Raw genomic sequence first — 54,357 nt, 5'->3', positions numbered from 1 at the left:
TTGAAATGTCAGTAGAACTCATTCACCCAATCGCAATGGACCCAGGTCTACGTTTTGCGATCCGTGAAGGTGGTCGTACAGTTGGTGCTGGTGTAGTTGCTAAAGTAACTCTATAATATAAAAAGTTGAAATTACAGGTCGGGGCTAGAGTCCCCGATTTGTATGCTAGGTCAGTAGTTCAATTGGTAGAGCGTCGGTCTCCAAAACCGAATGTTGGGGGTTCGAGTCCCTCCTGGCCTGCCATTTTTTTAAAAAAAAACTTGATGCTGGTTAAATTGTCATATAATAAGTCGCGAAGCCTACGACGAGTACAAAAATGTCGAATGATAAATCGCGTGACGCATTAAGCGAAGCGCCAATTCCACAAAGAAATAATCCTGCTGAAGTTGTTAATTCTGGGTCTCCTTTAGATATAGTTCTATGGGTTGTCGCATTGATTTTATTGGTCGGTGCGGCCATGGTAGGTCAGTATTTGCCGGCGTATTGGGCACCTGCGAATAATGTCGGTGTGCGCGTTGGTGTGATTTTGGCTTGTGTCGTAGTGGCTTTAGGTTTATTATACGCCACCCATCAAGGCAAAGGCTTCGTTCGTTTATTGAAAGATGCACGAATAGAGTTACGTCGCGTGACTTGGCCGAGCAAGCAAGAAACAGTGACCACATCTTGGCATGTTCTTGCTGTTGTTGTAATCGCTTCCATTGTTTTATGGTGTTTTGATTACATTTTAGGCTGGTTAATGAAGTTTATTATCGGGTAAGAGAGCTATGAAACGTTGGTACATTATTCATGCCTATTCAGGCTATGAAAAACAGGTGTTACGCTCGCTTAACGATCGAATCCAGCGTAGCGCTGTAGCCGATAGCTTTGGTGAAGTCCTCGTTCCGACTGAAGAAGTCGTAGAAATGAAGGATGGTAAGAAGCGTAAATCAGAGCGTAAATTCTTTCCTGGCTATGTATTAGTTGAAATGGAAATGAACGATGATACCTGGCACATTGTTAAAGAATGTCCAAAAGTACTCGGTTTCATCGGTGGTACTGCAGAAAAACCTGCACCCATTACGCAAAAAGAAGCTGATGCGATTCTTGCACGTGTACGCAATACTGGTGAAGCACCTCGTCCTAAGACGATGTTTGAACCAGGCGAAGAATTACTTGTGACTGACGGTCCATTCACCGACTTTAAAGGCGTGGTGGAAGAAGTTCAGTACGAGAAGTCACGTTTAACGTTGACGATTAATGTATTTAATCGACCAACTCAAGTTGAGCTCGAATTTCGCCAAGTCGAAAAAGCGAACTAATTTAAGTTGGTTGGAAAACGCCCGGTTTGTTATGGATCGGGCATTGTTATTGTAACGGTTATCGTTACTTAGAATCATTGGGGAGCCTTCATCGGCGTTTGTACCCAGAGGTAATTTGAAATGGCTAAGAAGATTGACGGCTATATCAAGCTGCAAGTTCCAGCTGGTAAAGCGAATCCATCTCCACCGATTGGTCCTGCACTAGGTCAACGTGGTGTTAACATCATGGCATTCTGTAAAGAATTCAATGCTGCTACACAAAAACTTGAAGCTGGTCTGCCAATTCCTGTAGTGATTACTGTGTACAACGACAAGTCGTTCACATTCATTATGAAAACTCCGCCTGCTGCGATTCTTCTTAAGAAAGCTGCTGGTATTCAAAAGGGTTCAGCTGTACCTAACAAAACTAAAGTTGGTAAGTTGACTCGCGCTCAATTAGAAGAAATTGCGACTACTAAAGAACCAGATTTAACTGGTGCTGATTTAGACGCACGTGTACGTACCATTGCTGGTTCTGCGCGTTCTATGGGCTTGGAAGTGGAGTTATAAGACATGGCTAAATTAACTAAACGTCAAAAAGCCATCGCTACTGCTGTTGAAGCGAACAAAGTTTACACTTTGGAAGAAGCGGTACAAATTCTTAACACTATTCCAGCTGTTAAATTCAAAGAATCTTTGGATGTATCAGTAAATCTTGGTGTTGACCCTCGTAAATCTGATCAAGTTGTTCGTGGCGCGACTACACTTCCTGCAGGTACTGGTAAAACTGTACGTGTTGCTGTGTTTGCTCAAGGCGCTGCTGCTGAAGCTGCTAAAGCTGAAGGCGCGGACATCGTTGGTTTTGAAGACCTTGCTGAAAGCATTCAAGCTGGTAACTTAGACTTCGACGTAGTAATTGCTGCTCCAGATGCAATGCGCGTAGTGGGTAAGTTGGGTACGATCCTTGGTCCACGTGGCTTAATGCCTAACCCTAAAGTGGGTACTGTAACTCCTGACGTAGCTAACGCTGTTAAAAACGCTAAAGCTGGTCAAGCACGTTACCGTGTAGACAAAGGCGGTATTATCCACGCCGCGATTGGTCAAGTTGGCTTTGATGCTGCTGCGATCCGTCAAAACCTTGAAGCTCTTGTAGCTGACCTTAAGAAAGCAAAGCCTGCTACTTCTAAAGGTATCTATATCCAAAAGATCACTTTGAGCTCAACTATGGGTCCTGGTCTTGTTGTTGATGTAGCAAGCGTTTCTAAATAAGTTCCGACTTATTACAGAATTTTAAAGCCCTGAGTAAAATTCAAAGCACTGCTTTGAATTTTACGCAAGATAAACCGGTTTTGGTTCACTTGCGATCTTAGGCAAACTTTGAATTGATAAATATTTGTTTATCAGCGTCAAAGACCTCGGGCGAGGGGATCTCTTCGGAAATCACTTCTTAAAAGTCCAGTCCGAGTAGACGCGGTGGTGTGATTTGTTCATCCTCCGCGTGTAAGTTCAGCAATGAATTTACGAATTGGGAGTGTGCTTCGCGTAAGCACATAAATCACCGTTAGGAGGTTTTACAATGGCTCTTCTTATCGAAGGCAAAAAACAGATCGTAGCTGAAGTAACTGAAATTGCTTCTACTGCATTTGCTGCTGTTGTTGCTGACTACCAAGGTTTAACTGTTGAGCAATTAACTGCTCTACGTGTTGAAGCTCGTAAACTGGGTGTTGCTACACGTGTTGTACGTAATACTTTAGCTAAACGCGCTCTTCAAGATACTGCTTTCAATATCTTGAACGACAACCTTGTTGGCCCAACAATCTTGGCTTTCTCTACTTCTGAAGATGACATGGGCGCTGCTGCTCGTTTGTTCGAAGAATTTGCGAAAACTAACAAAGCATTTGAACTTAAAGCTGCTGCATTTGATGGCAAACTTTATCAAGGCGAAGAAATTAGCGTTATCGCGAATCTTCCGAACCAAGAAAAAGCGCTTACTATGCTTGCCTCTGTTCTTCAGGCTCCTATTTCGAAATTGGGTCGCTTACTTACAGCGCTTCAAGAGAAAAACGAAGCTCCAGAAGCAACAGAAGCTTAAATCTACTCACACACCATTCAATACCCATTTGGAGTTACTCTCATGGCTTTAACAAACGAAGAAATCCTAAACGCAGTTGCTGAAAAAACTGTTCTTGAACTTGTAGAACTTATTTCTGCTTTCGAAGAAAAATTCAACGTATCTGCTGCTGCAGTTGCTGTAGCTGCAGGTCCTGCTGCTGCTGCTGCTGAAGAGCAATCAGAATTCAATGTTGAATTGACTTCTTTCGGCGCGAACAAAGTTGCTGTAATTAAAGCAGTTCGTGAAGTTACTGGTCTTGGCTTGAAAGAAGCTAAAGACATGGTTGAAAGCGCTCCAGCTATTCTTAAAGAAGGCGTTTCTAAAGAAGAAGCTGCTGAACTTAAAACTAAGCTTGAAACTACTGGTGCTACAATTACTGTTAAGTAATGGTACCAGGGGTCAATTTTTAAATTGATCCCGAAATTTGGCTGATGGCTCTTGGGTCATCAGCCTTTTTGCGTTACAATTATCGGCTCGATTTTTGTTTGATTGATGTAAAAACCGTCAATTATTATAATAAATCAATAAAATCAAATGTTTACCAATATTTATCATATTTGAAAATATTGCTAAGCGTTTTAATACCACTAAAAATTGCAGCATTTGTAAAAAGTGGTGGCCATATCGGCCTGTGTAATTCCTTCTAGGCTCGTTCTGCAGGCGGGCTTAGTTTACTTTCCGAGGACTCCAGATGGCATACTCATATACCGAAAAGAAACGGATCCGTAAGAATTTTGGTAAATTGCCTAGCGTCATGGATGCTCCGTACTTGCTTTCGATTCAGGTCGACTCGTACAGAACATTCCTACAAGATGGCAAAACTCCAAAAAACCGCGAAGATATCGGTCTCCAAGCCGCATTTCGTTCAGTTTTTCCTATTGAAAGTTATTCTGGCAATGCTGCTTTAGAATTTGTTGAGTATAGTCTTGGTAAGCCTGAGTTTGATGTGCGTGAATGTATTTTACGTGGTTCGACTTATGCAGCGCCAATGCGTGTAAAAATTCGTTTGATCATTAAAGATCGCGAAACCAAATCAATTAAAGACGTACGTGAACAAGAAGTGTACATGGGCGAAATGCCGCTCATGACCGAAAACGGTACCTTTGTTATCAATGGTACTGAGCGTGTAATTGTGTCTCAATTACATCGTTCACCAGGTGTATTCTTTGACCACGATAAAGGCAAAACTCACTCTAGCGGTAAAGTTCTTTATTCAGCACGTATCATTCCTTACCGTGGTTCATGGTTAGACTTTGAATTCGATGCAAAAGATTTAGTCTTTGTACGTATTGACCGTCGTCGTAAATTACTCGCGACTGTGGTACTTCGTGCATTAGGTTATAGCAACGAACAAGTCCTAGACATGTTCTATGAAAAAGTCCCTGTCTATCTTGACATGGGTAGCTACCAAATTGACCTTGTGCCTGAACGCCTGCGCGGTGAAATGGCTCAATTCGACATTCTTGATGCTGACGGCAAAGCGATTGTTGAACAAGGTAAACGTATTAATGCACGTCATGTACGTCAAATGGAAGCATCTGGTTTAACCAAGCTTTCTGTTCCTGATGAGTACTTGTACGAACGTATTACTGCTGAAGACATCCCATTAAAAGATGGCGATGTGATTGCTGCAAACACAGTATTGAGCCATGAAATTATGGTGAAGATTGCTGAAGGCGGCGTGAAGCAGTTCAATATTCTGTTCACCAATGACATTGACCGTGGTTCTTTCGTTGCGGACTCTTTGCGTGCAGATACGACTTCAGGTCGTGAAGAAGCACTTGTAGAAATCTACAAAGTAATGCGTCCAGGTGAGCCACCAACAAAAGAAGCTGCTGAAAACTTATTCAACAACTTGTTCTTCTCTTCTGAACGTTATGACTTGTCTCCTGTCGGTCGTATGAAGTTCAACCGTCGTTTGGGTCGTCCTTACGAAGTGGGTACTGATCAGAAGTCTCGTGAAGTTGAAGGCATTCTTTCAAATTCAGATATTACCGATGTTCTAAAAACACTGGTTGAAATTCGTAACGGTAAGGGTGAAGTCGACGATATCGATCACTTGGGTAACCGTCGCGTACGTTCAGTCGGTGAAATGACAGAAAACCAATTCCGTGTGGGTCTGGTTCGTGTAGAACGTGCTGTTAAAGAGCGTCTATCTCAGGCTGAAACTGACAACCTGTCTCCGCAAGATTTAATCAATGCGAAACCGGTTGCTGCTGCAATCAAAGAATTCTTTGGTTCAAGCCAGTTGTCTCAGTTTATGGATCAAAATAATCCATTGTCTGAAATTACACACAAACGTCGTGTATCGGCGCTTGGACCCGGCGGTTTGACTCGTGAACGTGCAGGCTTTGAAGTACGTGACGTACATCAAACTCACTACGGTCGTGTGTGTCCAATTGAGACTCCTGAGGGACCAAACATTGGTTTGATCAACTCACTGTCTGTTTATGCAAAATGTAATAACTTCGGTTTCTTGGAAACACCGTATCGTAAAGTGATTGACGGCAGCGTCACTATGGATATCGAGTATTTATCTGCGATTGAAGAAGTGGGTACTGTCATTGCACAGGCCGATGCTAGTTTGGATAAAAACGGTAAATTAACAGAAGAATTTGTATCAGTACGTCATCAAGGTGACTTCGTACGTATGCCGCCTGAAAAAGTGACGCATATGGATGTTTCTGCTCAGCAGATTGTATCGGTTGCGGCATCACTTATTCCATTCCTTGAACACGATGACGCCAACCGTGCGTTGATGGGTTCAAACATGCAACGTCAGGCTGTGCCTACGCTGATTGCTGACAAACCACTTGTCGGTACCGGTATGGAAGCCAACGTAGCGCATGACTCGGGTGTATGTGTTCTTGCAAAACGTGGCGGTCGTATCGAGTTTGTTGATGCGTCGCGTGTGGTTATTCGTGTAAACGAAGAAGAAATGATCGCCGGTGAAGCAGGTGTAGATATCTACAACCTGATCAAATATACCCGTTCGAATCAAAACACTTGTATTAACCAAAAAGTTCTCGTGAACATTGGTGATAAAGTGGGTCGTGACGACGTATTGGCTGATGGTCCATCGACTGACGGTGGTGAATTGGCGCTTGGTCAAAACATGCGCGTAGCATTCATGACCTGGAACGGTTACAACTACGAAGACTCGATTTTGCTATCTGAACGTGTTCTTCAAGAAGACCGTTTAACTTCGATTCATATTCAAGAATTGTCATGTGTTGCGCGTGATACCAAGTTAGGTGCAGAAGAAATTACTGCCGATATTCCTAACGTGGGTGAAGCTGCACTGTCTAAGCTGGATGAATCAGGTATCGTTTATATCGGTGCTGAAGTAACAGCTGGTGATATTCTTGTAGGTAAAGTCACACCAAAAGGCGAAACCCAGTTAACGCCGGAAGAAAAATTGCTACGTGCAATCTTCGGTGAAAAAGCGGCTGACGTTAAAGATTCATCTTTACGTGTGGCTTCAGGCGTTAAAGGGACAGTGATTGACGTTCAAGTGTTTACACGTGACGGTCTTGAAAAAGACGAACGTGCTCAAGCAATTGAAAAAGCGCAATTGGATGCTTACCGTAAAGACTTGAAAGAAGAGTTTAAAATCTTCGAAGAAGCAGCACGTGAACGTATTATTCGTTTGTTGAAAGGTCAAGAATCGAATGGTGGCGGTACAACTAAACGTGGTGACAAACTGACTGAAGATTTGTTATCTGGTTTAGAGCTGGTTGATCTACTTGAAATTCAACCTGTTGATGAAGGCATTGCTGAACGCTTAACTCAAATTCAAGTGTTCTTGAAAGAGAAAGGCATTGAGATTGACGAGAAATTTGCAGAGAAAAAACGCAAACTTTCTACAGGTGATGAACTAACAACTGGCGTCTTGAAAGTTGTTAAAGTTTATTTGGCTGTAAAACGTCGCATCCAACCGGGTGATAAAATGGCGGGTCGTCATGGTAACAAGGGTGTTGTCTCTAACATCTTGCCAGTAGAAGACATGCCGCATGATGCCAACGGTGTACCTGTTGATATCGTGTTGAACCCACTGGGTGTACCTTCACGTATGAACGTGGGTCAGATTCTCGAAACTCACTTGGGTATGGCTGCAAAAGGTCTTGGCGATAAAATCGACAAGATGCTGCAGGAACAGCGTACCGTTGCTGAACTGCGTATCTTCTTAGACAAGATTTATAATAAAGTCGGTGGCGAGCAAGAAGATCTTGATAGCCTGACTGATGATGAAATCCTGGCGCTTTCTAAAAACTTGCGTAAAGGTATTCCTTTAGCAACTCCTGTATTTGATGGTGCTGATGAAGGCCAAATCAAAGAGTTGCTTGAACTTGCAGACATTCCACGTTCTGGTCAAACCGTATTGTTTGACGGACGTACCGGTGAACGTTTTGACCGTCCAGTAACTGTAGGTTACATGTACATGTTGAAACTGAATCACTTGGTTGATGACAAGATGCATGCGCGTTCTACAGGTTCTTACTCACTTGTGACTCAACAACCATTGGGCGGTAAAGCTCAATTCGGTGGTCAGCGTTTCGGTGAGATGGAAGTCTGGGCGCTTGAAGCATATGGTGCAGCTTATACGCTTCAAGAAATGCTTACTGTTAAGTCGGATGACGTTGAAGGCCGTACTCGCATCTACAAGAACATTGTCGATGGTAACCATCATATGGATCCGGGTATGCCTGAATCGTTCAACGTATTGACCAAGGAGATCCGTTCTTTAGGTATCAACATTGAACTGAAAAATGGTGACTAATAATCCCCCTTGCATCCCTCTGTAGTACAGGGGGAGGTTAAGGAATTTTTCAGGTAAAAAACAATATTTGTGACCCAGTCGGGGAGGAGAAAAACTCCTCGACACACGGAGAAAAAAATTGAAAGACTTGCTCGATATCATGCGCAAAAAGACGGATTCAGACGGTCATGCTCCAGTAGAGTTTGATCGCATCCGCATTGGTCTTGCGTCACCAGAAATGATTAAGTCATGGTCTCACGGTGAAGTTAAAAAACCTGAGACAATTAACTATCGTACGTTCAAACCAGAACGTGATGGTTTATTCTGTGCCAAAATTTTTGGTCCAGTCAAAGATTACGAATGCTTGTGTGGTAAATACAAGCGTATGAAATACAAAGGCGTCATTTGTGAAAAATGTGGCGTTGAAGTAACAACTGCGAAAGTACGTCGTGAACGTATGGGTCATATTGACCTTGCGTCACCGGTTGCGCACATCTGGTTCTTGAAATCATTACCATCCCGTATCGGTCTTCTTTTAGACATGACTTTACGTGATATCGAACGTGTATTGTATTTCGAATCATATGTTGTAACAGATCCAGGTATGACTCCAATGGAGAAATACCAACTTCTTAACGATGAAGAATACTTCACAGCGTTAGAAGAACACGGTGATGAATTCAGCGCGAAAATGGGTGCAGAAGCGATTCAGGATTTGTTGAAAGACATCGATCTTGAAGCTGAAATTGCGCGTCTTCGTGAAGAAATTCCACAAACAACTTCAGAAACCAAGCTTAAGAAAGCGTCTAAGCGTTTGAAGTTGATGGAAGCATTCAACGATTCGAACAACAAGCCAGAATGGATGGTGTTGACTGTACTTCCAGTCCTTCCACCAGATCTTCGTCCTTTAGTTCCTCTTGAAGGCGGTCGTTTCGCGACTTCTGACTTGAATGACCTTTACCGTCGTGTGATCAACCGTAACAACCGTTTGAAACGTCTGCTTGACCTTTCAGCGCCAGACATCATCGTACGTAACGAAAAACGTATGTTGCAAGAGTCTGTAGATGCATTGCTTGATAACGGTCGTCGTGGTCGCGCAATCACTGGTTCAAACAAACGTCCGCTTAAATCTTTGGCAGACATGATCAAAGGTAAACAAGGTCGTTTCCGTCAAAACTTATTGGGTAAACGTGTCGACTATTCAGGTCGTTCGGTTATTACCGTAGGTCCGACTTTACGTTTGCACCAATGTGGTCTTCCGAAGAAAATGGCACTTGAATTATTCAAACCATTTATTTTTGCGAAACTACAAGCGTCTGGTCAAGCGACAACCATTAAAGCTGCGAAGAAAATGGTTGAACGCGAAACACCTGAAGTTTGGGACGTTCTTGCTCATGTGATTCGTCAACATCCAGTCATGTTGAACCGTGCGCCAACCCTTCACCGTTTGGGTCTTCAAGCATTTGAACCGACCCTGATTGAAGGTAAAGCAATCCGTCTTCACCCACTCGTATGTGCTGCGTTCAACGCCGACTTCGACGGTGACCAAATGGCGGTACACGTTCCATTAACAATCGAAGCTCAGTTAGAAGCGCGTGCCTTAATGATGTCAACCAACAACATTTTGTCTCCAGCGAACGGTGAACCAATCATCGTACCGTCTCAGGACGTTGTGTTGGGCTTGTATTACATCACGCGTGATGCAATCAATGCCAAGGGTGAAGGCATGGTGTTTGCGGATACTGACGAAGTAAACCGCGCATTGGCTACCGGTCAAGTGAACTTGCACGCTCGCGTAAAAGCACGTGTACACCAGACTGTCATTGATGAAGATGGTAACCGCGAACAGCAAACCATTATTGTTGATACCACTCCTGGCCGTTGCTTACTGTGGGAAGTTGTGCCTGAAGGTATGGATTTCCAGCAAATTAACGTTGAGATGACCAAGAAAAACATCTCGAAGTTAATTAACTCTTGCTACCGTAAATTGGGTCTAAAAGATACAGTAATCTTTGCTGACCAATTGATGTACTTGGGCTTCCGTCAAGCGACGCGTTCAGGTGTATCTGTCGGTATGGAAGACATGCTTATTCCACCGCAAAAACAAGCCATTATTGGTAAAGCGGATGCTGAAGTTCGTGAAATCGAACAACAGTTCGAACAAGGTTTCGTAACTGCCGGCGAACGTTATAACAAAGTGGTCGATATTTGGGCGCGTACTAACGACCAAGTAGCGAAAGCGATGATGGACAACTTGTCTTTCACCACTGTTAAAAACAAACAGGGTGAAGACGAGAAGCAAAAATCATTCAACAGTATCTACATGATGTCTGACTCTGGTGCCCGTGGTTCGGCAGCTCAGATTCGTCAGCTTGCAGGTATGCGTGGTTTGATGGCGAAACCGGATGGTTCGATCATTGAAACCCCGATTAAAGCAAACTTCCGTGAAGGTTTGACAGTACTTCAGTACTTCATTTCAACACACGGTGCGCGTAAAGGTTTGGCCGATACAGCACTTAAAACAGCAAACTCTGGTTACTTGACTCGTCGTCTAGTAGACGTAGCGCAGGATTTGGTGATTACTGAACCTGATTGCGGTACTTTAAGCGGTCTTGTCATGACGCCATTCATTCAAGGTGGCGATGTCATCGAGAACCTTGGTGCTCGAGTATTGGGTCGTGTTGTTGCTGAAGATGTGAAACGTGCTGGTTCTGATGACGTCATTCTTCCGCGTAATACGCTGATTGACGAAAAACTTGCTGCCTTCATTGAAGAAGCTGGTGTCGACGAAGTTAAAGTACGTTCCGTGGTTTCTTGTGAATCTACGTTCGGTGTATGTGCGAAATGTTATGGTCGTGACCTTGCACGTGGTCATCAGGTAAATCCTGGTGAGTCTGTAGGTGTTATGGCTGCACAATCAATTGGTGAACCGGGTACCCAGTTAACCATGCGTACATTCCACGTAGGTGGTGCTGCAAGTCGAACTTCTGCTGCAAATAGTATTCAAGTACGTAATAAAGGTACTGTACGTTTCCACAACGTGAAAACTGTACAACATGCCAAAGGTCACTTGGTATCGACTTCCCGTTCAGGTGAAATCGGTATTGCGGATGACTTGGGTCGTGAACGCGAACGTTACAAAATTCCATACGGTGCTTCGATCATTCTAAAAGATGGCGAAGATGTAGCAGCGGGCGGTATTGTTGCAACTTGGGATCCGCATACGCATCCACTGGTTACCGAAGTTGCAGGTAAAGTACGTTTCAGCCAGATCGCTGATGGCGTAACTGTGACATCGAAAACTGATGATGCAACAGGTATGACCACAATCGAAATCTTGCCAGTGACTTCACGTCCTGCGTCAGGTAAAGATTTACGTCCTGCTGTTGTTCTTGACACCGTAGAGGGTGGCGAACAGTTCTACTTCTTGCCACAAAATACGATTCTTTCTGTCCGTGATGGCGAAACAATCGGTGTGGGTGACGTTATTGGTCGTGTACCACAAGAAACTTCACGTACTCGTGATATTACCGGTGGTCTGCCGCGTGTAGCTGACTTGTTCGAAGCACGTAAACCGAAAGAACATGCAATCCTGGCTGAAATTTCAGGTGTTGTAAGCTTCGGTAAAGAGACCAAAGGTAAAAACCGTTTAGTGATTGCGCCTGATGACGGCTCTGAAATTTATGAAGAGTTGATTCCAAAATGGCGTACCATTAACGTGTACGAAGGCGAACATGTAAACCGTGGTGAAACAGTTTCTGACGGTCCCCAAAACCCGCATGACATTTTACGTCTGAAAGGTGAAGTGGCGTTGACTAACTACATCGTGAACGAAGTTCAGGACGTTTATCGTCTGCAAGGTGTAAAAATCAACGACAAGCACATTGAAGTTATTGTGCGTCAAATGTTGCGTAAAGTTGAAATCACTGATGGTGGTGATACGAGCTTCATTAAAGGCGAACAAGTGGATTACATCCGCATGGTTGCTGAAAACCAAGCTGTACTTGCTCAGAACAAGTTCCCTGCGAAGTATGAACGTCAATTGATGGGTATTACCAAAGCCTCGCTTTCTACTGACTCGTTTATCTCTGCTGCATCGTTCCAGGAAACAACTCGTGTGTTAACTGAAGCTGCTGTAACAGGTAAAGAAGATGATTTACGCGGTCTGAAAGAGAACGTAGTTGTGGGTCGTTTGATTCCTGCAGGTACAGGTCTTGCATACCACTTAGAACGTCGTCGTCAAGAAGCTGAAGCTGCCGAGCATGAGCTTGTAAATGACTTCTCTGATGTTGATCAAGCATTAAGCCAAGCATTTAACCAAGAATTTTAATTCTTAAGTTATATGATTGAAAAAGGCGCCTTCGGGCGTCTTTTTTTATTTTAAATAAGTGAAAATTAAAGCTTTCCCCAAGTCTTATAATTTCCTATATTAAAAAACAGAACAATTGAAAATCTTTATTAATTTATAAACTTAAAACAACTAGGACAAACTTATGAAACCGACACAGCATTTTTTAGCACTTTCACTTATAGCTATTTCTACTGCTGTTATTGCTGCACCTATGCCAAATACTATTATGCTGGAAGATAAAGCCGTTGTTCCAATCTTAAAGACCGAGGTCATTCGTCGAGTTGCAGGACAAGAGCCTAAGCGTAGCGTGGATGCCACAATTTTTGAAGTCGCTAATATGGGGAAAGATATTGTTGCGCGTGAAATCCATTTAGAAGATAACCAAGCACAATTTTCAGAAAAGCAGCTTGCTATTCCTGTGATTCAAAAAGGCGGTGTCATTGTACCGACTTCAAAAATTGAATTGGATACCACAATAAAGCAAGACGGGAAGATACTCTCTCAAACCAAAAAAATTGATGCTGAAGGTGTTGAGTTCAAACAAGGGCAAGAGCCTATTCATCGAACCTTAAAGCTGGATCAGAAAAACAATCTGGGCAGTAACACCAAAACATCACATGCCGTTTTAACTGAAAATGGTACGACCACACGTGATATAGTGCTGTTGAGTGAAGATGAATAAACTTCAGTTAAACATAGTGAAATGTTTCATGATTTTTTACAAAATGCATCATTTCAGTATTAATGCTTTACATTTTTAATTTATTTTTTTCACAAAAGAAGCATAAGCTGAAAAGAATGAAAAAAGGGGAAAAATCCATGAAAAAGTTAATGAGCTTAATGGCAGTAGCCACTCTATCCACTTTTATGTTGGCAGGTTGTGAAAGTATGTCTGCCAATGAGCAGCGAATCGGTGCAGCAGCCCTAGGTGGGGCAGTGGGTGGCGGTGTAGGTAATAAGGTCGGTGGTGGTGTAGGCGCGGCTGTAGGTGGCGGTGCTGGTGCAGCGGTCGGAAGTAAAACCCAAGGTGGTTCAAACCGAAATGCGACTTATAGTGGTGTAGGTGGTGCTATTGGTTCTGCCGTAGGTAAAAGTGTCTTCGGTGGCAATGGTGGTGCAGCAATTGGTGGTGCGATTGGTGGTGGTGCTGGAGCTGCCATCGAACAGAAACGTTAATTCAACGTCTTAATCATTAAAGTAAAAGTGCTTGATCAACAAGCGCTTTTTTTATTATTGAATGGTTGGTTTTGGATTTTTTCCTGCGCCTATAGACAGTTTTTTCAATTTTTGCAATACGACTACCCACACCGCCAAAAATATGGACAGTGTATTTGCGATGTACGGGAGCATAATTATCAGTAAGTTCTTTAATAATGCCTATTTCAGTGCTATCTAAGCGAATATCAGCATAAACGGTGTTATGTCCTGGTCAGAGAAAATGAATTTTCACCGATTTATCCCCGATAATATATCTTGATCCGAGAGGATGCATCAGTAAAAAGCATAAAACGGATTGATCATGGAATACAAGCTTCCGGCAAAATACACTCCCCCACATTTTAATTTTTACGCGTTAAAGGCATTTTCACGCGAATGTAATCATTAGCCAGATCCATTTTTTCAATCGCAATACCTGCACCACGATAAGGTGGGTAACGATTGAGCATGAATTTAGCGATCGCCAGTATTGTCTGTAGTTTGTTTAAAAGGCTCATCTGGGTCAATTGTTTTTATGGTGAGCCAGAGCATACTAAAGCAGAATTAAAATTGGGGCATTGATCAGGTTGCCCAATGATCAAGATAAATAGTGAATAAAAAAATGAGAAAGCATTATGCAAGCAAAGACCCAATGGGTAGCCACCCAAGATCAACAGCGTCTCTATGTAAAAATATGGGGAAGTGATGAAAAGCCGGCTTTAGTATTGGTACATGGTTATCCGGATAATCAAGAAGTATGGGAACCAGTTATTCAGGAGCTTATCCAAGATTTTTATATTGTCACTTATGATGTACGCGGAGCAGGGCAGTCTTCTATTCCAAGGCGTATTCGTGACTATCGCTTGGAACAGTTATCTTTAGATTTAGAAAATGTAGTCAATGCTGTATTAAAAGATCGGCCTTTCCATTTGGCAGCGCATGATTGGGGTTCTATCCAGTCTTGGGAGTCGGTCACCGAAGCCAAATTTACTGCCCGAATTCTATCTTATAGTACGATTTCAGGGCCGTGTTTAGACCATGCTGCATTTTGGATGCGTAATCAGTTTAAACAGCACAAGAGCAAGTTCTTTAAGCAGCTCAGCAAGTCTTGGTATATTGCAGTATTTCAGCTGCCATTGCTGGCACCCACAGTATGGAATTTTTTCAGTCCTGAAAAATGGGGCAAAGTGCTGGAAAAGTTGGAGCAGCAGAAAAACTTGCCTTTAAATTTTCATATTGCATCAGATGGCAAACATGGAATCGGATTATATCGCGCTAATTTTTTGCCACGCTTAACTCGGCCACGTCAGCGTTTTGCCGTTTGTCCCGTCCAGGCGATTGTGCTGAAACGTGACAATTTTGTCAGTCCTGAACTGATTGATGAAATGCCAAAATGGGCTGAAAATTTTCAGCGTGTAGATATGGATGCCAATCACTGGGCAATATTAAGCCAACCTGAATTGGTCGCCGACACGATTCGTAGCTTTGCATTAAACCAGTCTGGAAAATAGTTTTTTATTTAACTATATGAATATAAATGAAAATTTAGATCACGGCTAAAAGCAATCAATTTGCAGATTCAAGGAGTTGGATCTGCTAAAATATCGACTTTTCATCTTCCCCCTCAAGTGATTATGTTCGCAATTATTGCCGCTATCGGAGTCATGTTCGGACTCTCATTAGCTCGTGTGCCTGTGGTCTTTGCATTGGTGATCGGTGCTGTTGCCGGTGGTTTGTTGGCTGGCTTAGGTCTGCAAGGAACTTTAGATGCATTTAATAATGGCCTAGGTGGCGGGGCTAAAATTGCCTTGGCCTATGGTATTTTGGGTGCATTTGCGCTTGCTTTAGCACGCTCGGGTTTGCCTGATTTACTGGCTTACAAACTGATCTCCATCGTAAAAGGAGATGCCAATGTTCAATCGCAAAATAAGGTTAAATTTTTAATTTTCTTTATGATTGTTGCAGCAGCGGTGTCTTCGCAAAACCTGATTCCTGTTCATATTGCTTTTATTCCGGTTTTGATTCCGCCTCTGTTAGGTGTCTTTAACCATTTAAACTTAGACCGCCGCGCTGTGGCCTGTTTATTAACTTTTGGTTTATGTGCCACTTATATGTTGGTGCCGGTCGGATTTGGTGCGATTTTCTTAAATGATATATTAGGCCAAAATATCAATACTTTTGGTAAGCCATACGGTTTTGAAATTAGTTACGATCAAATTCCATATGCAATGGCAATTCCTGTTTTTGGCATGTTTGTGGGGCTATTGGTTGCGCTGTTTTATACTTATCGCAAACCAAGAATTTATAAAGAAATTAAGCTTGAACCAAGTCATCATAGTATTTCCGGTGATGTCGTTACCGATGAGAATGCTAAGCCACAAATAGCAAAATTTACTTTGGTTATGGCCGCTTTTGCCGTCATTGCGACCCTAAGTGTACAGCTTTATTCGGATTCGATGATTCTTGCCGGTCTGGTGGGTGTGGCGATTTTAAGCTGCGCAGGTATTTTCAAGTGGAAAGAAGCAGACGATGTGATTATTACCGGTATGCGAATGATGGCACTGGTCGGTTTTATTATGATTGCCGCACAAGGTTTTGCATCCGTCATTGAGGCCACCAATCAAGTTCCTGCTTTGGTCAATGCATCGGTTGAGTGGATTGGTAACAGTAAAGCGTTGGCTGCATTTTTAATGTTGCTTGTGGGTTTGCTGATTACTTTAGGGATTGGCTCATCGTTCTCTACTGTGCCGATTTTAGCCATTATCTATGTGCCTTTATGTATCCAGTTTGGCTTTAGTCCAGCAGCGACCATTGCCCTGATTGGCACTGCCGCAGCTTTGGGCGATGCGGGTTCTCCAGCTTCTGATTCAACTTTAGGGCCTACCTCCGGTTTAAATATGGATGGACAACATGACCATATGAAAGACAGTGTGGTTCCTACCTTTATCCATTTTAATATTCCTTTAATGATATTTGGGTGGATTGCGGCAATGGTTCTTTAATTCAAACTTATATTTTTTATTTAGTTTGAATCTATTTTATTTTGGTATTAATAGATATATTTAAAATAGACCTTTTAGAATAACTAATATAATAAACCTGATTAACTTGGTTGGTATTTAAAACCAACCAAGTTTGTCTGATTAAAATAAATATTTAATATTATCAAATACTTAAAATTAAATTAAATTATTATTAATTAATCGCTATTGCATATTAATTTGTCTCGTGTTTATTATTAATTAATGTTTTATTTTGTTGTTATTATTCTTCCAAGGGGTATTTAAAATGTTAAAACAAGTTGCTCTTATTGCATTATTGGGAATGTCTGCTTCTGCAATGGCGGGTCAGTGGCAAGTGAAAGTAGGTGCTTCTGCTCTGGCACCACAAAATGATGATAATGGTATTATTGCAGGTGGTAAGGCGACCGTAAGCAATGAACTGGGTTTTACCCCTTCAGTAGAATATTTCTTTGATAACTCACCTATTTCAGTAGAATTGTTATTGGCGACTCCTTTCAAACATGATGTAAGTATTGAAGGTTTAGGTGAGGTAGCAAGCTTTAAACATTTACCACCCACAGTGACCGCTAAATATAACTTTAAAAATTCAACTCGCTTTACTCCTTATGTCGGTGTTGGTGCAACAGTTGTTATTCCTTGGGATGAAGAGACCAAAGGTGCAATTGCAGGTTCAAAACTTGAAGCCGATGTAGCTTATGGTGTTGCTGGGCAAGTTGGTTTTAACTTCCAGCCTGCAGATGCTAAAAACTGGGGTGTTTTTGCAGATGTACGTTATGCTCAGGTTGAAACAGACTTAGAATTAGATGGTACAAATATTGGCGAATTGGAAGTAAACCCTTGGGTTTACACCATTGGTTATAGCTACAAATTCTAAGACTAAAATAAAAATAAGCGCCACAAAACCTCATCTTTATAGATGGGGTTTTTTAATGAAAAACTTACAATCAATCACATAGATTGAGCACTTTGATACTATTTAATCATCCATATTTTGTTTAAGTTGTTTATAGAAAATAAGCTAAAAAGAGAAAAAAATCATGAAATTATTCAATTTATACAGTGTGGTCTTTTGTAGCCTATTCAGTGGATCTGTTTATGCGGCAAGTTTCAATTGTGATCATGCGCGAACACAAACAGAACATGCTATTTGTGACACTCGGGTTGTAAATGATGCCGATGTGAAAATGGCCACTACCTATAATATTATTAAGCGTCTGGTTCCAATGGGTACACGGGGTATGATTCAGGATGAACAGGTGAAGTGGCTACAATTACGTGATCAATGTATTAACTCAAGCCGTTGTTTAACTGAAGTATATAAAATGCGCCAACAAAAACTGGATCTGTATATGGATCGTGTTTATAAACAAGGCCCTTTTTAATAAAAATTTATCATTTCCTATTGAAATTTTCTCAAGTCACTCCATTCATTAAACATTCAATAAAAAGTGTTTTGAATTTAAGGAGTGACTGATGAGCGAACAAAGTACACAAAAACATAGTTTCCAGGCAGAAGTAGCCCAACTTTTACATTTGGTGACGCATTCACTTTATTCAAATCCGGATATTTTCTTACGCGAACTGATTTCGAATGCTTCAGATGCTTGCGATAAGTTGCGTTTTGAAGGAATCAATCATCCTGAATATTATGAAAATGATCCTGAACTGCATGTTCGTGTCAGTCTAGATAAAGACAATCAAACCATCACTATTTCAGACAACGGTATTGGTTTAACCCAACAAGAAGCGATTGATAATTTAGGTACCATTGCTAAATCTGGCACCAAAGACTTTATGTCTAGACTGTCCGGTGACCAGAAAGCCGATGCGCAATTGATCGGACAGTTTGGTGTCGGTTTCTATTCAGGCTTTATTGTTGCCGAAAAAATTACCGTTGAATCTCGTCATGCAGCTGCAGATGCGACGGATGGTGTACGCTGGATCAGTCAAGGGACAGGTGATTTTGAAGTTGAACAAATCACCAAGGCTTCACGTGGAACAGATATTATTTTACATTTACGTGATAATGCACTTGAGTATTTAGAGTTTTATAAAGTTAAGCAAATCATCAATAAATATTCTGACCACATTAGTTTGCCCATTGAAATGCAAAAAGAAGTCTGGCAGCAAGAAGAAGCGGCTGAAGGTGAAGAACCTAAAGCCGGTCAGATGGTTAAAACGGATGAATGGGAAGCGATTAACTCGGCAAGTGCACTTTGGACTCGAAATAAAAACGAGATCACTGATGAGCAATACATTGAGTTTTACAAGAATTTAAGCCATGACTTTGAGGCACCCTTGGCTTGGGCACATAATCGTGTGGAAGGCAGCACCGAATATACTCAATTACTGTATGTGCCAAGCAAAGCGCCGAACAATATTTTCACGCGTGAAGCGAAAGCGGGCATCAAGCTGTATGTAAAACGCGTGTTTATTATGGATGAAGCAGATAACCTGATTCCGAATTATTTGCGTTTTGTGCAAGGTGTAGTCGATAGCGCTGATCTTCCACTCAATGTCAGCCGTGAACTGCTACAAGAAAGCCGTGATGTTAAAACCATTCGTGAAGGCAATACCCGCCGTATTTTAACCATGCTAGATGGTCTGGCGAAGTCGGAAGATGAAAAAGATCAAGAAAAATTCAAACAGTTCTATGCTGAATTTGGTTCAGTGATTAAAGAAGGTTTGGGTGAAGACTTTGGCAATCGTGAACGTATTTTAAAATTATTACGGTTCTCTACCTCGACCAATGATGAAATTTCAACTTCATTGACTGACTATAAAGCACGGATGAAAGACGGGCAAAAAGCCATTTATTACGTGACTGCGGATAGTTTAACTGCTGCGAAAAATTCACCACAACTGGAACTGTTCAAGAAAAAAGGCATCGAAGTGTTATTGATGGCAGATCGTGTGGATGAATGGGCGATGGAGTTCGTCAATGAATTCGATGGTACGCCTATGCAAAACGTGGCGAAAGGTGCAGTGGATTTAGGGGATCTGCAAGATGCTGAAGAGAAGAAAGCACTTGAAGCTGCCGCTGAACAGTTTAAACCAATCGTTGAAAAATTGTCAGATGCACTCAAAGCCAAAACCAAAGAGGTTCGTGTAACCACACGTTTGGTTGATTCTCCTGCATGTTTGGTGACAGGTGAAGGAGAGCTTTCTCCGCAGTTGATTCGTATGTTGAAACAGGCAGGTCAGGCTGTGCCAGAAAGTAAACCGATTCTGGAAATTAACCCAGAACATCCTTTGGTGAAAAAACTGGAAGGCTCGAGTCAGTTTGATGATCTGGCCAATGTGATTTTCGATCAGGCCGTGATTGCAGAAGGTGGATTACCTGATGATCCTGCGGAATATGTAAAACGTATTAACAGTTTGTTGTTGAAATAAGTCTATTTTAGACAATAAAAAAACCTCCTTTGGGAGGTTTTTTTATTGAAAATTATCTGAAGAATAAGTAAATAGTCTTGTTTAATCCTAATTAAAATAATGCTTCTAAACGCACCGATGCACCAATAAAATGGCTACGATCATCCCTATGATTATTAAAGTAATTTAAATTTCCTTGTACATAGAACCATTCTCGCCATAACGGTTGTCGCCAAGAAACGAAGGGCCCCCAGCTGTTTAAACGCAAATCTTTATTGTTTAAAAAACCACCAGTATAAATACCATAACTAAAGGTATTTTCATGAAAAAACTGATGCTGTCTAAACAGGTTATTATCCCAAGTTAGGTCATCATCTTGATCATCGGCATAGGTAAGATTGAGCTGATTAGAAAGAATGGCTTCATTTGGACGCGCATGAGTGAGCTCAAGATTGGTTCTTAAATAATTTTTACTATCAATGCCATAACGATAAATTTCTTCTGCGTAAAAATTGAAATCATTTTCCAGTTTCCAGTTTTTGGAGCCTTTAAAACGCAGATAAATATCATCTCCCGAACGAAGACCTAAATCTACATCAGTTTCAAAAGGCAGGCGTTTGGAAAAATCTGACCAGCGAAATGCAAAAGAACTATTATTCTCACGGGTACGCTGTCGGTCTAAAGTTTTATCATTGCTATTGCCCGGATTTTCATCGGTAATGGCGACATTATTATCCAGTTCATTGTCGAGGGAGTCATCACCAAAGACTAAGCTCAGTTTGCGCTCTAAAGTTGGAAGTTTAATTTTGCCTCGAATACGCGGTTTAATTTCATAACCATCATGTTTATTCCAGTTGTTGTCCACGATCACGCGTAAGGTCGCAGATGCGGGTTTTTCTGGATCGGTTTCGCCAAACCAATTATCAATTTTATGCGAGGTATGATCTGCCCAGTTTCGAACTTTAAGCTGTTTGCGGTCTAACCAAGTTCGATCTGCAGTTTGTATGGTGGGTGGAACAATAGGTTCATTTGACTGCTGAGGCAAAAATGTCGGCAGCGCATCCACCCAACTTGGAATTTGATACAGCAAACTATGATCTTCATCCTGAGTCGAAATTGAACTCGTGGGTGAGTCAGTCTTTTGATCTGAGTGCTCAGATCCATTTGAGGCACTCATGATCCCCGATAACAGTATAAATAAGAGGGGTTTTGATAAACTGATTTTCTTTGAGGGCATATCCTTGCTCTTAAATTCTGGTTATTTGATAGTCTTGTAAAAATTGCGCTAAAAAAGCAAGCTTTAGCTACAAAAAAATAAAACTTAATCTGAAATATGCTTTTGAATTGCCTCATATAATTGATAACAGTCGATGGGCGATTCCAGTCGAGTAATAATATTCTGAATCAATTGCCAGCTTACCCCCTGATCACGTTCTAATAAAAAATAAGGATAAGCCAATTCAGCTCGAGACAGATTTAAACGGTTTTGCCCATGAATCACCCGAATTTTTTGTCGCTCTTTTAGTAACAGCAGCGGGGTCTTAAAGTCAGCAGGACTTTCCTTAAACTGAATAATTTTTTGTGTTTGGAAAAGTTGTGCAGGAATAAAGGCAAGATAGTTTTCATTTTTCCAAATTAAAGCTGCTTTTTCTGTATAGCTATAAAATAGAGTCTCGAAATCGGTAAAATTTTCCGCAAGGTCTTCCCAAGAAATTTGTTTAATTGCAGCGATACGATGTTGGTAGTGTTCAGTAAATCTATGCATTAAATCAACCGCTTGGGTTTGATTTTCAGCGCCGAACAACATTAAATATTTCATAAAACAATTTTGCGAATCGACTTGTTCAGCCAGATAAATTGGATGCTGTTGCCAATTTTTTAAATCTGCAGCATGGATGAGCAAATCAATATACTGAGAAATTTCTGGAAGAGTTGGAATTTCTAAACCATGTAACTCTTGTGCAGCAGCATTCTTCTCATCAACAGGATAAATATGGGCAAGATATGGACCGAGTTGCAGGCTTTGTAAAACTTCCTTTCCGATCTGTTTTTTAGCTGTTATTACTTGTTGCTTGTCTTTTAATATGTGTGGCAGTTGATTAATAAGGTGCTGATTAGACGTGCTTAAATCTGGCACATTGATTTGATTCTGTTCTGGTACAAGCGGTGGAGACAGATTTAAGTGTGTCTCGGTCTGAGTTAAAATAGGGGCAAGGTGTAGTTCTAAAACAACTGCTTTTTGTCTTAATTCATCGTCAGTTTTCAGGCAGCTATAGCGTTGTTTCTGTTCTAACATCCATTGATAAATCTCATCTAGATTCCCCCAGACACTGATCAAGGCACTGCGGTTTGGGGCTGGAATTAACCATATTTTCCATCCTTGTGCAGGGTGATACAAAATGGCCCAACCTGATTCGGTATTTTGGTATAGCGCCTGTTGTAAAGTGCCATCCTGTCGAAAAAGCCCACGATAAGAAAGTTTAAACGGCGTCTGATCTGCAAAATCCGTTGCGGCTTGCTGCGGTTGAGTTTGAGATTTAAATTTCAAAATTTGTTTTTTAAAAATGGGGTCATCACATAAACGAAAAATTTCGATTAAACGTGTTTTTGATTTTGCGATCTCAAAAAAAGATAAAGAGCGATGTTCCAAACCGTCTAGCAGTTGATGTAGTTCTTTAACCAGCAGCGCTTTTTCTAAGGCATTCATGAACGCACCTCTAGAGATGTTGTTGTGCTTTTTCTAGATAGCTTGCCAATACAATATTAATAGCAAGTTCAAGTAATTTATATTCTGCAGACGTGGGTTTTGGGTACTGTTCAGCAAGTACAACGTCAAGCGACACAAGGTTTGTCAATTACGACTCATTGTTTGTCATAGAACGACGCATAAGTTGTCATAGAAAAAGCCCATTCGGTATGAATGGGCTTTTTTTTAAGTATGATCCTATTGCTCTTAAAAGATTTTTATAGACCTTATTATGTTAATTTTAGAAAATATTAAATTAGATTAATCAAAATAATCTTCTAGCTCATTCCAACTTGGTAATTCTAAGTATTCCTGATCTAGTTGTATTACAGGTGACCAATTAATCTTTGAATTAAGACAAAATCCTAATCTTTTCTTAATTACTGGCGTCTGTTCTAACAACCCAAGTGGAATCCATATGAACGAGCTATTTCCAACTTTATTAGGAACTGGAGATCCACAACTTACACAAAAGCAAGAAGTAAAACCTGAGTCTTTTCTAAATGTTCCAATAGAATCTATACTAGAAACCCACTCAAATAATGTTTCATTCACCAAAGTAGCTGAATTTGTTCCAGTACCACTTTGTTTACGACATAAGCTGCAATGACAGTGATACATCGTATGAATATCTTTATTGACCAAAAATTTAACCGTTCCGCACAAGCAACTACCACTATTTTTCATTTATCAACCTTAGATAAGTCATATTTATCATAAGTATTGAATGATGCATTCATACTTATTGAAGCTTATAAATTTAGTTAGGTATGACATAATATAACTGAAATTATTTAAAATAATTAACTATTTAACGTACTGGTTGCTATATAAAATATCTTGTTATAGATCTTAAATTTAAAAAATCATTTCGAAAAATGACAAAGGTTGAGTCGTCTTACACTCATAATGACAAAGGTTGAGTCGCAGCATGATGTCATTATGGTTCGTGAGAAGAATTAAGATGCTGATTTGATTATCATGCTAATGACAAACCTTGTGTCGCATGACGTACAATCAAACGATCAATATTGATTGTTTGCGGAGGAATTTTACCTTGAATCAATGCTTGAAGTTCTTGCATAAGAAAATGGTTTCATTGTATGAAATTATTAATTTAATGCTTTGATTATATGGATTTAAAAAGAAAAAGCATGAAGATATATGGTTATGTTTTGAGTGGTTATAGACATAAAGAACAAAAAATGTAGATTGTGGGTAAAAATATTCAAATTTTTTACTGCTAAAGTTGCAAAATAGATCATGATTTATTGTTTTATTTTTCATTAAATTGAAAAGAATGAGTATTCAGGATTTTGTATCCAGTATAAAGAAGATGAAATAAAATTAATTTTTGATCCTAAAAAAACAGACTGAGTTAGGCTGGTCTGTTTTTTAGGGAATAAGGTAGCTCTTAAGCTACTTTTTTCACCGCAATTTGAGCCTGCTCTACTGCTTCAGAAGCAGGGGCTTTTTGTTCAGCATTTACAGTCTCAACTGCTTTTTTAGCAGGAAAATCTGGAACAAAAACAATTTGAGCAGATACATTTGCAGAAAAAGCCACAACAGCGATAGCCAAAACAGATTGAATAGCGTTCATCATTATTTCCTTTAGGTGAAAGGATGCCTAAGACAATAGGCAAGGGAGATAAATAAAATATATTTCACGTAAAGGATATCAAAAAATGAGCAAGTTATGGAAGTGCTTGAGGTCGAAAAAAGATGAATGGTGAGTTTAAACTATTATATAAATCATATATTTAGAGTTTTTGCTCTAAGACAGATTGTCTTTTCACAATCTGTCTTAAATGGTTTAAAAATATCAATTTTTATGACATTTGCTTTGGCATTTTTTCTCATAAACTTTACCAGAAATGCCGCCAATAATAGCGCCACTCACGGTACCAAATACAGGTAATATACTTCCGGCAACAGCACCAATCAAAGCACCAGTAACCGTAGGGGAAAAAGGTGATTTCATGCTTGAGCGATGTCCAGATGTAGAATCTGCAGTTGAATCAACACTAGAATTTTGAGCTTCAGTATTCATATTTACCTCTTATAAAGTTGAATGATTGAGAACTTAAATGTTCCGCATATCAGACTAGCGAATTGTGCCTCTGGTTGTGTCAAAGCCTTGTATATATAAGTTGTGTTTTGTAAGAACTAAATCGTTGATATTGATATTGTGTCTTACATGTAAGTTTTTGCGGTGTAATGTTAAAACTCAAAATTTTGTTTAGAAAATATCCTATGATCTGGACTCACAACAATAAAACTTGAGGTTTGAATAATGGCTATCGCAAAAGTTGTTGAGGTTAATTCCAGCAGTAATAAAAGTTTTGAAGATGCAATTCAGACAGGCATTGAGAAAGTAACCGAAACAATAAAAAATGTGCAAGGTGCATGGATTAATGAGCAAAAAGTAGTGATTAAGGACAATAAAATTACTGAGTATCGGGTGAATTTAAAAATTAGTTTCTTGGTCGATTAGCTTGACGCAGCTTGAAGTTAAAAAATCCCCTAAGCAGGGGATTTTTAATTAACAGCGATCGTAAATCAATGTCATCTAAAATGAGAGAAAATTATTTTTCTGGAACATCGCAGAGATCATCCTTGCAGACTGCGGCCTCAGCGGTTTTGACTTCCGCTTGAGGTGCCTCTAAAGCTTTTTCAAAGACTTGTAAAAATACTTCACGTGGTTGTGCGCCAGCTAAGGCTACGCGTTGATCAAAGACAAAAAACGGTACACCGGTGACTTTTAATTGATCACGTGCGACTTCTTGATCAAATTTAACGAAGTCAGCATATTCTTCTGAGTTTAAGACATCCTCTACTTCAACTGGATTTAAGCCAATTCGTGCAGCAACGTCTTCAATCGTTTCACGTTCACCAATGGGTAAACCTTGAGTCATATAACTATAGAAAAAGGCTTCTTCGGCTTCTGAACCCAATCCTTTACTTTGAGCCAAGTGAATAATGCGATGTGCATTGAAAGTGTTACCTGAGTTGGCATTTTCCCAATTGAATTGAATGCCTTCTTCAGCTGCCATAGTGGCAATATTACGTTGCATTTCTTCAACGTCTGCAACTGTACGGCCGTATTTTTGCGCGAGACGTTCAGAGTTTGAAACTTCCTGACGGATGGGTGCTTCTGGATCTAATTCATAACTATGCCAGTGAACTTCAAGTTCTAAACCTGCTTGTTCGGCAGCAGCTTCAAGACGTTTTTTGCCGATATAGCAAAAAGGACAAACCACATCTGACCAAATATCTACGCGCATGAGAAATCTCTAATCTTTTATTGCCTATATTGATGGGGGTGCAGAGCAAAATTTAAAGCATGAAAATTAAATTAAAACCGAATCTGGCTAGAAAAACGCGATCTGTTTGAGCGGAATAAATAAGCAGAAGGGTTTTGAATCGGGTTATGCTATGAAAAAGTCAGTATAGGGAGTTTCGCATGCCAAGGATTTTTCTGATCTTAGGATTGGTGACATGTACCGTATTTGGTTGGCTGTTTTATCAATATTCGGTACAACAAAATGATCTGAGTCAACTTAAGGACTACCAGACTGTATTGTATGAAAAAGCAGAACTCATTTATGAACAAGCGCAAGACTGGTCTAAACCGATTAATGTCAACGTGTCAGATAATCGTTTACAGGGCGACTATAAAGTGATGGCTGACTTTGTGCTGAGCCAGATGATTCAAAATGCTGAAGCCAGGAATGAATATTTACGCGCGCTTAAAGCAATTCATTGGGATGAATTTTTAAATATCGACCGCTTGGATCAAGACCGTAAACAAAAGTTTGTAGAGACCGAGCAGATGTTGAAACAGGCCCATCTTCTGACCGCACAGTATCAACAACAAACCCAACAACGTGAAGAAGATTCTTTAACGCGAGCCAAGCATTTATCCATCAAAGCCAATCTGCGACATCAATTAACGGACAGCCTGCGTGAAAGTCGAGATAGTGATAAAACCCATGCTTTATTTGCATTAGAGCTACAAGTGTTAAATAAAGCGGATGCATTGTTTGAAATTCTGAAAAATAATAAATGGCAGAAAAAGAATAAAACCTTTATGTTTTATGAAGATCAACCGTTAAAGCAATTTAATGCCTTGTATCAGGAAGTGTTGCAGCTAAATGCAGAAATTGAACAAATTAAAAAGCAAAATCGCAACGCGGTGGAGCAGAAGTTATAGCATTTGAATTAGCATCATCCTGAACAGATCAGGATTGAATTTAATCTTTTTATGTAAAAGAAATGATCTGCTTAGAATCATTTTGCTAAAATTAAAAAAGCGTACCGTAGTACGCTTTTTTAATGTCATTTAATCTTGGTGATTAAGCAATTTTAGCTTCTACTTGAGCTGCTAACATATGACCGGTTTCTTCAAAATTAGAGTGCCATGCCAGTGCTTCATGAAGAAGGTGAGGAGTTTGGCCACCACGTTCGCATGCACGAGTAAAGTAATCATTCAATGCATCACGGTACATTGGGTGAGCACAGTTATCAATGATTGCACGAGCACGTTCACGCGGTGCAAGACCACGTAAGTCCGCAAGCCCTTGTTCTGTTACCAATACGTCTACGTCATGACCTGTGTGGTCAATGTGAGAGGCAAATGGAACAACAGATGAGATATCGCCGCCTTTTGCAATTGATTTGGTAACGAATATTGCAATGTGTGCATTACGCGCGAAGTCGCCTGAACCACCGATACCGTTCATCATTTTTGTACCGCAAACGTGTGTTGAGTTTACGTTGCCGTAAATATCAAACTCGAGCGCAGTATTGATGCCAATAATCCCTAAACGACGAACAATTTCCGGGTGGTTTGAGATTTCTTGTGGACGAAGTACCAGTTTGTCTTTGTATGCTTCGAGGTTATTAAATACTTTTTCGCCGTATTTAGCCGAAAGCGTAATAGAACTTCCTGAAGCAAACTTCATTTTACCGGCATCGATTAATTCAAAGGTACAGTCTTGAAGGACTTCTGAATACATCACTAAATCTTCAAAGTTTGAATCTTTCAGACCGGTCAAAACAGCATTGGCAATAGAGCCAATACCTGCTTGTAATGGACCTAAGCTTCTTGGTAAACGCTCTTCTGCAACTTCTTTTTCGAAGAATGCGATCAAGTGATTGGCAATACCTTGAGTCTCATCATCTGGTTCAGTGACAGTTGATGGTGAGTCATGGAATTCACCGTTGATCACGATACCGACAATTTTAGACGGATCAATGTTAATTGCATGGGTGCCAATACGTTGATCCACTTCAGTCAATGGAATAGGCTGACGTGTTGGACGGTAACTCGGGATATAAATATCGTGTAAGCCTTCAAAAGCAGGGCTTAAATTGGTGTTGATTTCTACAATGACTTTTTCAGCAAAAATGGCAAAGCTTGCAGAGTTACCTACAGATGTGGTCGGGATGATGCCGCCATCTTCAGTAATCGCAACTGCTTCAATAATTGCAATATCCGGTTTTTTAAGCTGAAGGTTACGCATTTGTTCAACGGTTTCAGACAAATGCTGATCGATGAACATCACTTCGCCTTTGTTGATAGCTTTACGTAAAGTATTATCCACTTGGAAAGGTAGACGGCGAGCAAGCACACCCGCTTCAGTTAATTGTTTGTCTAAGTCGTTACCAAGACTCGCGCCAGTAATTAAAGTAATTTTCAAAGGATTACTGTGAGCTTGCTTTACAAGTGCCAAAGGAACAGCTTTCGCTTCACCTGCACGAGTAAATCCACTCATACCTACAGTCATACCATCTTGGATAAAAGTAGCAGCTTGTTCGGCACTCATGACTTTGTCATGAAGTGATGCTAAACGAATACGATCTAAAGACATGGTTTACGCTCAATTCTTGTTCAAAACTAGACGGATTGTACCGCCCTAAAAAGGAATTGTGCATGCCTGTTAGGCTAAGGTCTAATTTTTTGAAAAAATGTGGGTATAACAATTTTTTATGGTTTTTAGGGTATTGATTTTAAAAACATAAAAAACAACAGATTAATAGTTAAGCAAATCTGTTTGTTGGTTATTTGTTCAATTGTTAAAAGTGTTCAGTCAATGTTTGTTTAATTTTCCCCAAAGTGGTTGGGGTAACCTCGTCTTCTATTTTATTGTGAAGAATAGGTAAACAAATAAGCGCTTCCAACCCTCCTTGAGGGCGATTGTGAATGGTAAGTTGCCCCTGATGCATATCGACAATACGTTTTACAATAGCTAAACCCAAACCACTTCCTTGGATGGTACGGGCTTCATTGCCTCGTACAAAAGGTTGCATCAAGTCTTCAACCTGATCTTCAGGAATACCATCGCCATTGTCTGCAACACTAATAAAAATATGCTCATTTTCAACTTTGGCTGATAATTCAATGGGTTCAGCCCCATAGCGCTTCGAGTTATTAATTAAATTGCCAATCATACGTTTTAAAGACTGGCTACGGGCCTGAATGGGGGGGATATCTTGGGCCGTAAAACGAATATCTAAGGGTTTGAACTGAATGACTAATTCTTGCAACAGCATATTAATGTCTGTGTCTTGTAATTCTTCATCTGAGCCATCTCGCATGTATGAAATGAACTGCTCAAGAATTGCATCCATATCTTCGACATCATAAATCAGACCTTCTTTAAGAAAGTCTTCATCCGGCATCATTTCTGCACTTAAGCGAATTCGGGTCAAGGGTGTACGCAAGTCATGTGAAATTCCTGCCAACATAATACGGCGGTCACGCTCAGTCTGATCCAAGGTATAAATCATTTGATTAAAAGCTTGGTTTACTTCACGAATTTCTTGAGGACCATGGTTGGTTTCCAGATAAGGCGCAGAACCGGTTTTACTATAGTTATTTGCCGCATTTTGCAGACGACGTAGGGGCCGATTTAATTGGCGAACCAAGGTCAAAATAATGGCGGCGGCAATCAGTGGCACGCCGAGTAACCAGCCAAACACCAGTTCGGGGCTATAGTTGGCATAAGTTTTTAAGGGTTCACGCACCCAGTGCCCGTTCATTTCCGGAGTTTGAATCCAAATACGCGGGCTCGGTTTAAACTGGAAATAGACCGTTACTTTTTCAACTCTCAGTTCTTTGGCCAGCTTTTTCTCAATTTGGTTGGTAAAAAACTCGGCAATGACTTTGTCACGCACACTCGGATATTCTTTTGGATCGGTAATATATTCAATTCCGACGCGATTTTTTAACCAGGTATCGACATCCACTTCGGCATTATTATGAAAAATACGTAAATCTGGATTATTAATAATTTCTAGTTCAACCCCCAAATAACGTGCATGCTGCTGAATCTCGGGTAAATAAAGCGTACGCCAAAAGAACCATAACGACATAAATAAACTGAAGAATACAATGAATAATACGAGCACCGTGGTACGCATTGCAGCAGAACGCGGCTTAATTTTGTCAAAGAAACGTTCCGAGCGGGTTCGCTTCTTTTCCGAATAAGTCTCAAAATCAGTAAATTTCTGTGGGTCGATGGGTTCGAGTTTCACACCTGATTCCTATAGTGAATTTGGGGCGAACAGTTTAAGGCCAATAGCGGAGTCTCCCTGTTTGTACGTTTATTGGAAGGAACTCAACATGTTACTTTTTCGAAAAAAGTAACCAAAAACTTTTGCCATCCACAAAACCTGTTCACTGTTATCTGTTTACTTAGAGCATCGCAGAAACAATATTTATCGAATATCGAATATCGAATGAAGGGCAGGTTGTGAATGGCATGCATGCGTATCTAATCTCAGTTTGAATAACAAATGGCTTTGTATTCAAACATTGTAGTCATTATTCCGCGCCATCTGGAACAAAGACATAACCTACGCCCCAAACGGTTTGAATATAACGTGCACGGGCAGGGTTTTCTTCAACCAGACGACGTAAACGAGACACCTGGACGTCAATAGAGCGTTCCATCGCACCCCATTCACGACCACGAGCCAGATTCATTAATTTGTCACGCGTCAACGGTTCACGTGGATGTTGTACCAATGCTTTAAGTACGGCAAACTCACCTGTAGTCAGCGTTACCACTTGACCTTCACGGGTCAGGGTACGGGTTGATAAATCCAGTGACCATGGACCAAAGCTGACCACTTCCATGTGCTGGCTAGGTGCACCCGGCACTTCGCGTACTTGGCGACGCAATACTGCACGAATACGTGCTAACAGCTCATTTGGATTAAAGGGTTTTGGCAAGTAGTCATCTGCACCGGCTTCAAGTCCTGCAATACGGTCAGAGTCGCTGCCGCGTGCAGTCAGCATGATAATTGGTGTATCAATATTGGATTGACGCAAACGACGGCAAATACTGAGGCCATCTTCTACAGGTAACATAAAATCGAGCACGATCAGGGAGAAAAGTTCGCGCTGTAATAAACGATCCATTTGTGTTGCATCGTGTGCTGTTTTGACCACGAAGCCTTTATCTTCTAGAAAGCGCTGTAATAACGTACGTAAACGCACATCATCATCTACAACCAGAATGCGTTCGACGCGATCAGTTTCGTTTTGTACTGGATCTGTTTTTTCAGCAGGTACAACTAAACTCATGATATGCTCCTTTATTCTTTATTGTCATCGTAAACAAAAGTTCGGATAGCCTTGAGTATACGATTCATTTGTATCTGTTTACTATGCTCTAAAGCAACAAATATAGCAGGTAAAATCAAGACATAGATACCAAATGTATACATCAAAATCATAGTGAATTACGCTCAAGATGCAGATTAAAAAACGACTTATCACTTAATTTTGTAGGCAATTATAAAAGTCACATCGATTGGCAATATTGACCACTTATAAATTTAATAAAAACAATTGTGGATTTTATGGTCTTGGTCTTTATAATCATGCCATTTAGTACTTATCCTTGTGGGATCAAACACGATGACTGACTTAGTTCAGCAGTTAGCAAAAGAAATTGCCGTACGTCCAAATCAAGTAGAAGCTGCCATCAAGCTGATTGATGAAGGTGCAAGCGTTCCTTTTATTGCACGTTACCGTAAAGAAGTAACTCAGGGCTTAGACGATACGCAGTTACGCCAACTCGACACGCGTTTATCGTATCTGCGCGATTTATTTGAGCGCCGTGAAAAAGTGCTTGAATCTCTGAAAGAACAAAATAAATTGTCAGATGATTTACTGAATCGCATAAACGCTGCTGAAACCAAGAATGCTTTAGAAGAACTTTACGCGCCGTACCGTCCAAAACGTACCAGCAAATCCTTTAAAGCCAAAGAAGCAGGTTTGGGTCCAATCGCGGAAAAAATCTTTACAGAGCAAGTTGATCCAACTGAAGCTTTAGCTGGCTTTAGCCATGACGATTATCCAGATGTAGAAAGTCAGCTGGATGCGATCCAGCACATTCTGATTGATGACTGGGCGCAAAATATTGCGTTGACTACAGAATTAAAAGCGAGCTTTGCTAAAACCGCGGTTTTAAAAAGCGCAGTGGCAAGTGAAGATAAAAAAGAAGTCGGCAAGAAATTCCGCGATTACTTCGATTTCTCTGAAAACTTCAATAAAGTCCCTTCACACCGCTTGCTTGCCATGTTACGCGGCCGTCAGGAAAACGTATTGGGCTTAAAGGTTGATGGTGAAGATGATGCACTTTTGGCGCGTATTGAAACTGAATACAATCTTGATTCGGTTCAACCACAGGCGCGTGCAGATTACTTAAAACAGACTGCTAAGCTGTTCTGGTTAGGTAAGGTTCGTCCGCAAATTGAACATTCATTGTTGACTGAAAAACGTCTTGCCGCTGAAAGCGAGGCAATGGACGTATTTGCAGAAAACTTACGCCATTTATTGCTTTCTGCACCTGCAGGCGCGCGTACCACTTTAGGTGTTGATCCTGGCATCCGTACCGGCGTGAAATTGGCGGTGGTTAATGCTTCTGGGGATGTTGTTGCACACAGTACAATTTACCCATTTGCGCCAAAAGAAGACAAAGAAGGTTCAATTGCCGAACTTGCACGTCTGTGCCGTGAATTCAATGTCGATTTAATCGCGATTGGTAACGGCACTGCTAGCCGTGAAACAGAAGCGGTTATTGCAGAAATGATGGCGGCAAACCCAGACTTGAACCTTACGCGTGTTTCAGTATCTGAAGCAGGTGCATCGGTTTATTCTGCGTCTGAATTGGCCTCACAAGAATTGCCAGAGCTCGACGTTTCAATTCGTGGTGCAGTATCAATTGCACGTCGTTTACAAGATCCATTGGCTGAACTGGTGAAGATTGACCCTAAATCGATTGGTGTAGGTCAATATCAACATGACGTAAACCAAACAGGACTGGCGAAAACGCTTGAAGCTGTGGTTGAAGACTGTGTGAACTCGGTCGGTGTAGATGTCAATACTGCATCTCCTGCAGTCCTGTCGTATATCGCAGGTTTGAATAAATCGATTGCACAACAGATTTTTGAATACCGTAAAGAAAATGGTCGTTTTGACAACCGTCAAGCCTTGAAAAATGTACCACGTTTAGGTGAGCGTACTTTTGAACAGGCAGCAGGTTTCTTGCGTATTCAAGATGGTTCTGAACCATTGGATGCATCAGCCGTTCACCCTGAAAGCTATGCTTTGGTCAGCAAAATCGTTGAAGCAAAAGCAACCACGGTAAAAGACATCATCGGTAATTCTGAAATCATTCGTCAGGTAAATGCTGAAGAATTTGCAGATGACAAATTTGGTCTGCCAACGATTCAAGACGTACTGAGCGAACTTGAAAAACCGGGTCGTGACCCACGTCCAGAATTTCGTACTGCGAAGTTCCGTGAAGACATTACCGAAGTATCGCAATTGACTGAAGGCATGCAACTTGAAGGCGTGATTACCAATGTAACCAACTTCGGTGCATTTGTTGATGTGGGCGTACACCAAGACGGTTTGGTACATATTTCTGAACTTGCCAATGAATTTGTAGCAGATCCGCATAAAGTGGTGAAACCGGGGCAAATTGTTCAAGTGCGTGTATTGCAAGTAGATGCTGAACGTAATCGTGTCAACTTGTCTATGCGTCCTGAAGGGTCTGAAGCACCAGCGAAAGCACCACGTCAGCCACGCCGCGAGCAAAATGCTCCGACTGAGCAACGTGGTGAACGTAAGCCGCAAGCGAAGCGTCCGCAAACTGCGCGTCCTCAAGGAGACCGTCCACAAGGTCATAAAAAACCTCAAGCTGCTAAACCACAAGAGCAAAAAATTGGTGGTTTGGGTGCATTGTTATTACAAGCAGGAATTAAAGGTTCAAAATAATCTTTGATTGCTAAAAAAACCTCCCTATGGGGAGGTTTTTTCATCTCTATTAATACTTAATTGAAGTTCTAAACTATTTGACTGAATTTTATATAATTCAATATTTTCAATAGACTTAAACTGTTCTAGGCTAAGTAAATATTTAAAAAAATCACTATAAATTGTCTCTATAGACATATTTTTTTCTGCAATTTTCAAAAGTTTGTAGCCAACACTAGTTAATTTAAATAACTGTAAATTAAACTCCTTAGAAGATTTAAAACAAATTAAAAAAGGTTGATTAACGCTACGTCTATACCATTGACAATTTCTGCCATTTATAATTATTGGATTAGATGGCGCGCTCATACCATTCATATTATGTAAACTTTCAATTAGCCCAAAATCAACTAACTCCTCTAAATCATTTTCTGTGATATCAGGAAAATTGATTGATGACTTAAGAGTTTGTCCATCAACAACAAATAATTTTTCATGAATAATGTATTTTGAAAGATTAGTGAAATTTAGTAGATGATTTTTATTCATCATAGAAAAAGTATTAAGTACTAAATAATTTATAGAATTAGGTTGAGAAATTTCTTCGCTTAAAATATTTCCCCATAAATCTTGTAATTCATCTTCAGAAACCTCTTTACCATAATTCATCCATTTATTAAAAAATGTCTCTGAAATTTGCTCATCACTGATTTCTTCATCAGCTTTTTCAGATAAATGTTCATAAGCTTTACTTAAGCATTCACCTAAGTTTTCAGATTGGTTTTGATTATTCTGAGCAAGAATTAACCCTAAAGGAGAGGTAGGATTTCCAATTTGTTCTTCGATTAAAATAAATCTTTCATCTCTAAACTCTGCTAGACCTTGTTGAATAAGCTCAGCGTCTTTTTGATCTTGGGTCGTAGAAAGAGTTTCAAGCCGCTTTTGCTGAAGAATTTTTTTAGAAAAGAATAAATCTGTAAGTTTTCCCACACCCTTATTTACTGCTGTTGTTGCAATCCCAGTAGCAGCCTTAATAATTTCTTGTTCCATATTCATAGTTATTTGATTTAATTATTATTATCTTAACGAAAAACCTCCCATTTGGGAGGTTTTTTTATACCAGCTTTGGCACAATCCAACTGCAAATAATCAGCATAATACCCAAATGCCCTAATTTACGACTTACTTTTTCTAGTCTTGAAATTTGTACAGGAGACTGTTGAGCAGATCCTCTCAGTTTTATCGATGCCATCGACTTATTGAAATGTAAAAAGATAGCCAGATCGATACAAATTAAAATACTACCGACATCACTGACGATCTCCATCAATTGATAATCTTGTTGATAGAGAGAGGTTGCTATTCGGGAGCAAAGGAACAGGGCAAAAGCCAAACAGGCATATTGAAAAATAACAGCAGCAATCCGCATAAAAATCTAAAAGCAAAAAATGATGCCTGTTTATAACATAAAAAAGCCAGTCTCATGACTGGCCTTCATTTCAAAATATTTTACCAATGTTCACCCGGGAACAGACGTGCATACGCTTTTTGTACCCAATTCAATTTCTGTGGTTCACCCACCGAAGCTGAAGAGCTTGGGAACAGGTTATAACCAATCGACATCAACTTGTTATTGATATCTGGTGCGATAGAGTAGGTGATAGAAGCCAAACGGCCTAAGTGAGTCGCTACTTTCTTCGGACGTTTTACAATGGCATAAGCAATGAGATCTGCTGCCTGCTCCGGCGAAAGTGTAGGTACATATTTATAAATTTTGGTTGGTGCAATCATTGGGGTGCGTACCAATGGCATGTAAACCGAAGTAATCGCAATTTTATGCGAATGAACTTCTGCAGACAGACAGCGGCTGAATGCATCCAAGGCAGCTTTAGATGCGACATAAGCTGAAAAACGGGTCGCATTGGCCAATACACCGATTGAGCTGATATTAATAATATGACCATCGCGACGAATCATCATCTGCGGCAAAATATTCATCACCAAACGGATTGCGCCAAAGTAATTCAGTTGCATGGTGCGTTCAAAATCATGGAAACGATCGGACGATTCATGTACTGCACGGCGAATAGAACGTCCTGCATTATTAATTAAAATATCAATATGATCGACAGATTCTAAAACCTGTTTAGAAACTTCATCAATCGATTCCATGTTATTTAAATCACATGGAAACACTGAAGCCTGTCCACCTTTTGCTTCAATTTCTTGTTTAACTTGATCTAATGTGTCTTTGGTACGCGCCAACAATAAAACGTGTGCGCCTGCATCGGCAAGTTTATGTGCAGCAGTTAAGCCAATACCACTGGATGCACCTGTGATTAAAACCACTTTGCCGTTAACTCGATTTCGAAAGAGTTTCTCTAGTCTTGAATTCACGCTGTTTTTTCCTGATTTAAATAAAACTAAATTCTAGATTATGTTTTTTGTAGTTGATTATTTGGCTCAAAATATTGGGGAATTGAGCTCTTCTCATCTGGGTTATGATAACCAATGTTTAAAAAAAATCTATAAATAAGTTGTTGAATTTACAAATATAATTAGAGTAATTGCTCTATTATTGTTCTTCTTATTACTTAATTTCTACCATGATTTCAAAACAAAGCAAAGAGAAATAAGTAAAAAGTACTGAATAAATACAGAACTTTCTTCCCGATGAGGAAGAAAGTTCGATTTAAAATCGTTGACAAAATATTAAACTTGAGCCAGTGCCTGTTCCAAATCTGCAATTAAATCATCAATATGTTCAATCCCAACCGATAAGCGAACCATATCTGTGCTGACACCTGCAGACTTCAATTCTTCTTCATTCAACTGACGATGGGTGGTGGTCGCAGGGTGACAAGCCAGACTTTTTGCATCTCCAATATTCACCAGACGGGTAAAGAGTTGCAGCGCGTCAATAAAGCGAGTACCGCCTGCAAGACCATCTTGTACCCCAAAAGACAGAATTGCAGATGGTTTACCTTTCACATATTTTTGTGCCAAAGCATGCTGTGGGTGATCTTTCAGGCCAGCGTAATTGACCCATTTTACTTTAGGATGCTGCTTTAAATACTCCGCCACCTTTTGCGCATTTTCAGTATGACGCTCCATACGTAAATTCAAAGTTTCCAAACCTTGCAGAATCAGGAAGACGCTGAGAGGACTAATGGCGGCACCGGTATTGCGTAATGGCACCACACGGGCACGCGCGATATATGCTGCTTCACCTAAAGCTTCCACATAATTCACCCCGTGATAACTCGGATCAGGTGTATTCAGCACTTTGAAGCGTTCAGGATATTTGCCCCAAGGAAATTTACCGCTATCCACAATGGCACCGCCAATCGAATTGCCATGACCGCCAATATATTTGGTCAGTGAATGCACCACGATATCTGCGCCATGTTCAAAGGGTTTCAGCAGAGCAGGGGTGGCAACAGTGTTATCGACAACGACCGGAACGCCATATTCATGCGCAATTTTCGCAATCGCTTCCAGGTCGATGATATTCCCCAGTGGATTGCCGATGGATTCCACAAATACCAGTTTGGTTTTCTCATCAATCAGACCGCGTAGCGCTTCCGGATCTTGGTAATCAAAGAAACGGACTTCAATGCCTTGTTTTGGCAAAGTGTGTGCAAACAGGTTGTAAGTTCCGCCATATAAAGTCGAAACCGAGGCAATATTGTCGCCCACTTCGGCAATGGTCTGAATGGCATAGGTAATGGCTGACATGCCGGAAGCTAAAGCCAATGCACCAATACCGCCTTCGAGTGCAGCCAGGCGTTGCTCTAGAACCGCAGTAGTCGGATTCATAATACGGGTGTAGATATTGCCCTGAACCTTTAAATCAAATAAATCGGCCCCATGTTGAGTATTGTCAAAGGCATAAGATGTAGTCTGATAAATTGGTACAGCCACCGCTTTTGTGGTGGGGTCTGGACTATAGCCGGCATGAATGGCAAGGGTTTCGTCTTTATAGGTCATGTTTACTTCATCTTCGTGAGTTAAATTTGATCAAGTTTAGCATTTCTATATATGAATCAAAGTGCTATTTAAGTGAAATTGTTATCTGGAATATTTATATCAGTGATCATTTTTCACTTCAGCTTGAACCAGTTTCAGGTTGGGTTAATATGTTTAAAAAATAAACGTGTCCTGAGTTGTAACATTCTATTGAAGATGCGAGCTATGCCTTATTTTTTCAGCGCTTTCATCGTATAATGTCGGCAATTATTTGTTCGCATAATATTATGGTTATGCGAATGTTGTTTTTTCTATAGAGGAGTCCTACGTGGCCCAATATATTTACACGATGAACCGTGTGTCGAAGATGGTTCCGCCTAAGCGCGAAATCCTGAAAGACATCTCTTTATCATTTTTCCCAGGTGCAAAAATTGGTGTGCTTGGTTTAAACGGTGCAGGTAAATCGACCTTGCTTCGTATTATGGCGGGCGTAGATAAAGATTTCTCAGGTGAAGCACGTGCTCAACCGGGTATTAAAATCGGTTATCTTGAGCAGGAACCACCATTAGATCCAAATAAAGACGTTCGTGGTAACGTTGAAGATGGTTTACGTGAACCTCTAGATGCTTTGGCACGTCTGGATGAAGTATTTGCAGAATATGCAGCAGAAGATGCTGACTTTGATGCACTTGCCAAAGAACAAGAGAAGTTAGAAGCGATTATCCAGACTTGGGATGCACATAACCTAAGCAATCAAATGGATCAGGCAGCAGCTGCATTAAACCTTCCAGCTTGGGATGCAGATGTAAACCTGCTTTCAGGTGGTGAACGTCGCCGTGTTGCATTGTGTCGTTTATTGCTTTCTAAACCGGACATGTTGCTTCTTGATGAACCGACTAACCATTTAGATGCAGAATCTGTAACTTGGTTAGAACGTTTCTTGAAAGACTTTGCCGGTACAATTGTTGCGATTACGCATGACCGTTATTTCTTGGATAACGTGGCCGAGTGGATTCTGGAGCTTGACCGTGGACATGGTATTCCTTACCAAGGCAACTATTCGTCTTGGTTGGAACAGAAAAATGCCCGTTTAGAGCAAGAGAACAAGCAGGAAGAATCTTTTGCGAAAGCATTAAAGAAAGAACTTGAATGGGTTCGTTCAAATGCTAAAGGTCAGCAAAAGAAAAATAAAGCGCGTATGGAACGTTTTGAAGAGTTGAACTCTAAAGAATTCCAGCAACGTAACGAAACTTCTGAAATCTACATTCCACCTGGCCCACGCTTAGGGAACAAGGTGGTAGATGTTGAAGGCATTAGTAAATCATTTGATGGTCGTTTGCTTTATGAGAACTTAACCTTCTCTGTGCCACCGACTGCGATTGTAGGTATTGTTGGTCCTAACGGTGCAGGTAAAACCACACTGTTCCGTATGATGACCGGCGAGCAACAACCTGATACCGGTACGGTAACTCTGGGTGAGTCAGTTAAAGTGGCTTACGTAGGGCAGTTGCGTGATACTTTGGATGACAATAAAACCGTTTGGGAAGAAATTTCTGGTGGTTTAGATATCTTGAAAGTGGGCGATTACGAAATCGCATCACGTGCTTATATCGGTCGTTTCAACTTTAAAGGCCAAGATCAGCAAAAACGTGTTGGCAGCTTGTCTGGTGGTGAGCGTAACCGTCTGCAACTTGCAAAAGTCTTGCAGCAAGGCGCAAACGTAATCTTGCTGGATGAGCCATCAAACGACTTGGATATCGAAACGTTACGTGCGCTGGAGGATGCAATTCTTGTATTCCCGGGTACCGTAATGGTGGTATCGCATGACCGTTGGTTCCTAGACCGTATTGCAACACACATCTTGTCGTTTGAAAATGAACAGCCTGAATTCTATGCGGGTAACTATGCTGAATATGAAGCATATCGCCAGGCACGTTTAGGTGATGCTGCTGCACAAAAGCGTTCTAAATACAAAAAAATTGGTTAATTGCTTATTTTGATGTAAATAAAAAAACCAGCCTGAGGGCTGGTTTTTTTATTTACATTTTTTAGCAAAAGGCCAACCTGTCAAAAGCTTTTTGCAATTCCGCTTTCGCATCAGGATGACCTTGGTGTGCAGCTTGCTCTAAGCACTGCTCTGCATGAATATAGCTACGGACTAAACCTAACTGACCATTTAGATCGCTTAAACCCATTTTATATTGAGCTTCTTTATCTCCTCTTAATGCTGCGCGGAGGTAAAACCACATTGCATTACGTAGATCCTGACTTTCTTGAAGTGTTGAATTGGAGGTTTTTATTTATTTTTCAAATGAATGATTTGTAATTGGCTGTTTATAGAATATATAAATATTTTATTGGCTTTATAAAATTTAACCAGATAGTCATATGATGTTAAAACAGTGGTAATAAGTTAAATTATCTAAAAATAATAAGGAGCTTTAAAATGAGTACAGCTCACGGACATGATCATAGTCATGCGGTTGTGACCGAAAATAATGCCAAGAAATTAACCTTTGCCTTGGTGCTGACCACTACATTTTTAATTGTAGAAGTGATCGCCGGTTTTATTACGCAAAGTTTGGCTTTACTCTCTGATGCAGCCCATATGTTTACGGATGCTGCTGCGCTTGCGATAGCACTGGTGGCGATAAAAATAGGCAAGCTTCCTGCCGATAATAAGCGTACTTTTGGCTATCAGCGCTTTGAAATTCTGGCAGCTTTGTTTAATGCATCGATGCTATTTGTCGTGGCGATGTATATTTTGTATGAGGCCTATCAGCGTTTCTCCAATCCGCCTGAAATTCAAAGTGTGGGAATGATGATCGTGGCGATTATAGGCCTGATCATTAATCTGATTTCGATGAAAATTCTATTTTCAAGTAGTCAGGACAGTTTGAATATAAAAGGGGCATATTTGGAGGTCTTGAGTGATGCTGTAGGTTCTGTAGGCGTGTTTATTGGGGCAGTGATTATTTATTTCACTCACTGGGTTTGGGTTGATACCTTAATTGCGGTACTGATTGGTTTTTGGGTACTGCCTCGAACCTGGGTTTTATTGAAGCAAAGTATCAATATTTTGCTTGAAGGTGTGCCGGAAGAAATTGATATTGAAAAACTGCGTAATGATCTGCTGAGTTTAAAAGATGTCGAAAGTATTCATCAACTCAAGGTTTGGGCGATTACTTCGAAGAATGTGCATCTGACCGTACATTTGTATGCGCCACAGGCTGATCGTAATGCCCTGTATCAGCAGGCTTTGGAAATGTTAAGCCATATCCATGGCATTACTGAAATGACGCTACAAATTGAAGAGGATGAATGTCTTGCGCATTCATATGGTCAGCCGGATGACAATCCACAACAATCTCCTCATCAGCATGAAGATTCACATCAGCACGACGACTGAACATGGGGCTGATGTGAAAGCAGTTTTATTTTAAATTTCCCACTCGTGATTGCATTCACGACATTTCCATTTTTTTTGAGACTGCATAAAACCTTGCATCGAGATTCTAAAGTCGGGCAGGTCGCGGTAGAACAGAAAGCCTGCAATCAAACACAGTACAAATACCGCCACTGTTGCTGATTGCAGGGTAGTGCCGGCGCCATCGCCAAAAATCCACATTGCAATACTAATTAAAACCAACAGCAATAAGATGAAAACAGCAGGAATTAAAAAGACTAAACTTTTAGGGACTACTGGTCGTACCGCAGGTCCGCCGGATTGTGCAACAGGCATAATTTTAGGGCTTTGGCATTTTGGGCAACGGTATTGCATTGCAACTCCATAATTCTAATCTATGGGTTATTCTAATCGGAATGCCACAGAAAGCAAAAATATACTTGGCATCAGCACTATGAACGGAATAGGCAGCGCATGACGCTTCATTTGAACGTTCTGTTGTTATATTTTAAATGGTGAAAATATGTACTAAAATAAGTGTTTTGAATTAAAACTAGATTATTACTATGTGGTGGATTGCTTTTATTTTACTAGGAACATATATCGGTGGCATTTTTGGCTTATTGATTACCATAACGCTGTATATCTGTAGCTTGGCAGTTTCTCGTAAGTAACTGGGTAAGAATCAACTAAGAATCAGATGAGGTTGGTGAACCAGTTTTTTTACTGCTCGATTAATTGTGATTATACAGGTCGTAAAAAAGCCACTGAATAGGTCAGTGGCTTTTTTGAATTTGGCGTCCCTACGGGGATTCGAACCCCGGTTACCGCCGTGAAAGGGCGATGTCCTAGGCCTCTAGACGATAGGGACTTATCGAGGCAACACAGGTAAAACATGAGATGGTGGAGTCAAGGAGGATCGAACTCCTGACCTCTACAATGCCATTGTAGCGCTCTACCAACTGAGCTATGACCCCAGTCTGTGTGGACGCAATATTAGGGATATTGCGTCCACACGTCAACTATAAAATCACTTATGCTTCATCAACTGCGTCATTTTTCGGCAATTTTAAGCTTTCATTGAGTTTTTCCCAAACTTTTGCTTCTTTTTTACTCGGAACGCCAACAATTTCAAGTGCATGACGTAAACGGGAAAAAGTTAAATCAGGTCCAATGGTCACCATTGACTGCATAACCGGGGTTGAACTGGTCGAACCGGCAATGGCAATAAAGAAAGCAGGCATGAAATCACGAAGCTTAACTTCCATCTGAGTTGCCAAGTCCATTAATGTTTGGCTAACCGTATCGTTATTCCAGCTAAATAAGCTTTCTAAACGCCAAATCGCGAATTGCAGGCTTTGACGAACCTGTTCTTCAGACAATTTTTTGCTTTCAAATTGTTCTTTAGACAATTGCGGGAATTGGTTGAAGTAGAAGCCAGCCCAGTTCACCGCTTCAGACAGCAAGTTGATACGCGGTTGAATCGCAGCAGCAATGTCTTCCAACATTTTACGGTCTGCTTTCCAGGCCAAAAGTGTATTTAACAATTCAGCAGGAGAGAGCGCTTTAATCCACTGACCATTGAGCCAGTTGAGCTTTTCTACATCAAAGATTGGACCACCGAGCGATACACGCTTAATGTCGAAATGTTCAATCATTTCTGCCAAAGTGAATTTTTCACTTTCGTCCGGCATTGACCAGCCCATCCGGCCTAAATAGTTTAATAACGCCTCTGGAAGTACGCCGATGTCTTTATAGTAATTGATTGAAGTTGGGTTTTTACGTTTAGACAGTTTTGATTTATCCGGATTACGTAATAATGGCATGTGACAAAGCACAGGCATATTCCAACCAAAGTATTGGTACAATAATTGGTGTTTAGGTGCAGATGGAATCCATTCTTCACCACGGATCACATGGGTAATTTGCATTAAATGGTCATCGACCACATTGGCCAAATGGTACGTTGGCAAGCCATCGGTTTTAAGCAAAATTTGCATATCGACTTGCGCCCATGGAATTTCCACTTCGCCACGCAGCATATCGTCAAATTTACAGCTACCTTCAGCGGGTACTTTCATACGAATAACGTGCGCTTCGCCTGCAGCTAAACGACGTTGAACTTCATCTTCAGATAAAAGTAAACCACGACCGTCGTAACGTGGGCTTTCGCCGCGAGCTTGCTGTTCAGTACGCATCTGATCCAAATCTTCACTTGTTGCGAAGCAGTAAAATGCATGACCCTTTTCAACAAGTTCTAAAGCATATTTTTTATAGATGTCCATACGTTCAGATTGACGATATGGGGCATGAGGGCCACCAATATCGGGACCTTCTGACCAATTCAAACCTAACCAACGCAATGAATCTAAAATCATTTTTTCAGATTCAGGAGTTGAGCGAAGTTGATCGGTGTCTTCAATACGAAGAATAAACTCTCCACCATGCTGTTTGGCAAAACATAAGTTAAACAAGGCAATGTAGGCAGTGCCTACATGTGGGAAGCCTGTAGGAGAAGGGGCAATACGAGTACGAACAGTCATAATGAATATTTTTCAGAATGTGAATAGAAAGTATTATAACGAAAAAGCCTAATCATCTTAATGTTAAATTCGACATTGAGAGGATTAGGCTTCGTCTAAACTTCTTAAAGGGACAAGAAGTTCGGTATTAAGTTAAGAATTATTTTGCGGGAAAAATACTTGGACAAAACGGCTGAATTTTTGATTTTGAGCAGCAAAAAAGCTTTGTGTAGGTGCAGCTTTAATTTCAGTCAGGACTTTTAAATCATTGTCATTACGGAAAGTATTTGAACCTTGCTTTTGTTGTTGTAACGCTTTTTCAATCAGCGATGTTTTTTCAGGTAAAACACTGATTTTGGCATCGGTGGCTTTAATGGCAGCTGTATGACCGACTTGAGCCATCAAGCTTAAAGTTAGACTTAAACTCAATGCTGTTATAACTGGTGTAAATTTCATTTCCACATCCCCCTTTCTGGTCTGGAACTCTCTAGATTTTCTTTTTATATTCTAGTGATACTATTTAAACACATAAAAAAATATAAAAGTAGAATGGGGTCACACTTTCTTACAAAAGGATAAAAAACCCATTCAATGTAGCTCCTTTGTATCAAATAACTATGGAGACAACATGAAGATTTATAGCAAAGATGAAGATTCATACTGGTTTATGAGTCTTTTAGTATTAAAAATGCATAGAAAAGCATTTTAGTAGATATCCATAAAACTGATTTTTAATCAATAAAACAATATAAACATATGATTGTTAAAAATATTTTAGATTTATATAGTGCTTTTAATCATTAAGTACGAGTTTAAAATCATGAAAAAAATAATAGCATCTACAATTTTGGCGGTATTAGGGGGAATCACGTCACATAGCTTCGCTGCAAAAGATTTTCTCAACGTTTCCTATGATCCGACGCGTGAATTTTATCAAGAATATAATCAGGCATTTGGTGATTTCTGGAAACAGCGAACTGGACAAGAAGTGAATTTCAAACAATCCCATGGCGGTTCAGGCAAGCAAGCGCGTTCCGTGATTGATGGTTTACAAGCTGATGTGGTGACTCTGGCTTTGGCCAATGATATAGAAGAAATTGTAAATGCAGGTTTAATCAATAAAAACTGGCAAAAACAGTTCCCGAATAATTCAGCACCTTATACCTCGACTGTGGTGTTTTTGGTACGCAAAGGCAATCCTAAAAATATTAAAGACTGGAATGATTTAACCAAGCCAGGGGTAGAAATTATCACGCCAAATCCTAAAACAGGTGGCGCGCCACGCTGGATTTATCTTTCGGCTTGGGGCTATGCGCTAAAACAACCGGGCGGTAACGATGCCAAAGCCAAAGAGTTGGTGAAAAAGCTTTATCAAAACGTGAAAGTGCTGGATTCGGGTGCACGTGGTTCATTAACCACTTTTGCGGAACGTGGCATTGGCGATGTGTTGTTGTCTTGGGAAAATGAGGCCTTACTGGCAACTCAGGGTTTGGGTAAAGATAAATATCAGATTATTTATCCCTCTATTTCAATTTTGGCAGAGCCATCGGTCGCGATTGTCGATAAAAATGTGGATAAAGATGGTAACCGTAATTTAGCTAAAGGTTACCTGAATTATTTATATTCACCCAAGGGACAGGATTTGGCTGCACAATATTTCTTCCGTCCACGTAATCCGCAAATCGCAGCAAAATATGCGGCGCAATTTCCAAAAATCAAACTGTTTACCATTGGTGATGTGTTTGGTGGCTGGGCTAAAGCTCAAAAAACCCACTTTGTGAATGGTGCGATTTTCGATCAGATTTATAGTGAGAAAAACTAAATTTAATTGATGGTTAAAGATTTTTAGCAGAAGCGGATAATGATTATTATCCGTTTTTTGCATATATAATTCAGAAAACAGTATATATGCGAAATAAGTAAACTGTTTAATTTATTTTGAATAGAAACATGTATTTAATATTATGGTGAAGTATTTGGCTGAATGCACAAGGGTTTAATTCATTGCGATTTATGATTTTATTTCATATATTTAGCAGTAATGAAGATAACTAGTCTGTACTGTGATGAAAAATCAATTTAAAGCGTTATTCAGTGCGGCATTGCTGGCAACCGGCATTGCATTTACTGCAACCACTGCTCAGGCAGCAGATCGTGAATTTTTAAATGTATCTTATGATGCAACCCGTGAATTTTATGATGAATTTAATAAATCATTTGGGGCTTACTGGAAACAACGTACCGGTCATACGGTAAATTTCAAACAGTCGCACGGTGGTTCAGGTAAACAAGCGCGTTCAGTGGTAGATGGCTTACAAGCTGATGTGGTGACCCTGGCTTTGGCCAATGATATTGAAGAAATTGTTAAATCAGGTCAAATCCAGCCGGGTTGGCAAAAAGAGTTTCCATATAACTCTGCACCTTATACCTCTACCATCGTATTTATGGTGCGTAAAGGCAATCCAAAACAAATTAAAGACTGGTCTGATTTAACCAAACCGGGCGTACAAATTATTACCCCAAATCCGAAAACTGGTGGGTTGCCACGTTGGGTATATCTGTCTGCTTGGGGGTATGCACTTAAGCAACCGGGTGGTACTGATGCTAAAGCCAAAGAGTTCGTGGGTAAAATGTACCATAACGTAAAAGTAATGGACTCGGCTGCGCGCGCGTCAATGACCACTTTTGCTGAACGTGGCATTGGTGATGTATTGCTGACTTGGGAAAATGAAGCTCTGGTGACTCAAAAGAGCATAGGTAAAAATAAGTTCGACATTATCTATCCTTCAATGTCAATTTTGACTGAACCTTCAGTGGCAATTGTGGATAAAAATGTCGAAAAAGATGGCAATAAATGGTTAGCCAAAGGCTATATCAATTACTTGTACTCACCATTGGGTCAAGAAATGGCAGCAAAATATTTCTACCGTCCACGTAATCCAGAAGTGCTCGCTAAATATTCTGCTCAATTCCCTAAAATTAAAACCTTTACCATTGATGACGTGTTTGGTGGCTGGGCTCAAGCGCAAAAAACTCATTTTGTGAATGGGGCAACTTTCGATCAGATTTATAACACGCGTAAATAACTACTTGATCTCGCCTAAAAAAGCCTCCTGTATAGGGGGCTTTTTTATTTTTGATCGGACATATTTTAAAATTAAATTTTGAATTGAAAATATAACTTTACTTTGATTAATGACCCGTCCGACTTCAACCATGGTCATCATTTTTAGTCTGAATTTGCTGTTAGAGATAGGTTTTAAAATAAGCCCGAATTATACTGTAGCTCTAATTTTGATATGAGAAAACTAGAGATCTGAATGACCTGTCAAAGATAAACAACCAGAATATTCAGCTTGGTCTTTGAGTCGTTGATCATTGGTGTGGGGAAAAGCCTGATTTTAACAAACAATTTGCACCCGTATTGAGCTGTTAAAATGCGATAAGAGCACATGAAAGATGACTTAAATCTGCGTTGCATAAATCCAAGAACGGTTTTCTCTATAGAAAGTAATATTTCCCTACAAAAAGTCGTTTGGAGCTTTATCAAAACAAGGTAATAATGTGCAGTTAAATTTTTCATAGTATTGATTGAACCCTTATGTCGCATATTTCTGTATTACTTCACGAAACTGTTGATGCCTTATTGGCAGATCGAAATACAGGAATTTATGTCGATGGTACTTTTGGCCGAGGTGGTCATACCCGTTTTTTGCTTTCTAAATTAGATGAAAATGCACGTGTATACGGCTTTGATAAAGATCCGCAAGCGTTGGAAGCTGCAGCAATATTAGAGCAAGAAGATTCACGGTTTAAAATTATTCATGCCAGTTTTGCCGATTTAAAACAAGAACTTGAAGCGCGTGGCATTGGTTTGGTTGATGGGGTGATGGCAGATTTAGGGGTGTCATCTCCGCAGCTCGATCAGGCTGAACGCGGGTTTAGCTTTATGAAAGATGGGCCACTGGATATGCGGATGGACAATTCAAAAGGTCCGACTGCGGCTGAATGGCTGGTTAATATTGAAGAAGAAGCCTTGGCCAATGCTATTTTTCAATATGGTGAAGAGCGTTATAGTCGCCGTATTGCCAAAGCGATTAAAGCTGCGGGTTATATTGAAACGACTGCACAACTGGCTGAAATTGTGAAAGTTGCCCATCCGAAATGGGAAAAAAATAAACATGCAGCCACCCGGACTTTTCAGGGCATCCGTATTGCCATTAATAAAGAATTAGAAGATATTGAAGCATTCTTGCCGCAAGCAGTGGATGTACTAAAAACTGGGGGGCGTTTGGCTGTGATTAGTTTCCACTCCTTAGAAGATCGTTTAATTAAACAGTTTATTCAAAAAGAATCGACTTTAGCGGAAGATACCAGTTGGGGGATGCCACAAGAACGGGAAGATACTCGTCGTTTAAAGAAAATTTCCCGAGTACGTGCCAGTGAAGAAGAGATTAAAGCCAATTTTCGTTCACGTAGTGCATGGCTTAGAGTTGCAGAACGCTTAGCTTCGAAAGGCGAATAATGAAAACTGAAGTTGTTGAAAAGAAAACAGAAAAAGTGGCGATGAAAAAAACCATCAGTTATATCGTTTTACTGGTATTGGTTTTTTTTAGCGCACTTATGGTGGTGTTTCAAGTTTTTGAATATCGTCATGATTATCGTGAATTAAGTTCTTTTACGCGCGAAAAGGATGACCTGAATGCAGAGTGGGGGCGCTTGCTCATCGAGCAGCAAACCTTTGGTGCAACCGCGCAGATTGGCACACGTGCTGTGACGCAGTTGCGCATGTATTCACCCCCTGCAGCACAGACAGTTGTAATTTCTTTACCAATGACTTCAGACGAGAAAAAATAAGGCTAGCTGTAATATGGTGGACAACAGAAACAAGCAAGTGCGTAAAAAGCAGCAGCCGATTACGGATAAAAACACCCTAAGCGTGGATATGTGGCGTTTTTATCTGATGTGGAGTGTGGTTTTACTCTGCTTTATAGCTTTAGTGGGTCGTGCATTTTATGTACAGGTTATCAATAAAGACTTTTTGCAAAACAAAGCCAATGCCAATATTTTAAGAACGGAAAAGGTCAAGGCGATGCGCGGCGTGATTTATGATCGTCATGGTGTACCTTTGGCCATTAGTACGCCGGTCATGAAAGTGGTGATTGATCCGCGGGACTATTTTGAAACTAAAAAACAGTTTGATGAGATTACGGCTGAACTGGCTAAAGATCCCACTAACCGTAAGCTAAAACGTCAATTACCGGATAAAAACTTAAATCTGGATGAACTTGCCGATGCAGTGGGAATTGATCGTGCCGAGTTGAAAAAGAAAATGAACGAGAAACCTCGTTCACGTTATTTGGTTCTGCAAAAAGAAATTCCACCGCAGCAGGCTGAACTGATTGCCAAACGTGAGTTCCAAGGCGTTTATACGGAGAAAAACTATAAGCGTTATTATCCTCAACCTCAGCCGAATGCACAAATTATTGGCTTGACCAATAGTGAAGGGATCGGGATCGAAGGTCTGGAAATGCAGCTGAATGATGCTTTATCAGGGCAGGATGGCGCCCAACAAGTGGTACGCGACAAAAAAGGCAATCGTTTCAAAGATCCTGAAGTGACTAAAGAAGTTGAAGCTGGGGAAAATATCACCTTAAGTATTGATTCTCGTCTGCAATATATTATGTACCGTGAATTGACTGCTGCAGGGGTAGCCAATAATGCCCGTTCAGCGACTGCCATTGCAGTAGATATCAAAACGGGTGAAATTCTGGCCATGACCAGTTGGCCGTCTTATAACCCGAACGATAAAAAAAGTTTAGGCAATAAAGATGCCATGCGTAACCGTGGTGCGGTCGATTCATTTGAACCGGGTTCGACCATGAAACCCTTGACTGTCGCTATGGCGCTGGAAAGTGGCAAATACACGCCAAACTCAGTGGTAAATACTTCACCGGGCAGTATGCGTATTGGCAACCATACCATTCGTGATACGCATAACTATGGCGTACTCACTTTGGGTGGCATTATCCAGAAATCATCGAACGTCGGTGTTGCGAAACTTGCATTGTCCTTGCCTTATGCCACCTTACCGACTTTTTATAAGCGGGTAGGAATGGGGCAGCGTTCAGCAGTGAAATTCCCGGGGGAAAGTGGAGGCTTAATCTTGCCACCCAGCAAATGGAATGTCTCTGAAGTGGGCACCATGGCTTACGGTTATGGCCTGAATGCGACCGTGCTGCAAATTGCGGATGCCTATGCCATGCTTGCCAATAAAGGCGTCAAGGTTCCTTTAAGTTTATATAAATTAGACCAGCCTCCGAAGGGTGAGCAAATCATTGATGCGAAAATTGCCGATCAAGTATTGTTGATGATGGAAACAGCGACATTGCCAGGTGGAACGGCTACACGTGCCACTATTCCGGGCTATCGTGTGGCCGGTAAAACGGGTACTGCACATAAGCTACGTGCTGACCGTAAAGGTTATTCAACCAGCGAATATCGTGCTTTATTTGCCGGTGTTGCACCGGTGAGCGATCCGCGTTTGGCCATGATTGTCGTGGTGGAAAATCCCCAAGGTTCTTACTATGGGGGGACGGTATCTGCGCCTGTATTCGCACGGGTCATGCAAGAATCGCTACGTTTAATGAATGTGCCTTTAGATAGACCTTTAGATATTCCCAAAATTCAGTAACAGGTGATGAATGTCCATTACATTTCAAGATCTCTACACCGCTGACAAAATCACTGAATGGATGACCAAACCATTCAGTGGCTTTGCTTTAGATAGCCGTAACGTTGAGTCAGGGCAAATTTTTATTGCCCTGAATAGTTTTTCTCAACCGCAAAAAACCTTGCAGTTTGCACAGTCAGCTTTGGCAAACGGTGCTATGGCTGTGGTGAGTGAAGCCGATTTAGGCTTGGATAATAGTGTGGTTGTGCCGAATGTCCGTCATCTGATGGGAGCGTGGCAAAAGCAATATTTACAAGCGACTCAGCCCATACCAGCGCCCCGAATTCTTGCGGTGACAGGAACCAATGGTAAAACCACCATCTCACGACTTGTTGCTGAATTATTAATGTTGCAGGGAAAAAAATGTGCAGTAATGGGAACCACGGGTAACGGGATTTTACCGAATCTGGAAGCGTCTTCGCATACCACATTAGATGCATTACACCTGCAAAATGCCTTGCATAGCTATGCACAGCAAGGTGCTGAATTTGCTGCGATTGAAGCCAGCTCACATGGTCTGGAACAAGGCCGTTTAAATGGCTGTGATATTGAAATTGCAGCCTACAGTAATTTAAGCCGTGATCATCTGGATTATCACGGTACGCTTGAAGCCTATGCTGAAGCCAAGTCACGCTTATTCAAATTTCCAACTTTGAAAGTGGCAATTATCAATATCGATGATGAACATGCCCAGATCATGATTGATGCAGCAAAAACCAATCCTGCACAACCGAAAATTCTGACTTATTCAACCACGCAGCCAGCGGATTATCAGGTTGAAAATATTCAATACAGTTTAAATGGTGCACACTTTAAATTGATTACCCAACAGGGTGAGTTTGACGTTCAGAGTCCATTGCTGGGTCACTTTAATATCGAAAACCTAGTGGCAAGTTTGGTGACTGCGGAGCAAGCTGGCTTTGATCTTGCTACACTGATTTCAACCATTGCACAATTGAAAGGTGCGCCGGGTCGGATGCAGGTGATTCGTGACGAAGATCGATTATTTGTGGTGGATTATGCCCATACACCAGATGCCTTAATTCAGGTACTCAAAACCTTAAAACGTCATGTATCCAATCAGTTGTGGGCAGTATTTGGCTGTGGTGGAGATCGTGATCGTGGCAAGCGTCCACTCATGACTCAAGCAGCACTCAATGGCGCAGATATTGCCTTGATTACTTCAGATAATCCACGTACTGAAAATCCAGAACAAATCTTTGCTGACATGAAAGCGGGTATCGATTTTTCAGCATATGCGGTGCATGAAATTCGTGACCGTCGTGAAGCGATTAAATTTGCCGTGCAAAAAGCCCAAGCAGGCGATATTGTCGTTATTGCAGGTAAAGGTCATGAAAATTATCAAGAAATTGACGGTGTGCGTCACTGGTTTGATGATGTAATCGAAGTGCAATCGGCAATTGCTACCCAACATCACACAGCAGATTCAGCTTATCCGGCTCAATAGGAAACAACCATGCATACATCGACCACCAGTACAGTGCCTTTAGAGCCGTGGACAGCTGCACAGCTTGCGGATGCCACACAAGGTTACTGGTTGAATGAGAAAGTGCCTCAAGGCGACATTAAACGGATTTTAACGGATTCCCGTGAGGCTGAAAAAGCTGATGCTTTTTTAGCCCTGCAAGGCGAGCGTTTTGATGCACATGATTTTATTGCTCTAGTCGCAGCACAGGGTTGCGAAATTGCTATAGTCAGTCATCCGGTCGATGCAGATATTTGCCAACTGGTGGTTGCAGATACGCGTTTGGCCCTCGGTCATTTAGGCGCATATCGCCGTGCGCAAAATCCACAATTGAAAGTGATTGCGCTGACCGGCAGTAGCGGTAAGACCACCACCAAAGAAATGCTCGGTAGTATTTTATCGCGCTTGGCACCCACTTTGATTACTCGTGGAAACCTGAATAATGATTTGGGTGTGCCGGTGATGTTGCTCGAGCTTCGTGCTGAACATCAATATGCCGTGATGGAACTCGGTGCGAGTCATCAAGGTGAAATTGATTACACCTCAAATCTGGTTCAACCGCATGTTGCTGGGATCATTAACATTGGTACGGCGCATTTGGGTGAGTTTGGTGGACGCGATGGGATCTGTCGGGCTAAATCTGAAATTTATGCGCATATCGCCAAAACCGGCACCTCGATTATTCCGGCTGCAGATGATTTTACCGATACGATCCGTCAAGCGGTACAAACCGAACAGGTATTAAGCTTTGGTGATAAGGGCGATGTTTTTGCAACGGAAATTGAATTGCATCCGCAATCATCCAGTTTTACTTTAAATACACCGAATGGGGTACGCCAGGTCAACCTGCCCTTTGCCGGTGAGCATAATGTGCAAAATGCCACTGCTGCGACCGCCTTCGCACTCGCAATGGATATTGCGTTGGATGATATTGTGACCGGTCTGGAACAGGCGACAGGTGCCAAAGGTCGCTTGAATTTTATTTCAGCTAAAAAACATTTATTCATTGATGATACCTACAACGCCAATCCGACCTCGATGCGTGCAGCAGCTGAAGTGCTTGCGCAGCAAGAGGGGATAAAAGTGATGGTGATTGGTGATATTGGTGAATTAGGCGCAAGTGCGGCACAACAACATTATATGCTGGGTCGAGATCTGGTTGCGACAGGCGTCAATTTTGTGGTGGCTGTAGGTGAGTTTTCACCTGCCACTCAGGAAGGCGCACGCAGTACCCAATATGGTAAAAAAATGCAGGCTTTCCTGACTCAGGAACAAGCGCTTCCTTTCTTGCTGAGTCTAATTGAAACACATCAACCTCAATCCATGAGTTTCCTGTTCAAAGGTTCTCGTTATACCCATATGGAAACATTGATGGCTGATTTGATGGAGAAACTTTAATGCTGTTATGGCTATTTGAACAACTGGCGGGTTATAACAGCTCGTTTCAGGTGGTTCGTTATTTAACATTACGTGCTTTGCTCAGTGTCTTAACCGCATTGACTATTGGACTGGTCTTGGGGCCGGTGATGATCCGTAAGCTACAAGCACTCAAATACGGCCAAGCAGTCAGTTCATTTGCTCCTGAAGGTCATGCCAAGAAAATGGGTACACCAACTATGGGTGGGGTATTGATCCTGCTTTCGATTGGTATTTCAACCTTGCTTTGGGCCGATTTATCCAATCCCTATGTCTGGATTGTACTTGCGGTGATGGTAATTTTTGGTGCCGTGGGTTGGGCAGATGACTGGATTAAAGTCCGTTATAAAGATAATGCTGGCTTGCCTGCGAAGAAAAAATTCTTTTGGACTTCAGTCGGTTCTTTAGGTGCAGGTATTGCGCTGTATGTGATTGCAATGCAGCAGGCGAATCCTGTGCATACTGCGAATATGCTGGATCTGCTGATTCCATTCTTTAAAAATATCAGTATTCCTTTGTCCGCTATTCCATTGGGTATCGGTTTTATTATCTTTACTTATCTGGTGATTAACGGTGCATCCAATGCAGTCAATCTGACGGATGGTCTGGATGGTTTGGCGATTATGCCAATCGTCCTTGTTGCAGCAGGGTTGGGAGTGTTTGCCTACCTTGCAGGTGATATTCGGTTTGCTAATTATCTGCATATGCCGTA

At 40.9% G+C, this 54,357-nt stretch carries 45 protein-coding genes, 3 tRNA genes and 3 pseudogenes (1 of these 51 only partly in view); 30 read left to right on the top strand and 21 right to left on the bottom strand.

The features are described 5' to 3' along the window. The 12 genes from AY606_RS15875 to AY606_RS12255 all read left to right on the top strand — a co-directional run. Positions 1 to 116, top strand: a 116-nt coding sequence (locus AY606_RS15875; protein ID WP_081408409.1) for an EF-Tu C-terminal domain-related protein, incomplete at its 5' end; no start/stop codon positions are given. A 51-nt stretch (positions 117 to 167) separates the two neighbouring features. Beyond that, positions 168 to 243, top strand: a tRNA-Trp gene (locus AY606_RS12305). A 73-nt stretch (positions 244 to 316) separates the two neighbouring features. Next, positions 317 to 757 (top strand): preprotein translocase subunit SecE, encoded by a 441-nt coding sequence (gene secE / locus AY606_RS12300; RefSeq protein ID WP_067869014.1) that lies wholly within the window; start codon positions 317 to 319, stop codon positions 755 to 757. A 7-nt stretch (positions 758 to 764) separates the two neighbouring features. Then, the gene (gene nusG, locus AY606_RS12295) at positions 765 to 1,298 is read left to right on the top strand and encodes a transcription termination/antitermination protein NusG (RefSeq protein WP_067869011.1); all 534 of its coding nucleotides are present in this window, start codon (positions 765 to 767) and stop codon (positions 1,296 to 1,298) included. 120 nt (positions 1,299 to 1,418) lie between these two features. Next, positions 1,419 to 1,847 carry a 50S ribosomal protein L11 gene (gene rplK / locus AY606_RS12290; RefSeq protein ID WP_004813566.1) on the top strand — a complete coding sequence of 143 codons (429 nt, stop codon included), beginning with the start codon at positions 1,419 to 1,421 and terminating at the stop codon, positions 1,845 to 1,847. A gap of 3 nt (positions 1,848 to 1,850) precedes the next feature. Further along, positions 1,851 to 2,546 carry a 50S ribosomal protein L1 gene (gene rplA / locus AY606_RS12285; protein WP_067869008.1) on the top strand — a complete coding sequence of 232 codons (696 nt, stop codon included), beginning with the start codon at positions 1,851 to 1,853 and terminating at the stop codon, positions 2,544 to 2,546. Between the two features lie 307 nt (positions 2,547 to 2,853). After that, positions 2,854 to 3,369 carry a 50S ribosomal protein L10 gene (rplJ, locus tag AY606_RS12280; protein ID WP_067869005.1) on the top strand — a complete coding sequence of 172 codons (516 nt, stop codon included), beginning with the start codon at positions 2,854 to 2,856 and terminating at the stop codon, positions 3,367 to 3,369. Between the two features lie 42 nt (positions 3,370 to 3,411). Next, positions 3,412 to 3,777 carry a 50S ribosomal protein L7/L12 gene (rplL, locus tag AY606_RS12275; protein WP_067869002.1) on the top strand — a complete coding sequence of 122 codons (366 nt, stop codon included), beginning with the start codon at positions 3,412 to 3,414 and terminating at the stop codon, positions 3,775 to 3,777. Positions 3,778 to 4,081: 304 nt separating this feature from the next. After that, positions 4,082 to 8,170: a DNA-directed RNA polymerase subunit beta gene (gene rpoB / locus AY606_RS12270; protein WP_067868998.1), complete on the top strand. Its 4,089-nt coding sequence runs from the start codon at positions 4,082 to 4,084 to the stop codon at positions 8,168 to 8,170. 118 nt (positions 8,171 to 8,288) lie between these two features. Continuing rightward, complete coding sequence (rpoC, locus tag AY606_RS12265; protein WP_067868995.1) at positions 8,289 to 12,479, top strand: DNA-directed RNA polymerase subunit beta'; 4,191 nt, start codon at positions 8,289 to 8,291, stop codon at positions 12,477 to 12,479. A 163-nt stretch (positions 12,480 to 12,642) separates the two neighbouring features. Then, positions 12,643 to 13,182, top strand: coding sequence for a hypothetical protein (locus AY606_RS12260; protein WP_067868992.1), 540 nt, complete (start codon positions 12,643 to 12,645; stop codon positions 13,180 to 13,182). A gap of 137 nt (positions 13,183 to 13,319) precedes the next feature. Further along, on the top strand, positions 13,320 to 13,676 hold the full coding sequence (locus AY606_RS12255) for a DNA transfer protein p32 (RefSeq protein ID WP_067868989.1): 357 nt from the start codon (positions 13,320 to 13,322) through the stop codon (positions 13,674 to 13,676). A gap of 16 nt (positions 13,677 to 13,692) precedes the next feature. Here AY606_RS12255 and AY606_RS12250 read toward each other — a convergent pair. Next, positions 13,693 to 14,215 (bottom strand): annotated as a pseudogene (locus AY606_RS12250) (DUF4442 domain-containing protein). A gap of 117 nt (positions 14,216 to 14,332) precedes the next feature. On the opposite strand from AY606_RS12250, the gene AY606_RS12245 reads away from it, so the two are divergent. From AY606_RS12245 to htpG, 5 genes are all read left to right on the top strand, one after another. Further along, positions 14,333 to 15,208 (top strand): alpha/beta fold hydrolase, encoded by an 876-nt coding sequence (locus AY606_RS12245; RefSeq protein WP_067868987.1) that lies wholly within the window; start codon positions 14,333 to 14,335, stop codon positions 15,206 to 15,208. 123 nt (positions 15,209 to 15,331) lie between these two features. Then, a complete protein-coding gene (locus AY606_RS12240) occupies positions 15,332 to 16,699 on the top strand; it encodes a Na+/H+ antiporter family protein (protein ID WP_067868985.1) in 1,368 nt (455 codons plus the stop codon). Positions 16,700 to 16,985: 286 nt separating this feature from the next. Then, on the top strand, positions 16,986 to 17,594 hold the full coding sequence (locus AY606_RS12235) for an OmpW/AlkL family protein (protein ID WP_067868982.1): 609 nt from the start codon (positions 16,986 to 16,988) through the stop codon (positions 17,592 to 17,594). A 163-nt stretch (positions 17,595 to 17,757) separates the two neighbouring features. Then, entirely contained in the window at positions 17,758 to 18,102 is a 345-nt protein-coding gene (locus AY606_RS12230) for a lysozyme inhibitor LprI family protein (RefSeq protein WP_067868979.1), read from the top strand. A 91-nt stretch (positions 18,103 to 18,193) separates the two neighbouring features. Further along, complete coding sequence (htpG, locus tag AY606_RS12225) at positions 18,194 to 20,113, top strand: molecular chaperone HtpG (RefSeq protein ID WP_067868976.1); 1,920 nt, start codon at positions 18,194 to 18,196, stop codon at positions 20,111 to 20,113. A gap of 91 nt (positions 20,114 to 20,204) precedes the next feature. On the opposite strand, the pseudogene AY606_RS12220 reads toward htpG, so the two are convergent. The 6 genes and pseudogenes from AY606_RS12220 to AY606_RS12200 form a co-directional block, all read right to left on the bottom strand. Then, positions 20,205 to 21,191: pseudogene (locus AY606_RS12220) on the bottom strand (hypothetical protein); the annotation flags it as partial. Between the two features lie 222 nt (positions 21,192 to 21,413). Then, positions 21,414 to 22,799: a hypothetical protein gene (locus tag AY606_RS12215; protein WP_067868971.1), complete on the bottom strand. Its 1,386-nt coding sequence runs from the start codon at positions 22,797 to 22,799 to the stop codon at positions 21,414 to 21,416. A gap of 10 nt (positions 22,800 to 22,809) precedes the next feature. Further along, positions 22,810 to 22,947 carry a hypothetical protein gene (locus AY606_RS16320; protein ID WP_171255401.1) on the bottom strand — a complete coding sequence of 46 codons (138 nt, stop codon included), beginning with the start codon at positions 22,945 to 22,947 and terminating at the stop codon, positions 22,810 to 22,812. Positions 22,948 to 23,099: 152 nt separating this feature from the next. Continuing rightward, positions 23,100 to 23,525 carry a GFA family protein gene (locus AY606_RS15870; RefSeq protein ID WP_081408408.1) on the bottom strand — a complete coding sequence of 142 codons (426 nt, stop codon included), beginning with the start codon at positions 23,523 to 23,525 and terminating at the stop codon, positions 23,100 to 23,102. Between the two features lie 727 nt (positions 23,526 to 24,252). Continuing rightward, positions 24,253 to 24,438, bottom strand: coding sequence for a hypothetical protein (locus tag AY606_RS12205; RefSeq protein ID WP_067868967.1), 186 nt, complete (start codon positions 24,436 to 24,438; stop codon positions 24,253 to 24,255). A 222-nt stretch (positions 24,439 to 24,660) separates the two neighbouring features. Next, positions 24,661 to 24,888: a glycine zipper domain-containing protein gene (locus AY606_RS12200; RefSeq protein ID WP_067868964.1), complete on the bottom strand. Its 228-nt coding sequence runs from the start codon at positions 24,886 to 24,888 to the stop codon at positions 24,661 to 24,663. A gap of 243 nt (positions 24,889 to 25,131) precedes the next feature. On the opposite strand from AY606_RS12200, the gene AY606_RS12195 reads away from it, so the two are divergent. Next, complete coding sequence (locus AY606_RS12195; protein ID WP_067868960.1) at positions 25,132 to 25,332, top strand: dodecin family protein; 201 nt, start codon at positions 25,132 to 25,134, stop codon at positions 25,330 to 25,332. Between the two features lie 91 nt (positions 25,333 to 25,423). On the opposite strand, the gene AY606_RS12190 is transcribed toward AY606_RS12195, so the two are convergent. Continuing rightward, a complete protein-coding gene (locus tag AY606_RS12190) occupies positions 25,424 to 26,122 on the bottom strand; it encodes a DsbA family oxidoreductase (RefSeq protein WP_067868957.1) in 699 nt (232 codons plus the stop codon). A gap of 179 nt (positions 26,123 to 26,301) precedes the next feature. Between AY606_RS12190 and AY606_RS12185 the strand changes: the two genes are divergently transcribed. Beyond that, positions 26,302 to 27,051 carry a hypothetical protein gene (locus AY606_RS12185; RefSeq protein ID WP_067868954.1) on the top strand — a complete coding sequence of 250 codons (750 nt, stop codon included), beginning with the start codon at positions 26,302 to 26,304 and terminating at the stop codon, positions 27,049 to 27,051. 142 nt (positions 27,052 to 27,193) lie between these two features. On the opposite strand, the gene scpC is transcribed toward AY606_RS12185, so the two are convergent. From scpC to ompR, 3 genes are all read right to left on the bottom strand, one after another. Further along, the gene (gene scpC / locus AY606_RS12180) at positions 27,194 to 28,711 is read right to left on the bottom strand and encodes a succinyl-CoA:acetate CoA-transferase ScpC (protein WP_067868952.1); all 1,518 of its coding nucleotides are present in this window, start codon (positions 28,709 to 28,711) and stop codon (positions 27,194 to 27,196) included. Between the two features lie 205 nt (positions 28,712 to 28,916). Next, positions 28,917 to 30,377 (bottom strand): ATP-binding protein, encoded by a 1,461-nt coding sequence (locus tag AY606_RS12175; RefSeq protein WP_067868948.1) that lies wholly within the window; start codon positions 30,375 to 30,377, stop codon positions 28,917 to 28,919. Between the two features lie 289 nt (positions 30,378 to 30,666). Then, positions 30,667 to 31,431 (bottom strand): osmolarity response regulator transcription factor OmpR, encoded by a 765-nt coding sequence (gene ompR, locus AY606_RS12170; RefSeq protein WP_067726874.1) that lies wholly within the window; start codon positions 31,429 to 31,431, stop codon positions 30,667 to 30,669. 336 nt (positions 31,432 to 31,767) lie between these two features. Between ompR and AY606_RS12165 the strand changes: the two genes are divergently transcribed. Then, positions 31,768 to 34,134: a Tex family protein gene (locus AY606_RS12165; protein WP_067868946.1), complete on the top strand. Its 2,367-nt coding sequence runs from the start codon at positions 31,768 to 31,770 to the stop codon at positions 34,132 to 34,134. Between the two features lie 24 nt (positions 34,135 to 34,158). Here AY606_RS12165 and AY606_RS12160 read toward each other — a convergent pair whose 3' ends face one another. The 4 genes from AY606_RS12160 to AY606_RS12145 form a co-directional block, all read right to left on the bottom strand. After that, a complete protein-coding gene (locus AY606_RS12160; RefSeq protein ID WP_067868944.1) occupies positions 34,159 to 35,169 on the bottom strand; it encodes a DUF2806 domain-containing protein in 1,011 nt (336 codons plus the stop codon). Positions 35,170 to 35,227: 58 nt separating this feature from the next. Then, positions 35,228 to 35,542 (bottom strand): hypothetical protein, encoded by a 315-nt coding sequence (locus AY606_RS12155; RefSeq protein ID WP_067868942.1) that lies wholly within the window; start codon positions 35,540 to 35,542, stop codon positions 35,228 to 35,230. 80 nt (positions 35,543 to 35,622) lie between these two features. Beyond that, positions 35,623 to 36,510 carry an SDR family NAD(P)-dependent oxidoreductase gene (locus AY606_RS12150; RefSeq protein ID WP_067868940.1) on the bottom strand — a complete coding sequence of 296 codons (888 nt, stop codon included), beginning with the start codon at positions 36,508 to 36,510 and terminating at the stop codon, positions 35,623 to 35,625. A 315-nt stretch (positions 36,511 to 36,825) separates the two neighbouring features. Next, positions 36,826 to 38,103, bottom strand: a complete 1,278-nt coding sequence (locus tag AY606_RS12145) for an O-acetylhomoserine aminocarboxypropyltransferase/cysteine synthase family protein (RefSeq protein ID WP_067868937.1) — start codon at positions 38,101 to 38,103, stop codon at positions 36,826 to 36,828. A gap of 307 nt (positions 38,104 to 38,410) precedes the next feature. Between AY606_RS12145 and ettA the strand changes: the two genes are divergently transcribed. Then, the gene (ettA, locus tag AY606_RS12140; protein ID WP_067868934.1) at positions 38,411 to 40,069 is read left to right on the top strand and encodes an energy-dependent translational throttle protein EttA; all 1,659 of its coding nucleotides are present in this window, start codon (positions 38,411 to 38,413) and stop codon (positions 40,067 to 40,069) included. Positions 40,070 to 40,130: 61 nt separating this feature from the next. On the opposite strand, the pseudogene AY606_RS12135 reads toward ettA, so the two are convergent. Then, positions 40,131 to 40,340 (bottom strand): annotated as a pseudogene (locus AY606_RS12135) (hypothetical protein); the annotation flags it as partial. A gap of 188 nt (positions 40,341 to 40,528) precedes the next feature. On the opposite strand from AY606_RS12135, the gene AY606_RS12130 reads away from it, so the two are divergent. After that, a complete protein-coding gene (locus AY606_RS12130) occupies positions 40,529 to 41,491 on the top strand; it encodes a cation diffusion facilitator family transporter (protein ID WP_067868931.1) in 963 nt (320 codons plus the stop codon). A 30-nt stretch (positions 41,492 to 41,521) separates the two neighbouring features. On the opposite strand, the gene AY606_RS12125 is transcribed toward AY606_RS12130, so the two are convergent. The 5 genes from AY606_RS12125 to AY606_RS12105 form a co-directional block, all read right to left on the bottom strand. Next, on the bottom strand, positions 41,522 to 41,863 hold the full coding sequence (locus AY606_RS12125) for a zinc-ribbon domain-containing protein (RefSeq protein ID WP_067868927.1): 342 nt from the start codon (positions 41,861 to 41,863) through the stop codon (positions 41,522 to 41,524). Between the two features lie 420 nt (positions 41,864 to 42,283). Further along, positions 42,284 to 42,359 (bottom strand) — tRNA-Glu (locus AY606_RS12120). Positions 42,360 to 42,389: 30 nt separating this feature from the next. Then, positions 42,390 to 42,465, bottom strand: a tRNA-Ala gene (locus tag AY606_RS12115). Positions 42,466 to 42,522: 57 nt separating this feature from the next. Continuing rightward, on the bottom strand, positions 42,523 to 44,031 hold the full coding sequence (gene gltX, locus AY606_RS12110) for a glutamate--tRNA ligase (protein WP_067868924.1): 1,509 nt from the start codon (positions 44,029 to 44,031) through the stop codon (positions 42,523 to 42,525). Between the two features lie 132 nt (positions 44,032 to 44,163). Next, on the bottom strand, positions 44,164 to 44,466 hold the full coding sequence (locus AY606_RS12105) for a hypothetical protein (protein WP_067868922.1): 303 nt from the start codon (positions 44,464 to 44,466) through the stop codon (positions 44,164 to 44,166). Between the two features lie 364 nt (positions 44,467 to 44,830). On the opposite strand from AY606_RS12105, the gene AY606_RS12100 reads away from it, so the two are divergent. From AY606_RS12100 to mraY, 8 genes are all read left to right on the top strand, one after another. Beyond that, the gene (locus tag AY606_RS12100; RefSeq protein WP_067868920.1) at positions 44,831 to 45,832 is read left to right on the top strand and encodes a sulfate ABC transporter substrate-binding protein; all 1,002 of its coding nucleotides are present in this window, start codon (positions 44,831 to 44,833) and stop codon (positions 45,830 to 45,832) included. Between the two features lie 244 nt (positions 45,833 to 46,076). After that, the gene (locus AY606_RS12095) at positions 46,077 to 47,096 is read left to right on the top strand and encodes a sulfate ABC transporter substrate-binding protein (RefSeq protein ID WP_067868918.1); all 1,020 of its coding nucleotides are present in this window, start codon (positions 46,077 to 46,079) and stop codon (positions 47,094 to 47,096) included. Positions 47,097 to 47,611: 515 nt separating this feature from the next. Beyond that, positions 47,612 to 48,535: a 16S rRNA (cytosine(1402)-N(4))-methyltransferase RsmH gene (gene rsmH, locus AY606_RS12090; RefSeq protein ID WP_067868917.1), complete on the top strand. Its 924-nt coding sequence runs from the start codon at positions 47,612 to 47,614 to the stop codon at positions 48,533 to 48,535. Continuing rightward, the gene (gene ftsL, locus AY606_RS12085; RefSeq protein WP_067868915.1) at positions 48,535 to 48,867 is read left to right on the top strand and encodes a cell division protein FtsL; all 333 of its coding nucleotides are present in this window, start codon (positions 48,535 to 48,537) and stop codon (positions 48,865 to 48,867) included. The genes rsmH and ftsL overlap by 1 nt, the downstream gene beginning before the upstream one ends. A 13-nt stretch (positions 48,868 to 48,880) precedes the next feature. Beyond that, on the top strand, positions 48,881 to 50,704 hold the full coding sequence (gene ftsI / locus AY606_RS12080) for a penicillin-binding protein PBP3 (protein WP_067868913.1): 1,824 nt from the start codon (positions 48,881 to 48,883) through the stop codon (positions 50,702 to 50,704). A gap of 10 nt (positions 50,705 to 50,714) precedes the next feature. Beyond that, complete coding sequence (locus AY606_RS12075) at positions 50,715 to 52,211, top strand: UDP-N-acetylmuramoyl-L-alanyl-D-glutamate--2,6-diaminopimelate ligase (protein WP_067868911.1); 1,497 nt, start codon at positions 50,715 to 50,717, stop codon at positions 52,209 to 52,211. Between the two features lie 9 nt (positions 52,212 to 52,220). Then, positions 52,221 to 53,627, top strand: coding sequence for a UDP-N-acetylmuramoyl-tripeptide--D-alanyl-D-alanine ligase (locus AY606_RS12070; RefSeq protein ID WP_067868909.1), 1,407 nt, complete (start codon positions 52,221 to 52,223; stop codon positions 53,625 to 53,627). Further along, positions 53,627 to 54,357, top strand: partial view of a phospho-N-acetylmuramoyl-pentapeptide-transferase gene (gene mraY, locus AY606_RS12065; RefSeq protein ID WP_067868907.1) — the 5' portion only. The gene runs 388 nt beyond the window's last position; 731 of the gene's 1,119 nt are visible here — the first part of the coding sequence; its start codon is at positions 53,627 to 53,629; its stop codon lies off the right edge, out of view. Before AY606_RS12070 ends, mraY begins: the two co-directional genes overlap by 1 nt.

Source organism: Acinetobacter sp. SFB, assembly GCF_001647545.1.
Taxonomy (GTDB): domain Bacteria; phylum Pseudomonadota; class Gammaproteobacteria; order Pseudomonadales; family Moraxellaceae; genus Acinetobacter.
The sequence above is the reverse complement of the archived record's forward strand: the minus strand, read 5'-3'. Positions and strand labels throughout refer to the sequence as shown.

Excerpts from the sequence above, each read along its gene's own strand:
- secE (WP_067869014.1), top strand. The coding sequence starts at position 317 with ATGTCGAATGATAAATCGCGTGACGCATTAAGCGAAGCGCCAATTCCA.
- nusG (WP_067869011.1), top strand. The coding sequence starts at position 765 with ATGAAACGTTGGTACATTATTCATGCCTATTCAGGCTATGAAAAACAG.
- rplK (WP_004813566.1), top strand. The coding sequence starts at position 1,419 with ATGGCTAAGAAGATTGACGGCTATATCAAGCTGCAAGTTCCAGCTGGT.
- rplA (WP_067869008.1), top strand. The coding sequence starts at position 1,851 with ATGGCTAAATTAACTAAACGTCAAAAAGCCATCGCTACTGCTGTTGAA.
- rplJ (WP_067869005.1), top strand. The coding sequence starts at position 2,854 with ATGGCTCTTCTTATCGAAGGCAAAAAACAGATCGTAGCTGAAGTAACT.
- rplL (WP_067869002.1), top strand. The coding sequence starts at position 3,412 with ATGGCTTTAACAAACGAAGAAATCCTAAACGCAGTTGCTGAAAAAACT.
- rpoB (WP_067868998.1), top strand. The coding sequence starts at position 4,082 with ATGGCATACTCATATACCGAAAAGAAACGGATCCGTAAGAATTTTGGT.
- AY606_RS12260 (WP_067868992.1), top strand. The coding sequence starts at position 12,643 with ATGAAACCGACACAGCATTTTTTAGCACTTTCACTTATAGCTATTTCT.
- AY606_RS12255 (WP_067868989.1), top strand. The coding sequence starts at position 13,320 with ATGAAAAAGTTAATGAGCTTAATGGCAGTAGCCACTCTATCCACTTTT.
- AY606_RS12245 (WP_067868987.1), top strand. The coding sequence starts at position 14,333 with ATGCAAGCAAAGACCCAATGGGTAGCCACCCAAGATCAACAGCGTCTC.
- AY606_RS12240 (WP_067868985.1), top strand. The coding sequence starts at position 15,332 with ATGTTCGCAATTATTGCCGCTATCGGAGTCATGTTCGGACTCTCATTA.
- AY606_RS12235 (WP_067868982.1), top strand. The coding sequence starts at position 16,986 with ATGTTAAAACAAGTTGCTCTTATTGCATTATTGGGAATGTCTGCTTCT.
- AY606_RS12230 (WP_067868979.1), top strand. The coding sequence starts at position 17,758 with ATGAAATTATTCAATTTATACAGTGTGGTCTTTTGTAGCCTATTCAGT.
- htpG (WP_067868976.1), top strand. The coding sequence starts at position 18,194 with ATGAGCGAACAAAGTACACAAAAACATAGTTTCCAGGCAGAAGTAGCC.
- AY606_RS12215 (WP_067868971.1), bottom strand. The coding sequence starts at position 22,799 with ATGAATGCCTTAGAAAAAGCGCTGCTGGTTAAAGAACTACATCAACTG.
- AY606_RS15870 (WP_081408408.1), bottom strand. The coding sequence starts at position 23,525 with ATGAAAAATAGTGGTAGTTGCTTGTGCGGAACGGTTAAATTTTTGGTC.
- AY606_RS12205 (WP_067868967.1), bottom strand. The coding sequence starts at position 24,438 with ATGAACGCTATTCAATCTGTTTTGGCTATCGCTGTTGTGGCTTTTTCT.
- AY606_RS12200 (WP_067868964.1), bottom strand. The coding sequence starts at position 24,888 with ATGAATACTGAAGCTCAAAATTCTAGTGTTGATTCAACTGCAGATTCT.
- AY606_RS12195 (WP_067868960.1), top strand. The coding sequence starts at position 25,132 with ATGGCTATCGCAAAAGTTGTTGAGGTTAATTCCAGCAGTAATAAAAGT.
- AY606_RS12190 (WP_067868957.1), bottom strand. The coding sequence starts at position 26,122 with ATGCGCGTAGATATTTGGTCAGATGTGGTTTGTCCTTTTTGCTATATC.
- AY606_RS12185 (WP_067868954.1), top strand. The coding sequence starts at position 26,302 with ATGCCAAGGATTTTTCTGATCTTAGGATTGGTGACATGTACCGTATTT.
- scpC (WP_067868952.1), bottom strand. The coding sequence starts at position 28,711 with ATGTCTTTAGATCGTATTCGTTTAGCATCACTTCATGACAAAGTCATG.
- ompR (WP_067726874.1), bottom strand. The coding sequence starts at position 31,431 with ATGAGTTTAGTTGTACCTGCTGAAAAAACAGATCCAGTACAAAACGAA.
- AY606_RS12165 (WP_067868946.1), top strand. The coding sequence starts at position 31,768 with ATGACTGACTTAGTTCAGCAGTTAGCAAAAGAAATTGCCGTACGTCCA.
- AY606_RS12160 (WP_067868944.1), bottom strand. The coding sequence starts at position 35,169 with ATGAATATGGAACAAGAAATTATTAAGGCTGCTACTGGGATTGCAACA.
- AY606_RS12155 (WP_067868942.1), bottom strand. The coding sequence starts at position 35,542 with ATGCGGATTGCTGCTGTTATTTTTCAATATGCCTGTTTGGCTTTTGCC.
- AY606_RS12145 (WP_067868937.1), bottom strand. The coding sequence starts at position 38,103 with ATGACCTATAAAGACGAAACCCTTGCCATTCATGCCGGCTATAGTCCA.
- AY606_RS12130 (WP_067868931.1), top strand. The coding sequence starts at position 40,529 with ATGAGTACAGCTCACGGACATGATCATAGTCATGCGGTTGTGACCGAA.
- AY606_RS12125 (WP_067868927.1), bottom strand. The coding sequence starts at position 41,863 with ATGCAATACCGTTGCCCAAAATGCCAAAGCCCTAAAATTATGCCTGTT.
- gltX (WP_067868924.1), bottom strand. The coding sequence starts at position 44,031 with ATGACTGTTCGTACTCGTATTGCCCCTTCTCCTACAGGCTTCCCACAT.
- AY606_RS12105 (WP_067868922.1), bottom strand. The coding sequence starts at position 44,466 with ATGAAATTTACACCAGTTATAACAGCATTGAGTTTAAGTCTAACTTTA.
- AY606_RS12100 (WP_067868920.1), top strand. The coding sequence starts at position 44,831 with ATGAAAAAAATAATAGCATCTACAATTTTGGCGGTATTAGGGGGAATC.
- AY606_RS12095 (WP_067868918.1), top strand. The coding sequence starts at position 46,077 with ATGAAAAATCAATTTAAAGCGTTATTCAGTGCGGCATTGCTGGCAACC.
- rsmH (WP_067868917.1), top strand. The coding sequence starts at position 47,612 with ATGTCGCATATTTCTGTATTACTTCACGAAACTGTTGATGCCTTATTG.
- ftsL (WP_067868915.1), top strand. The coding sequence starts at position 48,535 with ATGAAAACTGAAGTTGTTGAAAAGAAAACAGAAAAAGTGGCGATGAAA.
- ftsI (WP_067868913.1), top strand. The coding sequence starts at position 48,881 with ATGGTGGACAACAGAAACAAGCAAGTGCGTAAAAAGCAGCAGCCGATT.
- AY606_RS12075 (WP_067868911.1), top strand. The coding sequence starts at position 50,715 with ATGTCCATTACATTTCAAGATCTCTACACCGCTGACAAAATCACTGAA.
- AY606_RS12070 (WP_067868909.1), top strand. The coding sequence starts at position 52,221 with ATGCATACATCGACCACCAGTACAGTGCCTTTAGAGCCGTGGACAGCT.